Source organism: Chryseobacterium sp. HNCC26DJ239 (assembly GCF_057180445.1).
Map to the genome: position 1 here is coordinate 1 of NZ_JBXUGJ010000003.1, position 57,000 is coordinate 57,000.

Genomic DNA, 57,000 nt, shown 5'->3' on the forward strand with positions numbered 1-57,000 from the left:
TAGTGGGGTCTGAGTAGAGCTTGTAAATGTTGGTAGAATTACTTTTGAAGCACACACATTGATAGACTGTGTAGTTTCTTTTAGACAAGAAAATACTTTGTATACAATGGTTGTAAGAGGGTTGCAACTTCCCATGCCAACAGTTACTGTATAGTTTCCGGCAGCAAGTGGAGTATAGGTACTTGATGTAGCTCCAGGAATTGCAACTCCATTTAGAAACCATTGGTACGCATCATATCCGCTATCTACTTCAAGAACAATACCAGGAACGCAATCTCCAGATTGTTTTGCGATTACAGGAACCGAATTGAACCCGGCAAAATAACCTCCGTAACCGTAGACTCCGCTACCTCCAATTATTCCTGCTGTTACTGCTTTTGTAGACTGCACGGTGATATTTCCAACAACAGAAGGGACAGAATATGAAACCCAAGCAGCAGTACCTGTTACAGGAAATGGTCCTTGAGTTGCTGGTAGTGGGTTGTTGTTTACAAGTACAGTAGCGCCTGCTTCTGTTAGGATATTTAATTTTACTTCTGGAGTTATTCCAGGCATTTCACCAATTTTTCCTATTTCGTCAATTTTTCTTGGTAAGAAACAGTTTAATGGAGGTACATAATTGTATCCTAAAGTAGCGTTACTAGTTGCTACACCGGCAAGAAGTTGGTAAACATATGCTTTTTTTGTAGTTTTTATATGCATATTATAATGACCACTTGTGAGTTGGTTAATCCACATGTCGTCATTAATACGATAGAATTGCCCTTCATTAATTGTTGCTGCAGCGGTTGTAGAGCCATTAATGAAAATTTGGGTATTATTTTCAGTCGCTATAACAATGGCTCCTTCCATACCTTGTCCGATGTTTCCGTTTCCTTTTACTAAAACAAATTCATCTCCTAATCTTTCGATTGGTACCGATTGATCCATAACGATATCAGAACCTGAAAAACTTGTTGTAATTGCAAATTGACCATTCATGTTTCCGTTGGTTACTGAAATGGGTTTATCCGCAACTATTTTTGCCCCAATAAATCCGGTATTATTTGATGTGTTTGTTCCTGAACCATCGATGATATAAGATTGTCCTTTATTAAGTGTAAACGTAAGGGTTGCTGGTGTAGGAGAAACTCCAGAAAATACAACACCTGTATTATAGTTCGAAACTGTTACGGTAGTGTTGTTTTCTGTTGCCATAATACCTGTGGTGAAATTGGTGTACGAGTAATTGGCGGTTAAAGGAGCGTAAGCTGCGTAAAAAGTTTTTCCAATACCTGCTTTTCCTTTCGATGTAATAATTTCGGCGTGGCTTGGTATAGAAAACCTCATGGTAACATAGAAAGGTTGTGTTCCTTTCATATAGAGTCCCATTGCTACAGGAGTAAAACAATCAGCATCAGAAGTTGTTATAATTCTTGTTCTCTCGGTTATGTCGTATGTTTGTGGGTTTCCTTTACTTACCATTACCGTTCCAATTACAATATTGTTATGGTAAATGTCGACTGGGAATGGAGTAAGGGCATCAGTTGAAAAATAAAGCACTTGTGTTCCACTAGTGGAAGCTCTATCTCTCATTGGCGCAATCCAGTGTTCAGTGTCTCTTTGTGCAAAAAGACTACTGAACGTCAGAATTACTAAAGCGAAACTTAGTAGAAATCTTTTCATAGTTATTTGAATTATGATTTCCACAAAAGTAATATAAAAATTTAAGATATTGTTAAAAATAATTAACAAAACATTAAAAATTATTCACGGTTTTTTATCAAAAGCCATCCAGAATATGAAACGGGTAATTTTGTGTCTGGTTCTGTCCATTTGATGATATACCAATAAGTAGCGGTAGATAAGCTTCTATTTCCGACCTTGCCGTCCCATCTGTAATCTTTGTTTGAAGATTTATAAACGGGAGCACCGTATCGGTCTACTACCTCAATGCTAACATTTTCTTTTATGCTAAGTTCAGAATAATCTAAATAATCGTTGTGGCCATCTCCATTCGGAGTAATAGCGTTAATTAAATTGATTACTAGGAAGTCTTTCACTACCGGTTCGCAGCCGTCTGCGCTTTTTACGTAGGCTTTGTATGGGCCTCTTGTTAAGCCTGTGAAAATATTGCTATTTTGGTAATCAAAGCCATTTATTGAATATTGATATGGAGCAGTTCCTCCACTTACATTTATTGTTGCAGTATTCGCATTCACCACAATACTTGTAATAGTAGGCAAAACAGCGTTTTTAACGATAACATTTTGTCTGTAGGTACAACCATTGAAGTTTAAATCTACGTAATAATTTCCTTCTCCCACAATGATTGATTGTGTTGTAGCCCCTGTATTCCAAAGATAAGAAGTGAATCCTGCTCCCGCATCTAAAGTTACTCTTGTTCCAGGGCAGATGGTTTTGTCTTGTAAGGTATCAGATTTTTTACTTGCACTAAGTGTTATAGTTAGTTTTCCTGTAGTAGGGCATCCATTTGCGCTTGTGAATCGAATAAAGAAAATTTGCGTACCTATAATATTTTGAATCGAGCTGATTGCACCTGTCCCGCTTTGAGCGTTCGCTAAGGTGGAGTGGAATGTTAATGTAACAGCCGGGTCTAGAGTAAAAAGGTTTTTATAATCATTTAAGTTTACAGATTCTGCGCCACTTAAGTCTGCATCGCAAACTTGAGTGATTACGTTACTGCTAATTAAAGCGATTTTAGCTCCAACAGTGAAGGTGATTTGTCCAATGGCAGGAGTACAACCAAAAGCAGATTCTACCCTTACATAAACTGTTGTCGTCGTTGTGTACGTCCAGTTATTTGGAAGGTTGCTTGTATTTCCTGCATTAGCGTCTGCCGCTGTAAGATAATATTTAACGGTAAAGTTAGCTGCATTGGGTACAATTTGCGGTGTAATTGTTGAGAAAGTTACATTTACAATTCCATCTAAATTATCATCACATAATGCCCCGTTAAAGTTTGCTGTATTGATGCTTGGTAAAGGATTTACCGTTAAGGCAATCTGTGCTACTTTAGAACAGCCAAAAGCAGAAGTTACATTTGCATAAACTGTTCCGCCTGTTGTAGAATACGTTGCAGGTGCTGTAATTTGTGTCGTAAGTGCTGCATCCGAAAAATAAGTAATCACAGTTCCTGTTGTTGTAGTAACTGCCGCAGTTGTTAGGTTGAAAACTGCAGAACCTGTAGCATTGGCGCAAGCCGATAAAGCTACGTTGTTGGTTGTTATTTGGTCAAGAGTTAAAGTTAATTTAGCCACATTAGCGCAGTTGGCTGTACTTTGGAATCTTACAAAAAATATCTGTGATGGCGCAATAATTTGAGTAGCATTAATAGCGTTTGCAGCATTTTGAGCATCCACCAAAGAATTATGGAATGTTAAAGTTACTGCAGGATCTGTCGTGAAATTGTTTTTGTAATTATTCAGGTCTACAGATTCTGTTCCGTCCCAATTGGTATCACAAACAAGGCTGTTGTAGTCTAAAGTAAGAAGCGGGATTTTGTTTCCAATAGCAAAATTGATTTGGCCAAAAGCAGGCGGACAACCGTTTGCAGATTCTACCCTTACGTAAACAGTGGTTGCTGTAGTATAAGACCAGTTATTGGGAAGATTGTTGGCGTTTCCGGCCGTTGCATCTGCCGAAGAAAGGTAATATTTAACAGTAAAGTTAGCAGAATTTGTAACAATTTGCGGTGTAATTGTTGAAAAATCTATATTAATGATTCCATCTAAATTATCATCACACAAAGTACCATTATAATTTGCGGTGTTAATGTTTGGCGACGGATTTATGGTTAAACTAATTTGCGCTGTTTTTGAACAACCGTATTGCGAAGTTACTTTTGCGTACGCAATATTTGAAGTTGTGGTATACGTTGCAGGTGCTGTAATTTGTGTTGTAAGTGCTGCATCTGAATAGTATGTGATTGTTGTTCCTGTATCCGATGTTACCACCGCCGTTGTAAGGTTGAAAGTTCCAGAACCATTGGCATTACTACACGTAGTTAAAGTCGCATTGTTTACCTGTAAAACATCAATGTTTACAATCACTTTAAAATATTCAATATCTGCAGGAGTTCCATTTCCTTGAACTGAATAAACGAAATTTACAGAAGTGTCTGCTGTTAAAGTGGTACTTGGTGTATAGGTAATTTGTCCAGTTGATGTATTCACAGAAGTAGAGCCTGAAGCTGGAGCTTGAACAATAGTTACACTTGATGGTACCATCGTTTGTGTAGATGTAACTAATGATGGGTTGATTTGCTGAGTTTGGCAACTTCCAATGTTGTATGTTGTTGTTGGAATTGGCGGACAAACCGTGTATGTGTAAACTGCGGTAAGTTTTGTCTCGCAGTTGTTTTTGGTGATTTGGCAAGTGTAATTTCCTGCTCCATAATTTTCAGGATTAATGGAGTAAGATGTCGCGCCCGGAATTGCAACTCCGTTAAGGTACCATTGGTATGCATCGTAGCTGTTGTCTACCTGTAAAACAACTCCTAAATAGCAATCTCCCGTTTTACTGATCGCAGGGACAGAAGAGAAACCGGCAAAATATCCTCCATATCCTACAGCTCCACTTCCTGCAGCTATTCCTGCAGTTACCGATTTTGTAGAGTTTACCGTTACATTTCCTGTCATATTTGGAACAGAGTAGGTTACCCAATTGGCGTTTCCAGGAACAGGATATGGTCCAGTTGTGGCAGCAAGCCCAGCTCCGTTTACTGTAACCGTTGCGCCTGCTTGAGTAATGATGTTTAGTTTTGTCGTATATGAAGTTCCGCCAATCATATTAATCTGTGCAATTTGATCAATATTATTTGGCATAAAACAGCTTAAAGGTGGGATGAAGTTGAAGCCTCCTGTTGCATACTCGTTTCCTACGCTGGTTCCCGCTAAAAGTTGATAAACATATACATTTTTTGTAGCTGAAATTCCCATGTTGTACAAACCATTCCCTTGATTGGTGTAATAATTTGTAGGAACCATAAAATACTGTCCAGAATTCAATGTTACTCCAGATGCTCCTCCGTTAATGGTGAATGTAGTATTATCTTCAGTTGCTATAATTAATGCAGTTTCCATCCCAGAAGAGGGAGTTCCATTACCTTTTACCAAAGCAAAATCTTTCCCAAGCTTATCTACGGGAACGGCTTGATCCATTAGAATGTCGTTATTACTAAGGTTGAAGATGGTGTAGATTCCGTTAAAATTTCCGTTAGTTACCGAAATGGGTTTGTTAGATGCAATGTTAGCTCCAACAAGACCATCTAAGTTGGCAGGAGCATCTGCACTTACCGCATCTAAAATATAAGACTGTCCTTTATTTAAAGTGAAAGTTTTTGTTGCACTTGATGTTCCATCACTGAAAACAACAGCAGGGTTGTAGCCAGAAACGACTACCGTAGTATTGTCTTCTGTAGCAGTAACTCCTATCGTGGAATTAATATAAAAGTTGGATCCTGTAATAGGAGCCATCGCTGCTTTAAAATGTGTTCCAAGTCCAGCCAAACCTTTAGATGTAATAATCTCTGCGTGATTGGTGATAGAAAATCTGAAGTTGGCAAAGAATTTTTTAGTTCCTTTTACGAACAGCCCCATTGTATTGGCGCTGAAAAGATCGCTTTGGTTGGTTGCAAACATCATATTTCCAGGAATACTTACTTGTGCAGGGTTGTTTTTACTAATCTGTACCGATGTAAAAACTGCATTATTATTGTAAACCTGAACCGTAAAAGGGGTTGTCTCGTTGGTTGACAGATAAAGGTAGCTTTGAAGACCTCCAGTTCCTGCTTTTGCAGCCATGGGAGCAAACCAGTGGTCGGTATCAAGTTGAGCGTTAAGAGATAAACATAAAAATGCAAAAATGCTTAGTAAAAATCTTTTCATGGAAATTATAAAACGGGCGACAAATTTACATATTAATCATCACATTTTCATATCTTTTAAGTTTATTTTATGTAATCAATTAAAGTTTAATTAAAATTTAATAAATAATGAATATTTTGAGAGATGTTTAAAAATAAAAATCCCGATGAAAGCTCATCGGGATCGTTTTATTGTAGTAGGGTAAGATTATAGGCTTACTCTTACAAATCCTGTTACTTTAAGATCTGCGTTTACAGATTTTACATAGTCTGCTACAGACATAGAGCTATCTTTGATGAAATCTTGGTGTACCAAAGTGTTGTCTTTGTAGAATCTCTGCATTTTACCTTTAAGGATGTTATCGATAATGTTTGCAGGCTTACCTTCCTCAGTAAGTTTGTGTCTTTCGATTTCTAATTCTTTGTCGATAGTTTCTTGAGAAACTTTAGTTTCGTCTAGAGCGATTGGGTTCATTGCAGCAGCTTGCATAGAAACAGATTTTGCAACTTCGTCAGCTCCGTCTACTTTTGCAGAAAGAGAAGTGATTGCAGCGATTTTGTTTCCAGCGTGGATGTAAGCTCCCAAGAAAGGACCTTCGATTCTTTCGAAAGTTCCGATTTCAATTTTCTCACCGATTACTCCTGTTTGCTCGATCAATTTTTCAGCAACAGTCATTCCGTGGAAATCTGTAGCTAATAATTCTTCTTTAGTTGCTGCGAAAATAGCCATTTCAGCCAATTCGTAAGCTAGCTCGATGAAAGCTTCGTTTTTACCAACGAAGTCAGTTTCGCAGTTTAGAGAGATAATAGCACCTAATGTGTTATCTTCGTTTACTCTAGCGATTACAGCTCCTTCAGTAGACTCTCTGTCTGCTCTGTTTGCTGCAACTTTTTGTCCTTTTTTTCTAAGGATATCTACTGCTTTTTCGAAATCTCCTTCAGCTTCTACTAGAGCTTTCTTGCAGTCCATCATACCTGCACCTGTTTGGTTTCTTAATTTTGCTACATCTGCAGCTACTGGTGTATAAGACATAATATCTATTATTTTTTATTTTATTTAATAATTAATTATATTCGTTTAAATTTTGTGGCGCAAAGATAATGATTTAATTGATAAACTAAAAAATGACTTTTTGCGTTATAGTATAATATTTATAAATTTTTAATACTCAGTTCTATGAAGAAAATATTTCTTGTTCTTTTTGTCTGTGTTTTCAGTTTGGGGTTTTCTCAGAAGAAGAAAAAATCTAAATCTAGAGCTGTAGCAGAAAAAGAAACACTCATTATCTATACAGAGCAGGATGCGGAGAGTACCAAAGAAGCTCGAATTATTGCAGGATTTTTAAAACAAAACCCAGGTCATGCTAAAACGGAATACTTTAAAAAGAAATTGGTGAATATTATTATGGCAGATAATGACCCCGCTGCAAAGCCTACAATAACACCTATGAGCAAAGATAAAGTGGAAAGAATTACTCAAAATTCTAGTTTGCCGAATAAATCTGTCGCTTCTAATACTTCCTCTAAAAGAACGATAAACTATGCAAGTACAGGCAGTAAAAAGTCTGAACCAAGCGCTGAAAGCAAAAGAACCGCCGATTATCTTACCCATATTTTTAATAAAGATGATTCTGATAAAGAGGCTTACATCAATATTAAAAATAAATCTAAATGTAATTTGATCGTAAAAATTACCGGAAAAAAGTATTATAATTTAAATGTTCCGGCAAACGGACACAATTATATTATGGTAGATAAAGGTGAATATGTGGTGACAACCATGGTTTGTGATGCGAAGTATTCTTCTTTGAAAAAGATTAGCCAGGATATTGAAATCCAGTTGAGTATAGATTAAATATTGATAAAGAAAAAGCTCGGCGGAACGAAGTTCCGCCGAGCTTTTTTATGTAAATTTTTAAAGAATTTTTATTATCCTTTAAATTGCCCCATTGCAATAAATTTTTCTTGTCTCTGAGTTTCCAGCTCTTTTCCTGTAAACTTTGAGAAAGCTTTGATATTTTGCAAAATAGAAGCTTTTAAATTTAAATACGTTTGTTCTGGATCGTAATGAGCTCCACCAAGTGGTTCTTCAACAATACCGTCGATGAATTTTTCTCTTAACGCATCTTTCGGAGTTAGATTCAATGCATTGGCTGCATCTTCTTTATGATCCCAGTTTCTCCAAAGAATAGATGAGCAACTTTCTGGTGCAATTACAGTATACCAAGTGTTTTCTAACATGTAAACCTTGTTACCAACACCAATTCCTAAAGCACCGCCACTCGCTCCTTCACCAATAATGTACGTGAAGATTGGAGTTTTAAGCATCGTCATTTCGAAGATATTTCTTGCGATTGCTTCACCTTGCCCTCTTTCTTCAGCTTCTAAACCAGGGTATGCTCCCGGTGTATCTACCAAAGTTACTACAGGAATTTGGAATTTTTCAGCTAGCTTCATCAAACGTAAAGCTTTTCTGTATCCTTCAGGATTCGGCATTCCGAATCTTCTGTACTGTCTTTCTTTGGTTGTTCTTCCTTTTTGAGTTCCAATGATCATTACTTTTTGACCATCTAATGTAGCCAAACCGCCAATCATCGCAGGATCGTCTGCAAAGTTTCTGTCACCGTGAAGTTCTAAAAAACTTCCTTTATCTACCATACCATTGATGTAATCTAAAGTATATGGGCGATCCGGATGACGCGATAACTGTACTCTTTGCCAAGGGGTAAGACTTCCGTAGATTTCTTTTTTCTTTTCTATGATCTTATCCTCGATTTGGCTGCATGCTAATTTTACATCAACACCACTTTCTTCTCCTACCAATGAACAGGTTTGATACTGATCCATCAATTCTTTAATAGGAAGTTCGAAACTTAAATATTCCATTTCTTGAAGTAAATTAAATCTTTCAAATGTATGAAAAATTATACAACTCTATTTAAAATTATTTATTGCATTGTTTATTCTAGAGGTAGTTTCCTCTTTACCAAGAAGTTCCATGATGTCTGGAACGTCTGGTCCTTTCAGTTCGCCCACCAAAGCTAAACGCAACGGCATCATTACTTTACCCATTCCTAAGCCTTTGCTTTCCGCAAAACTATGTAAAGCTTCTTTTAAGTTTTCAGAAACGAACTCTGTTTCTTCTAATTTCGTAGCAAATTCACCTAAAATAGCAGAAGTCTCGTCGTTCCATGCTTTTTTTGAAGCTTTTTCGTCGTAAGAAGTAGGAGCTTCAAAGAAAAACTTTCCGTTTTCGTAAATGTCTGTTGGGAAAGTTGCTCTTTCTTTCATCAAATGAATCACTTTTAAAAGTTTTTCATCTGAAAGATTTATATTTAATTCAGATGCTTTTAAAATTAATAATAAATCTTCATCCGAAGTTTTCTGAATATATTGATGGTTGAACCATTCTGCTTTTTCTTTGCTGAATCTCGCTCCGGCTTTATGAACTTTGTTTAAATCAAATTCTTTTGCCATCTCATCCAACGATAAAATTTCTTTATCATCTGCAGGCGACCAACCTAAAAGCGCCACCATATTGATGAATGCTTCCGGAAGATAACCGCTTTCTCTGTAACCTTTTGAAATATTTCCTGTTGCAGGGTCTGTAAAATTTAAAGGAAACACAGGAAATCCGAATTTATCACCGTCTCTTTTGCTTAATTTTCCTTTTCCTTCAGGTTTTAAAATTAAAGAAAGGTGTGCAAACTGAGGAGCTTCCCAACCCATTGCTTCATACAATAAAGTGTGCAACCCTAAAGAAGGCAACCATTCTTCACCACGGATAACGTGAGAAATTTCCATTTCGTGGTCATCGATAATGTTGGCGAAATGGTAAGTTGGCATTCCGTCATTTTTTACCAAAACTTTATCATCCAAAGTATTGGTGTTTACTGAAGAATTCCCACGGATAATGTCTACAAGATTTAAAGTTCTGTCAACCGGCATTTTAAATCTTACCACATAAGGAGTTTTGTCGTCTAATAACTTTTGAACTTCTTCTGCAGAAAGAGCAAGACTGTTTCTTAAACGATTTCTAGATTTATTGTCGTAAGAGAAAACATCGCCTCTCGCTTCGTATTCTGCACGAATAGCATCTAACTCTTCGGCAGTATCAAAAGCAATGTAAGCATAATCTGTTTTTAAGATTTGCTCGGTGTATCTGTCGTAGATATCTCTTCTTTCAGATTGTCTGTATGGAGCGTATTTTCCTCCTTTTTTAGGGCTTTCGTCGGCGATAATTTCGCACCATTCAAGGGCTTCTTCGATATATTCTTCTGCGCCTTCCACGTATCTTGCGGTGTCTGTATCTTCAATTCTCAAGACAAACTCGCCACCTTGGTTTTTAGCAAAAAGATAATCATATAATGCGGTTCTTACGCCTCCTAAATGTAAAGGTCCGGTAGGACTTGGAGCAAAACGTACTCTTACTTTCTTCATTTTTTTCAAATAAATTTCTGCAAATTTACTTAAAATTATACTTTTTTAAGAATGATTAATGTCTCTCTTATTGGCTTTTTTAATTTTGAATTTTTACTTTTGTACAAATTATTAATAAAATACTTATGTTAGAAATAGGCGAAAGACCATGGGGAAAATACTATGTTTTGGCAGATGAACCCAATTATAAACTGAAAAGAATTGAGGTAAACCCAGGACAAAAGCTTTCTTACCAATATCATCACAAAAGACAAGAGCAATGGACGATTGTTGAAGGTGATGCTACCGTTGTTTTAGATGAGAAAGAAATTAACCTGAAATATGGTGAAAGCATTTTTATCCCACTCGGCGCAAAACACAGAATGATGAACCTTTCTGAAAAACCAGTTGTCTTCATTGAAGTTCAAACAGGAACTTATTTCGGAGAAGATGATATTGTGAGGATTGAGGATGAGTATGATAGAAACTAAAATCTATTAATATAAAAAGGAGTTGTTTTGAGACAACTCCTTTTTTATTTAAAAGAGGCTTTTCAGCCAAAGTTTAATTTTTTTCGTTGAAGAAAGATTTAGCTTTAGATCGGGTTGTGGAAATTTTGATGAAAAGCTTGAAATGAAATCATCAATTGTTTTAGCACGAAAAAAAGAAATTTCTTTCCAATGGCTTGCTTCCAAAGGATGGAAGTTTTTAAATGTCTTATAATTTTCTGCATTTAGATTTTTCCATTGTCCTAGAAAAGTATTGGTGTCAAAATCATTTTTGTGTCCCCAATTATTGATTTTCTGAATTATCTCTTGTTCATCTCTAGCCCATGATTGGTGTATGAGATGAAAGTCTAATGAAAGGGTTCTACCTTTATTAGTAACTCTTGCGTACTCATATTTTGGATAGTTGGTAATCATTAAGCATTTTTCTTCAAAAGGGGTAATCACAAAATAACCGTCTTCATTTTTTTTAAAAAGTGTAACAAAATTCACTTGAAAATTAAATGGTCTTTTCTCTGGATTTTTTAATAAATAACTATGTTTTCGAAGAAATGTAGCTAGTTTTTTGAAGTCGTACGCATATTCGTCACTATCAATTTGCATATGCCATCCTCCTGGACCAAGTTTTTCAGCCATCATATTTCTCTGCCTTGTTTCAAGCTCCATTGGCTCTTTTCCAGGTATGTGAAAACTGTCTTTATAAAACGTTATTTTATTTTGAGGATCATTTTTTTTGATTTCTGAGAAAAAACTTTCAGGAATAAAAACATCATTTCCTGCCCAAGTTTTGTTTTCGGCATCATAGCTTATTATAATACTGTCTACATCCTGATATATTTGCCTTATTGAAGTAGATATATAGGAGTAATCATAGGATAAAAGGTAACCTACTTTGATTAAGTTTTCTTTGTTTCTCATAATTTGCAATAAATGCTTAATTTCGTTTTTCTTTAAAAGGCACAACAAAATAATAAATTTAAAATGGGAATTAAAAGGTTTTTTAAAAATAAAATCAAAGATTATAATTTCATCAAGAACCAGCGAAAGCTAAAGATTAATCATTTCGAACTTGATTTTTTTAATGATTATCAAATTGATTTTAGTACAGAAAATTTACCTGAAGTTTCTATTATTATCCCTGTCTACAACCAGATAAGATATACTTTAAATTGTCTTTACACGATTGAGCAATTTGATAAAAATGTTTCTAAGGAAATCATTATCATTAATGATAAAAGTAGCGATAACACTTTAGAGTACCTTAATAAGATTCCTGGAATAACGATTATTGATAATCCAGAAAATTTAGGTTTTTTAAAAAATGTAAATAAAGGAATCCAAGCAGCAAAAGGTGAGTATGTTTATTTACTTAATAACGATGTTGAAGTTCAGGAAAATTATCTGTCAAGCCTACTCCAAGTCTTTAAAACTAAGGAAAATGTAGGTGCTGTAGGATCTAAAATGGTTTTTGCAGATAATACTTTGCAGGAAGCCGGCTGTTTGATTTTTAAAAATTCTGAAATCATAAATATTGGGAGGAGAGAAGCTATTGATGATGCTAAATATAACTTTGTAAGAAAAGTAGATTATTGCTCAGGATGTAGTTTGTTATTTAAAAAGGTTAATGCTCAAGGAGATTTTAACCTTCTTGATGAGGCTTTTTTACCAGCGTATTATGAGGAGACAGATTTGTGCCAAAGAATTAAGTATGATCAGAATTTAGATATTTATTATCAACCTCTTTCAGAAATTATTCATTTTGAAAACATTTCATACACAGGAAAAGATAACTCAGGCAAAGAATTGTTATTGGCAAAAAATAAAGAGGTTTTTAGAGAAAGGTGGGATGCGTACTTTAAAAATGAAATGTTTTTAAATAATGGTAAGATTAATCTCAATGCTCACTACAAGAAACCTAGTTTCCTTTTTCTGGAAGAAAATATGCCCAAACCAGATCAGGATTCAGGTTCAAGAAGATTTTTGGAGATTCTGAAAATTTTACAAAAAAATGAGCATAGAGTTATTTTAGCGGTAAAACATTTTGATGAAATAGCAGATCAATCTTATGTGCGTTTTTTTAGATCTTTTGGAGTGCAAGTTTGTGTGGATTATGTATCGACGAAAAATAAAATTGTAAGAGTAAAAGACCAGATTGATGAAGCTCTCGACTACATCGATGTCGTTTGGATCTTCCGCCCCATTGGTTTTGATTATTGGTATAAACAGCTTGCAGGAAAAATTTCTGGGAAGAAAGTAATTTATGACATGGTAGATCTCCATTATTTGAGGATGGAAAGAGAAAATAATTATCTTGAAAGCATAACCAGTGATAGATTAAAAGAAATAGACTTTTTCAAAGAAAAAGAATATCGAGGAATGAATACAGCTGATGCAGTTCTGTCAATTAGTGATGAAGAAAAGAACACGGTTTCCAAAAACGGAGTAGCTTTTGATAAAATTTTTACAGTGAGTAATATTCATAAGCCGGTAGAAAACCAATCAATTGATTTTTCTGAAAGAGAAGGATTGCTATTTATTGGTGGATACAATCATTTGCCAAATATAGATGCGGTTAAATTTCTGCACGATAGTATTATGCCTTTGGTTTGGGAAAAGGCTCCCTCCATCAAATTATTTGTTGTTGGTCCTGATTTTCCTGAAGAACTAAAATTAAAATATCATTCAGATAAATTTCAAATTTTAGGATTTCAAGAGTCTGTGGAATTTTGGTTCAAGAATGCTAAAGTTTTTGTTGCCCCGTTACGATATGGAGCAGGTGTAAAAGGTAAAATAGGACAAGCTTTAGAATACAAACTTCCTGTGGTGACTACTGGAATAGGGGCAGAAGGAATGGGTTTAGAAAATTATATTACAGCTTCCATTTCTGATGAAAATCCTCAGAATTTTGCAAATAAAATTTTAGAATTATATAACGATAAGCAGTTGTGGCAAACTTTACATGATAATAGTTTGCAACCTTTAGCTAAATTTTCTGTAGAAGCTCAAGAAGAGAATATTCGAAAAATGTTGGAATATTTGGGCTTTTAAATTAAAGTTTATAAATTCTTTTATACTTTTTTGGTTTGAAAAATTTATATAAAAGTTTTCTATACCATTCATTGTAATATTTGGTTTTATATTTCTTGTTTTCACGAATAAGACTCATTATGGTGTGAAAGTCTAATCCGTTTTGAACATAAAAATCATAATGCTTCTGGTAAATTTTAAAAAAATTGTCAGATAATTTAGAATGATTATCCAAACTTGTATTGGTTAAAGAATTTCCTGTTTTTCGAATTCTGTAAAAGAATAGAAACTCATTTATTTTATGAACTTTTGCGCCTTTTTCAATTAAGAATATCCAAAAATCCCAATCTTCATAATAGTTTAGATTGGTATCAAAACCTCCTATATTGTCAAAGTCTTCTTTGTAAAAAAGTGCGGTGATTGGGATGCAATTTTCAATTAAAAAGTCGTGCGTTTTGAAGGGTTGCAGAACCCATTCTTTATTGGTTTTTTCAAAATATTTCGCTTTAGAATAAGAAATTCTTATTTCAGGATTGTTTTGAAGAACTTTTAGAGTTTTCTCTAAAAAAGTTTTGTCTAAAAGATCATCACAATCTAAAAATAAAAGATACTTTCCATCAGCATTTTTTACACCATTATTTCTCGCAGAAGATTGTCCTTGGTTTTCCTGATGAATTATTTTTAGGTTTGTAAAAGTTTTATTTTGTTCAAGAGTAATCAGTTTTTCTTGATCTGAGCCATCATTTACAACTATTACCTCAAAGTTTTTATAGGTTTGTTCATAAACACTCTTTAATGTTTCATCTATATAATCTTCTCCTTTGTAAAAGGCTATAATAATTGAGATTTTTTCATCCATATTTTAAGATGTAAGGGTAGTAAACCAGTTTTTAAAACTGTATTTTTCTCTTGTTTTTTCAGGTATTTCTATATACGGGCTTTCCATAAAGCCGATTAATTCACTTTCAGAATCTTCTCCAAGAATAAAAATATTTTCTTTATTATAAAAATCATAAGTTTTTACATCAGAATTATTCGTAATCAGTTTTTTATGATATTTTAATGCTTCAAAAAATCTGAATGATAACCCATTGTGTTCTTTTAGTTTCAAGTCTAGCAGAGCTTTTGATTCTTGTACATTTTTTACGTTTTCTTCGTAAGACATAAATTCATTTGTAAAAGTAATGGCTCCTTCATTTTTTTCTTTTTCCCATGAAAATAGAACGATTTTTTGACTAATATTATTTTTTGTTAAGATTTGAGATACTTTTTTCAATATATCAAACCTATTTTTAACGTAGGTTCCAAGATAGAAAACGTCTTGCTTTTCTTCTTTTGTGGCTTCATGCAAATCAAAATCAAAATAAAAATTTGTTAGAAAAAAAATGTTATTCTTTTCGTTTACATCAGATTTATCAAAAACATAAAACTTGTTAAATATATTTATTTTAGAATAAATTTCTGGGGTTCTGCCGAGACCGTCCCAATGATTTCCAATAAGCTTTTGGGTTTTAGTTTTTAGTATTTGCAAAAATCTGTCAGAAAAAAAATCGGTATTCATTACCAGAATAATATCGTAGTTTGGTAGATTCTGTGCTTTTTGCAATAGTGTTTTTTCTATAAATGCTTTTCGTAGTTTTTCTTTGAAATTTTTATCTCTCAAGATACTTTTCCTAAACAAATTATGAAGCTTTTCCGAAAGGTTTTTATATTTAAATTTTTCATCTGCATAAAAAATAAAGTCAACATTTTCATAACCTAAAAAATCCAAATTCTTTTTCATTAAATTTGGAATATCTGCGTAGTTATGCATTACGATTAGAATTTTCTTCATTTGTAAATGTATGTAAAGAATAGAAAGTATAGAGGTTTTTCCTTTTTTAAGAGATTAAATATTTTCTTTTTTTCCTGTTGCACTAAAGTCAAAAATTTTTCGATACTATTGTTTTGATGCAGATTAAGAAAATCATTGAATTTTTTTTCCTTTTCGTTCAAAGTTCTTATTTTACTTTTAAATTCTCGAAATGTTTTGGGATGATTAAGAATGTTAAATTTTTGAATTATTCTGTTTTTTGAGGCTTCGTTTTTAGGATACGAAATTCCACCAACTTGTTGATCATCGTGAAGACGATAAGAAAAAAGCTTTTCATTAATAAAACCAAACTTTTTTTGTTGTGCAGAAAAAAGGGCTATCCATTCATCGTGATGAAAGCCAGGTATTTCAGGAAAAGGAATGCTTTTTTTTGTTAAAGAATTTCTAATTGCCATGGCTGCTCCAGTTGCAAAATTTCCAATGGTATTAAAAATTTTAAAAAAATCTATGGGAAGACTTTCTTCATTTAGGAATTTAGGCGCATCCCATACAGTATATTTTTCTAAGTGTTTGCCCTTACTGTCAATAATAAAACCATTAGAACAAACTACATCAATGTTTGGGTTTTCATCAAAATATTTCATGAAAACTTCCACTTTATTTTCTTCCCAAATATCATCTTGGTCTGATAAGAAAATGATATCTCCGGAACAAAGAGAAATTGCCTTTTCGAAGTTTTTTACGCTGCGAAGATTTTCGGTATTAAAATGAATTTTAAATACTTCCGGAAATTTCGCTTGATATTGAGTTAGTATTTTGGAAGTCTGGTCGTTAGAGCCGTCGTCGCAAACGATGATTTCATTCACGGGAACTGTTTGCTTCAGAATAGAATCTATTTGTTGATGCAGAAATTTTTCACCGTTGTAGGTGCAAAGAGCAACAGAAATTTTCGTCATGAGTGTAAGTTAAAAACAGTATTTACCCAATGGTCTAATGTGTATTTATAGTAGATTTCTTCAGGAAGTTTTTCATAAGGTTTCTCGAAAAAATCTTTAGACAAGTTAGAAAAATCTTCGTTTAAAATCAAGATATTTTCTGGGTTGTAGAAATCATAATTTCTTATATTCTGATTATCGGTTACAAACTTTTTCTCTAAAGCCATCGCTTCAAAAATACGAAAGCTAAGACCCATTTGATGATTTCGTTGAAGGTCTAAAATAGCTTTTGAGTTTTTGTATAAAGAAGGTAAGCTTCTTTGTGGGGTGTTTTTTGTTTTGAAATCCAGTATTTTAGCATTTTTCTTGTCAATGAGTTGTAAAACTTTATTTTTCCAGCTTTTTTTACCGGCAATAATGGTTTTAAACTTTATTTTTACAGTTTGTGTTTTGTTAATCAGTATGTTAAGTCTTTCGATTCGATGTTTGTCATAAGACGTAATATAAAAAAGGTCAAGTTGTGGATTTTGTTTTTCTGCAGGACAATATTCAAGATAATTATAGTTTGAAATTTTCCTGAAACCATGCTCTTTTACATCTTCATCATCAAAAGAAAAAACAGTATCAAAGAAATGCAAAATATGTTCAGCAGGGTTTCTTTTCATACTGTCGTAGAGATACGCAATGTTTCTATCGGTAGATTTTCTAATGATTTTGTGTACTCTTTCTTCAATCGCTTCTGGATTAATAACTAAAATCTGGTCTTGTTTTCCCAGTTTTTCTAGAGATTCAATAATGAAATTTTGTCTTTTTTCGTGCTTAAGATTTTTGCCCATGAAGACTTTACTCATGGCGTTTTTTACCCTTGCTCCAAAATTTTTATGTGTAAAAGCACCAATGTTAATGTGTGATGCTTCAATACCTTTTTCCTTCAGTTTTCGAACGATATGCTCATCATAATGCCAAAAGTCGAAACTGATTAAACAAATTTTCATCTAACAAAAGTAAAGATTTATAATTTAAATTTATACTTTTGAGCAAAAGCCCTGCCGTAATAATGAAATTGAATATTCTTATTGATGTTGAAAGACTGAAGTATCCCAAATCTGGGATTGCGAATGTTTGTAAATCACTCATTAAAGGAGTAAGTGAGCGAAATAGTGATATTCATTACACTTTTTATGGGCCAAAAAAAAATATTCCAAAAGTTGGAGCTCAAAATAAGGTTCTCAATTGGAAGTTTTGGCAAAAAATGTTTCCGATTAATACAAAAAATTATCAGCTTATTCACGTTGGGCATCAACTTTCTGATTATTTTCATTCGGTAGGAAAAAATCAGAAGAAAGTGGTTACATTACACGACCTCAATTTTTTACACGACCAATCTTCTGAGAAGAAAGTGTTAAAAACGAAAAAATTAGTTCAGAAAAATATTGGGAATGCAGATGCCATTGTCTGTATTTCAAATTTCGCTAAAACTGATTTCGAAAACAATAAATCTGTATTTAGTTTAAAGGAAAATGTAATTACTGAAGTTATTTACAACGGTTTGATTTTTCCCGAAGGAAATATTCCCGATTTCAGCTCGAAATTTAGTTTTTTAGATAAAAAATTTATTTTGACGATTGGTGTTTTGTTTCCGAAGAAAAATCAAAAAGTTTTACTTGATTTAATTGCGCAAAACGACCGCGATTTGGTATTAGTTACTTCTGCTTCAAAATCTGGTTATAAAGAAGAGTTTTTAGCAAAAATTAAAGAGTTGAATCTAGAAAACCGAGTTCATATTCTTGAAAATATTTCGAACGACGAGAAGTATTTTCTTTTGCAGAAATGCGAGGCGTATGTTCATCCTTCATTAGCCGAAGGTTTTGGAATTCCGCCTGTTGAAGCGATGTATTTTGGAAAGCCTGTCTTTCTAAGCCGCTTAACGAGTCTTCCCGAAATCGGTGGCGATTTGGCGTTTTTCTTCGATGATTTTTCAGGTGAAAAAATGAATGAAGTGTATCTTAACGGAATGGAAATATTTAATAATGATTCTGAAATGCCGTCAAAACTTCATCAACATGCTTTAAAATTCGGATATCAAAAAATGGCAGAGTCGTACGAAAATTTATACCGAAAATTGTTAGCTTAAAGTTTTACTTTGCCAAAACGGAGCTTGTTTTTAAACTTTGAAAAACTGTCACTCCCACAAATATTGATTCTTTTTACTTCAAATTTTTGTTTCCAAGGGAAAGACGCAATATCGTTTCCAATGCGAAGTGCTGCTGAAATATTATGCTTTTCCAGCATCTTAAAAAACTCCTTTTTTTGAATTCCCTTTTTAGGAAATTTCCCGTAAGGATAAACCAGAATATTGGTAAATGGAATGTTTTCTCTCTTAAGTGTTTTGATGTTTTTAATGACATCGTTTTCCGCATCTTCAAGCGTCATTTGCGAGTAATTGTTGTGTGCATGACTGTGCAACGCAATTTCTACCAAATGCGAAGGCAATGAGCGAATTTGCTCGAAATTCATGTACATTCCGGGTTTGTTGTTCAAATCTTTTTCGATAAGTTCCGTAGGAATGCAAATGGTGGCTTTCAGATGATACTTTTCAAGCAGCGGAATCAAATATTGGTAATTATTGTAATACCCATCATCAAATGTCAAAATAATCTTATTCTTTACGTTTTTCTTTTGTTCTAATTCATTAAAGAAAACCGTTTTGAAATTTTGTTGAATGTGAATGAACTGTTCTTCGAGCTTTTCAACAGAAATGATGAGGTCGTTGTTTTCTCTTTCCTTTTCGGGAACAACTTGATGATACATCAAAATTCTAACATCTGATGCGCTCGAAATTCCCAATAATCCTTTGAATATATTTAAGAACATGAGTTTTTAACATGAGTAAGCTCATGCAACTTTTTGTATTTTAAAAAAGTGTAAAATGCCGCCGTACTTGCTGCGTAATATCCCACCAAACCGTCTAAAAAACCTAATCGTATAAAATATGATTTGATGAATTGATAAAACGGGCTGAAAATGATTTTTAAAACCGTCGCTTTTTTCCCTCGTTGATACATTTTTTCAGCCATCATCGTGGTGTATTTATTCGATTTATCGATGTGATGATGAATGTCTTTGTATGTAAAATGATTCAGTTTTCCATCTAGAAGACCAACATTTTCTGAGGTTAAAAAGATTTCATGAACAATATCTTCAGAATATTTTCCGAATCCTTTTTGGAAGAGTCTTTCCCTTTTGATATTTCCCCAACCTCCATATTTTAAAGATTTTCCAAGGAAAATATTATTAAAACTAATGTTGTAGACTTTAAAAGTAGTTTTTTCTGAAGAAACAATTTTCTGAATAGCTTTTTTTGCCGTTTCATCAGGAATTTCGTCGGCATCCAAAAACAAAATCCAATCGCCGGAACATTGTTCGATGGCAAAGTTTTTCTGTTTTCCGAATCCTAAAAATTTTTGTTGAATAACTTTCACTTTGGGAAATTTAGCGCAAATTTCTAAAGTTTTATCGCTCGAAAAGCTGTCTATTATTACAATTTCGTCTGCAATATCGTGCACAGAATTCAACGTTTTTTCGATAATTCTGTCTTCATTAAAGGTAATTATAGCAACTGAAAGTTTCATTTTGAGCTTGATTGAAGCAAAAATACATTTTATTTTCAGAAAACTAAGTTTGTTAAATAAGATTTATTGCATACTCTTCTTTCAAATATTCATATGTTTTAAAAGAGCTTAAAGCACTGAGATAGGAGAGGGTTAAACCCTTTTTTCCATCGAGTATTCCTAATTTTAGAACGTACATTTTAAAGAAATTAAAAGCGCTTTTTGATGTTTTTTTAATGAAAAAATAGGGGATTTCCTTTTCGTAAAGGTCTGCAGCTTTTAATTTTGAATAATGTATCACTTTGTTGTAATACGCTTCGTAAGAATCAAAAGAAAAATGGAGCAAATAATTTTTTAGAACGGCTGTATTTCTTGCTTTGCTAAGACCTTCGTGCACACGTTTGTTCTCGTCATAATGCGCCACTTCTCTCTTAAAAAGACGAATGTTTTTGTCGTTTTGCGTTCCAGAATAATTTACTTTTTCACCTTTAAAGAAGAATTTTCTTTTAAAGAAATATGCTTCTGCGGTTTCTGGTTTTTTAATTTCCGTTAAAATTTCTTCTTTTAATTCCGGAGTTACACGTTCGTCTGCATCTAAAAACAAAATCCAATCATTGGTTGCGTAAGAAATGCAAAGGTTTCTTTGTTTGGTAAAATCTTCAAATTTATTTTGATACAATTTTACTTTTGGAAATTTATTTTGAATAATGTGTACCGTATTATCATGGCTAAAAGAATCCAAAACGATGATTTCATCGGCAAAATCAACTGATTTTAGGGCTTCTTCAATATTTTTCTCTTCATTATAAACAATCAGCAAGGCGCTTATTTTGGGCACTTTCATAGTCATTTTCATTGATCAAAACATTAGATTGAAATGTTTTTGCAAAGTTAAACAATCGATTGTTTAAATATTATGTTAAAAAAATAACACCCTGATTCAGAGTGTTATAATTTTTAAATTTTGCTGATAGATTTTATCTTTTATATTCTAAAATCGTCTTTTCAATAATGTTTACACAGTCTAGTAATTGCTCTTCGGTAATTACCAACGGCGGTGCCAATCTGATGATATTTCCATGCGTTGGCTTTGCAAGAAGTCCGTTTTCTTTAAGTTGTAAACACAGATTCCAAGCGGTTGAACTTTCTGGAGTATCGTTAATTAAAATAGCGTTCAAAAGACCTTTTCCACGAACTTTGGTGATTAAATCTGTCTTTTCAATTAATTTTTCAATTTCAGCTCTGAATAATTTTCCTAATTCTTCAGCTCTTTCAGAAAGTTTTTCTTCTTCCACCACATTCAAAGCAGCGATCGCGACTGCACAAGCAATTGGGTTTCCTCCAAACGTAGAACCGTGTTGCCCAGGTTTAATCACATTCATGATTTCATTGTTCGCTAAAACCGCAGAAACAGGATACATTCCGCCAGAAAGAGCTTTTCCTAAAATTAAAATATCAGGCTGAACATTTTCGTGGTGACAAGCAATTAATTTCCCAGTTCGGGCGATTCCTGTTTGGACTTCGTCTGCAACGAAAAGAACATTGTATTTTTTACACAGTTCTGAAGCGTTTTTAAGGAAATTTTCATCCGGAACATACACTCCAGCTTCCCCTTGAATAGGTTCAACTAAAAAAGCGGCAGTATTTTGTGCATCATTTTTTAGAACTTCCTCTAAAGCCTGAATATCGTTGTAAGGAATTTTTATAAATCCTGGTGTAAAAGGACCGTAGTTTTGGTTTGCATCTGGGTCGTTCGAGAAAGAAACGATGGTTGTTGTTCTTCCGTGAAAGTTGTTTTCGCAGACAATAATTTTAGCAGCATTTTCAGAAATACCTTTTACTTCGTAACTCCATTTTCTGGCTAATTTTACGGCTGTTTCTACCGCTTCTGCTCCGGAATTCATTGGTAAAACTTTATCGAAACCGAATAGAGTAGTGATTTTTTTCTCGTATTCTCCTAAATTCGAGTTGTAAAATGCTCTTGAAGTTAGCGCCAATTTCTTAGCTTGATGTACTAAAGCATCTACAATTTTCGGATGAGAATGTCCTTGGTTCACTGCAGAATAAGCAGAAAGAAAATCGTAATATTTTTTTCCTTCAACATCCCAAACAAAAACACCTTCTCCTCTGTCTAAAACTACAGGAAGCGGATGGTAATTGTGAGCGCCGTGTTGGTCTTCCAAATCGATGTAATATTGCGAATTTTTTGTTTGTTCTGCTGTTGACATATTCTTGTTTGTTTTTCACAAATTTAATTATTAAAAATAACTTGCTTAGAACAATTTTTTTCTGTTTAAAACCAAGATGCAGAACGGCTTTATTGGTTTACACTTTAATTTGGAAGATATTTAGTAAACTTCAATTGGGTTTTGGTTTTTATATCTTTTTTTGATTGAATTTTAAAAATTTAGAAGAGGTTAAAGAAAGTTTTTCAAGATGTTTTTTGGAAACAAAAAAACCGCCTAAAAAGGCGGTTTTGAAGTATTTTAATAATCTTAATGATTATCATATTTTCTATCCATTACAAAATCTTCCATGAATTTTGTAGTGTAATTTCCAGAAAGATACCTTTCGTCTTCCATCAATTGTCTGTGGAAAGGAATGGTAGTTTTTACCCCTTCAATGTAGAATTCTTCTAAAGCACGTTTCATTTTTGCAATAGCTTCCTCACGCGTTTGTGCGGTAGTAATCAATTTTGCAATCATTGAATCGTAGTTTGAAGGAATTGTGTAGCCAGAGTAAACGTGTGTATCAACTCTAATCCCGTGACCTCCCGGAATGTTTAATCTAGTGATTTTTCCTGGAGACGGTCTGAAGTCTGCATAAGGGTCTTCAGCGTTGATTCTACATTCGATAGAGTGAAGTTTTGGATAATGGTTAATTCCAGAAATAGGCGTTCCTGCAGCCAAAAGAATTTGCTCTCTAATCAAGTCATAATCAATAACTTGCTCAGTAATTGGGTGCTCTACCTGGATTCTGGTGTTCATTTCCATAAAGTAGAAGTTTCTGTGCTTATCTACCAAGAATTCGATAGTTCCTACACCTTCGTAACCGATAAATTCAGCAGCTTTTACAGCAGCTTCACCCATTTTCTCACGAAGCTCGTCTGTCATGAAAGGAGACGGAGTTTCTTCTGTTAATTTTTGATTTCTTCTTTGTACAGAGCAATCTCTTTCAGAAAGGTGACAAGCTTTACCAAATTGGTCTCCTGCAACCTGAATTTCGATATGTCTAGGCTCTTCAATCAGTTTTTCCATATACATACCTCCGTTTCCGAATGCAGCTACAGCTTCCTGAATTGCAGATTCCCAGTGATCTTTAAGGTCTTCAGCTTTCCAAACAGCTCTCATCCCTTTACCACCACCACCTGCAGTTGCTTTAATCATTACAGGATATCCTGTTTCTTCAGCAATTTTTACAGCGTGTTCGTAAGATTCAATTAAACCATCAGAACCAGGTACACAAGGTACACCTGCAGCTTTCATGGTAGCTTTAGCATTTGCTTTGTCTCCCATTTTTTCGATTTGCTCAGGCGAAGCACCGATAAATTTAATACCGTTCTTTTGGCATATTCTTGAGAAATTAGCATTCTCTGATAAGAAACCGTACCCTGGGTGAATTGCATCTGCATTTGTAATTTCTGCAGCAGCAATAATATTAGGGATTTTTAGATAAGAATCTTTACTCATTGCAGGGCCAATACAAACAGCTTCGTCCGCAAATCTTACGTGAAGACTGTCTTTATCGGCAGTAGAGTAAACTGCAACAGTTTTGATTCCCATTTCTTTGCAAGTACGTAAAATACGCATTGCAATCTCGCCACGATTGGCAATTAATATTTTTTTGAACATCTTTTTCAATTTGAAAATTAGATAATTTGAAAATTAGATAATGTTATTTTAATGTAGAATTTAATCTAACATCTAATGCCTAACATCTAACTTCTAATTAAGATGGATCTACTAAGAATAATGGTTGGTCGTATTCTACAGGAGTAGCATCGTCTACTAAGATTTTAACGATTTTACCACTCACTTCAGATTCAATTTGGTTGAATAACTTCATTGCTTCGATTACGCAAACTACTTTTCCGTTAGAAACTTCGTCACCAACGTTTACGAATACGTCTTTATCTGGAGATGGTTTTCTGTAGAAAGTTCCAATCATTGGAGATTTGATTGTAACAAATTTACTATCATCAGAAGCAGCTTCAGCTTGTGCAGCCGGTGCAGCAGCAGGAGCGGCAACTGGTGCAGGAGCAGCAGCTACTTGTTGTGGTGCAGTGTGGTAAACTGCAGGTTGTGCGTAAGCAACTTCGCTTCCAGCTAATGGAGTTTTAATGGTGATTTCGAAATCTTTTGTTTTGTATTTTACTTCTGAAACTTCAGCTTTAGATACAAACTTGATAAGATTCTGTATGTCTTTAATGTCCATAAAATTGATATTTGATTTGCCACCAAAGATACCAAAAAAACATAAAAAACAACAAAAAACCGCCAAATTTTATCAAAATTGGCGGTTTTTTGTATAAAAACGAGTGTTTTTCAATGAAAAGCGACTCTTAGTTTTCTTCAGTAGTTGCTACTTCTTTTTCCAATACTACTTTACCTCTGTAGTATAGTTTTCCTTCATGCCAGTGAGCTCTGTGGTAAAGGTGAAGCTCTCCTGTTGTTGCATCTTTAGCCAATTGAGGAACTACAGCTTTGTAATGAGTTCTTCTCTTGTCTCTTCTTGTAGACGACTGTCTTCTCTTTGGATGTGCCATTTTCTAATAACTTTTTTAATTGATGAGCGATGAGATTCATCATCTCATCATTAAATTATTTTAATTTTTATTCTTTAAATTTTTCAATGCGTCCCATCTTGGGTCGCTGTTTTGTTCTTCTTCCTCGTCTTCTTTTGGACCGAACTTTTCTAAGATTGCCAAATCTTCATCACTTACATTTGGCGAAACTTTTTTCATCGGAATTGAAAGCGCTACGTTTTCGTAGATTAGTTGCGCAATATTAAACGCGTGATCTCCGGTTGGAATTGTGATAACGTCTTCTTCGCTATCATCATATTCTTCTCCAAATTTTACCAAAACTTTAATCTGGTTTTCGATGGGATAATCAAAATTTTCATTTGTGATATCACAAACCAGTTCTACAGTTCCGCTTACTTTTATCTCAAACTCTAAAAAAGTAGAATGCTTATCGAGTAATACATCTACTGCAATTCTAGGGTTTGTAAACTCCTGTTCAGTGTCAAACAATTGAAAGAACTCTTTATCTGTCTCAAACCTGAACTCGTGCTTGCCGGTTTTTAACCCGGAAAAGCTAACATCATAGTTTCTTAACTTGTTCATAAAATGAGTGTGCAAAAATATGCAATTTTTTTATAATAACAAATATTTTGAATAACAAATTTATTTTAAATCTTTTTTAAGATTCTATGCCTGAGTTTCATCAGGAAGATCTTCGTCTATTCCGTTGTCTACAGCCATTTTTCTTGGTCTAAGACGATTCTCCATTAAATCGTGGTAATCTGTACGATGTTTAAAAATTTTAATCGCGGTGAAAATTGCTTCTGTGAAACTTTGTTCATCGGCAAGGTTTTTTCCTGCAATATCGTATGCCGTTCCGTGATCTGGAGAGGTTCTGATGAAAGGCAATCCAGCGGTATAATTTACTCCTTCTTCATAAGCAATGGTTTTGAAAGGAGCTAAACCTTGGTCGTGATACATTGCTAAAACCGCATCGAAACTTTTATATTTTTCTGGTTGGAAGAAACTGTCTGCTGGAAAAGGTCCGAAAGCTAAAACCCCATTATCAGACAATTCTCTGATTGCTGGCGCAATAATTTCTATCTCTTCATTTCCAATTACACCTCCGTCTCCTGCGTGTGGATTTAAACCTAAAACAGCTATTTTCGGTTTTGAAATACTGAAATCTTCAATTAATGTCTGTTGAAGCATTTTAATTTGCTTCTTTATCTTTTCTTTAGAAATGTTTTCTGCAACTTTAGAAATAGGAATATGATGTGTGGAAACGGCTACTTTCAAATCTTCAGTTACCAAGAACATCAATCCTTTCTTATTGAATTTTTCTTCAAAATAACCTGTATGACCTGCGTGTTTAAAGCCTTGCTTCATCATTTCGTCTTTATTGATGGGCGCAGTTACCAAAACATCAATTTCTCCTTTTAATAAAGCTTCTGTTGCGGCTTCTAAAGAATCTATAGCCATTTTTGTAGATTCTTCAGTTGGAGTTCCCAATTCTACATTAGAATTTTCTTTTACAAGGTTTACCATGTTCAGTTTTCCGCCTTGTGCTTGTGAAGCTTCGGTAATGTAGTTGAAATTTAAATTGAGTTTAAAAATATTCTTCTGATAGGTGAATAATTTTCCTGACCCAAAGATCACTGGTGTGAAAAAATCTGTAATAGCTTTGTCTTTCAAAGATTTCATGATGATTTCCGGGCCAATGCCGTTAAAATCACCAATTGAAATTCCTACTCGTACTTTATGGTTTTTTGGGTGCATTTTAATTATCTTTGAAGATTATAATTTTACAAATTTAGCAAAAAATAATATGTTCACAGGAATTATTGAAGCAGTAGGCGTTGTAGAAAAAATTGAGCAGAACGGAACCAACATAGATTTTACGCTTTCTTGCCCTTTTACACACGAGTTGAAGATAGACCAAAGCTTGGCTCACAACGGTTGTTGCCTTACGGTTGTAAAAATTGATGGAAGCCAATATGTGGTAACCGCCATTAACGAAACTTTAGAAAAAACTAATTTAGGGAAATGGCAAGTGGGCTCTGTGGTAAATCTTGAGCGCTGCACGGTGATGAATGGGCGTCTTGATGGGCATATTGTACAGGGGCATGTAGACAAAACTGGAGAAATTACCAATATCGAAAACAAAGATGGCAGCTATTTTGTTAGTGTAAAATACAATTCAGAAGGTAATTTTGTTACGGTTCCTCAAGGATCGATTACTTTAAACGGAATAAGTCTTACTGTTGCCAAAAGTGATGACCTTGAATTTTCTGTAGCTATCATCCCATATACTTGGGAATTTACCAATATGAATTCTTTAAAAATAGGTGATAAAGTAAACCTTGAATTTGATATAATAGGTAAATATATAGCTAAACTTCTACAAAGGAATGCCATTAAATAAGTATAAAGGATACAGTCTTCGAAACCGATTTTTCTTCGGGTTTCTTTTTGTCTGTTTTCTGAGTGTTGCAGCCTCTTCGTTGGTGCCTTATTTTATTTTAAGAAATAATGCATTAACGCAGAGTAAAATCGACATGCAGGAAAAGACCAATGCGGTAATGGCTTTTTTTGATTACGCATTAAGTCTAGAGAAAGTAAACACAGAAGATCTAAAAAGAGTTTTGGGTAACAAAATCTTCGAGATTGCTGATATTAATAAGCATAGTATTATTATTTATGATCTAAAGGGAAATTATCTTCTTTCAGACAAAGATGAGAGTCTTGTGGATCAGAAAAAAATACCCATGAAGATTGTAAACAAAATACTTTCTGATAAAGCGAGATATGATGTGAGAGGCTATGATGCAAGCAAAGACGCCGTGTATACATCTTCTTATCTTCTGCTTCAGAATAATGATTTGCAGCCTGTAGCAATTATCTATATTCCTTTATATCACAACGAATCTTCTTATCTGGATGTTCTTCATCAATATTTAATGTATATTTTAATTATTGATTTTATTTTAGTGATTTTCAGTATTTGGTTAAGTTGGGTTACCTCCAATAATTTAGCTAAAAATATTACCAAGTTTTCAGACATGATTACCAGAATCACGCTTTTCGAAAACGAAATGCGTCCCATCAAATATTATAAAAATGATGAACTGAATGCTTTGGCGAAAGCGTACAACAGGATGATTCTTCAAATTCAGGATCAAAAAGAAAGGTTGAGGTTTAAAGCTTCCGAAGAAGCATGGCGCGAAATGGCAAAACAAGTGGCGCATGAAGTAAAAAATCCTTTAACACCGATGAAGCTTACGATTCAAAATTTTGAAAGAAAGTTTGATCCTGCAGATCCAAATGTCACCGAAAAAGTAAAGCAATTGAGTAAAACGATGGTGGATCAAATTGATGTGATTGCCACTGTTGCATCAGCTTTTTCAGAGTTTGCCAAACTTCCCGAAAAACACAATGAAGTTATCAATCTAAATACAGAGATTAAAGATATTTTAGGTGTTTTCAATGATGATTTAATTTATCTTCATTCTAATAAAAATAATATCATGATTAATATGGATAGAATTTATCTGTCCAGAATTATTACCAATCTCGTAACCAATGCAAAACAGGCGAAAAGTGACGAGAGAGATATGATGATTAATATCGATATTGAGCAATTTCAGAAAAGAGTGGCTATCGTGGTACAAGATAATGGTATTGGTATCGATAAAGCGATGTTTGAAAAGATTTTTGAACCTAATTTCACCTCCAAAAACAGCGGAATGGGACTTGGTCTTGCTATGGTTAGAAAGATGATTGAAGATTACAAAGGTGAGATTACCGTAAAATCCGAAGTCGGAAAAGGCGCAACATTTACCATTACTTTACCTACCAATATCTAGTGAAGCCTTTTAGTTTTAAACAGTTTAATATTCAGCAGACGAAAGATGTTTTCCGTGTGGGAACCGACGGTGTTTTGTTGGGTGCTCTAGCTTCTGTAGAAACTTTTTCCAATGTTTTGGAAGTGGGAACAGGAACGGGTTTAATTTCCTTAATGTTGGCGCAAAGAAATTCTTTTGCCCAATTTTTAGGGATTGATATTAACGAAGAAGCGGCAAATCTTACCAAAATTAATTTTGAAAATTCACCTTTCTCTTCTCGGTTAAAAAATATTCATCAAGATTTTAAAAATTTTACAATAGAGGAAAGGTTTGATTTAATTGTATCAAATCCGCCTTATTTTGAAGAATCTTCTTCCGAAAAAGATAAAATTGCAAGGCAAACCGTTGAATTGAATTTCGCGCAATTAATTACTAAATCTGCAAATTTATTGTCTGAAAACGGCATTTTTTCAGTCATAATTCCTGTAGAAGTTGGTGAAGATTTTATTGAAATTGCCGCTGAAAATAACCTTTTTCTTTGCCGAAAAATTAATATTAAAGGAATTTTAGATTCAAAAGTAAAACGATTGATTTTAGAATTTTCTTTACTTGAAAAAAGTCTTGAAGAGTCTGATTTTGTGATAGAAAAAAGTCCGAGACAATACTCGGACCAATATCTTGAACTCACCAAAGAGTTTCATATCTTTAAAAATAAAGGTTAAACAACCTTCGAATTTCTTACTCAAATAATTCTGAAGTATCCAAAACAGAAACTTTCCCATCTTCACATCTAATGGCTTCTCCTGGGAAATTTTGAATCATGTGGTAATCGTGGGTTGCCATTACTACGGCTGCGTCGTTGTCTTGTGCAACTTTCTTTAGTAAGGTCATGATTTCGTTAGAAGTTTCAGGATCAAGGTTTCCTGTCGGTTCATCGGCAAGGATCAAATCAGGGTGGTTAAGAAGAGCTCTAGCGATAGCCACACGTTGTTGTTCACCACCAGAAAGTTCGTGTGGCATTTTGTGTTTTTTGCTCTTCATGTTTACGCTGTTCAAAACTTCGTTGATGCGTTCGTCCATTTTAGCTTTATCGCTCCAGCCAGTTGCCTGTAAAACAAATTTTAGGTTTTTCTCAACCGTTCTATCCGATAAAAGTTGGAAATCCTGAAATACGATACCCAGTTTTCTTCTAAGATTAGGAATGTCTGAAGGTCTTAGTTTAGCAATGTCGAATCCTACCACAGAACCTTGGCCGCCAACTAAAGGGATGTGACCATAAAGAGTTTTTAGAAGTGAACTTTTCCCAGATCCTGTCTTTCCGATAAGATAGCAGAATCTTCCTTTTTTAATGTTTAAATTTACATCAGATAAAACCGTGAAGTTTTTTTGGGCAATTTTTGCATGCTGCAAATTGATGATGTTTTCACCCGATATATTGCTGTGTGGCATGTTTCAGTTTTAAGATTTTAAAAATACTAAAAAGAAATATTATTCAAATTAATTTTAGTAAATTTTAACAACAAAAAATGCCTGAAAAGATACTTTTCAAGCATGATTTGTATATGATAATAAAGAATTATCTCTTAGCGCGTGATGCACTTACAGTTAAACTCTTTCTGCCTTTAGCTCTTCTCGCAGCCAAAACTCTTCTTCCGTTTGGCGTAGACATTCTTTCTCTGAAACCGTGTTTGTTTCTTTTCTTTCTTTCTGATGGTTGGAATGTTCTCTTACTCATTACTATATGTTTAAATCGTAATTATCAATTATATTTTTTCAGGTTGCAAAGATATGTAAATTTTTATATTTTACAAACTTAATGCATATTTTTTTTAAATATTTTCTGCCTTGTCTTCCAAAGCGTTATTGTGGCGCAAAGGTAAGGAAAAGATTTGTCTTTCATGTTGCTTTTCAGAAAAAGGTATATCTTTGGAGACTCAAAAATCAAAACCTTTATTCTAATGTTTACATCAGCAGAACTTTCAGAAATCAAGAATCTTTTAAATCCTGAAAATAAAATCGTTATCCTTACGCATTACAATCCGGATGGCGACGCAATTGGTTCAAGCTTGGGATTGAAGCACTATCTTGCTGCGAAAGGTATTGCTGCAGAAGTGGTGGTTCCAAACGATTTTCCTAAATTCTTAAAATGGATGCCCGAAGCTAAAAAAAATGTAATCGGAGAGTATAAAAGAAAAGTTGCAGCAGATCTTATTTTTGAAGCTGATGTTATTTTCTGTTTAGATTTTAACGCGGCATCCAGAATAGGAATTCTTGGCGATTGGCTTACGAAGGCGAAAGGGAAGAAGATCTTAATTGATCATCATCAACAGCCGGAAAGTTTTGATTTTGTGTATTCAGATACTACAATTCCTGCTACTTCGCAGATGATCTATCATTTTATTGAAGCGATGGAAGATGAAGCTTTAGTAAATAAAGATATTGCAGATTGTCTTTATACCGGAATTATGACGGATACTGGAGGTTTCAGATTCAGGTCTACAAGTGCGACAACGCATAGAATTATTGCGAATTTAATTGAACATGGAGCGGATCCAGCGATGATTACTTCGAATACTTGGGATACGAATACCGTTTCTAGACTTCAGCTTTTAGCTTTAATTTTAGGAAGAATTGAAGTGGTGAATGACGGAAGAGTTGCAATTTTATCGCTTACCAGAAACGAATTGAAAGAATACGGCTTCCAAAAAGGAGATACTGAAGGTTTTGTGAATTATGGACTGAGTATTTTAGGTGTTAAAATGTCTGCGTTCTTCATGGAAGATTTATTTGAGGATTTCATTAAAATATCGTTCAGAAGTAAGGAGGATGTAGATGTGAACCAATTTTCGAGAAAATATTTCAACGGAGGAGGTCACATCAACGCAGCAGGCGGGAAATCTTTCGAATCTTTAGCTGAAACTATCGAAACTTTCAAAGGAAGAGTGGGAGAGGAAGGGTTTTAATTTCAGATTGCTTTTAACGATTAAAGTTTTCATACTATAAATTAAAGGTGTTGCTCCTGCTGAGCTTCACTTTTTTTTTGTGACATGTTTTGGTTTGCTAATCAAAATTGTTAATTTTTTATCTCAACCTAAGCCTCAACCTTTCTATATCCTTTTTTCTCCAATTCTTTACAGGTGTAATGGTAGACTTCATTAAACATAATGTCTAAAAACTTTTTGTTGAACAAACTGAATTTTGTCATTTTGGGTGGGTCTAAAAATATATCGCAAGAATGAGCTTTTGCATAAACCGATTTGGCAATTGCAAGGTGTAAAATTCTATCGAATTCTTTCATTAAACTCATTTTATCAAGGCTGTCGTAGCTTATAGAATTTACGTGGGAAGCAATGAGAAAGTCGCAATTGTCGATAAGAGGTTCAATGGGAAGATTGTCTAAAACACCGCCATCAACATAAATTTTTTCGCCCATTTTTACCGGAGGTAAAACAAAAGGCACACTCGAAGATGCTAAAAGAGGCCCGAAAAGTTCGCCTTCAGAAAAGAACTCAACTTTTCCGTGGGTAAGTTCTGTTGTTGCGACGTAAACAGGGATTTTTAAAACGCTAAAATCATCTTCAGGGAAATGATCCATAAAAAGTTTTAAAATAAAATTGGAGCTGAAAATTCCGTTTTTGGATAATCTGAGAAAAGATCGTGAGAAAAAAGTGGTTTTTCTTACAATGTTCATCATTTCATCGGGTGTTTTTCCAAAAGAATAAAATGCAGCGATAATAGATCCAGCGCTGGTTCCAGAGATAATATCTGGTTTCAGACCGTATTCTTCTAAAGATTTAAGGACGGCAATGTGTGCAATACCACGCATTCCTCCACCGGATAAAGTAAGGCCAATTACAGGCTTCTTTTTTTTTAACGAAAATAATCCCATGTGTTTTTTAAACTTCTTAAAAATACAGTTTTAAGTTTAATCTGAAAATTATAAAACTAAATTTTTAGGAAGATGGTGTAGTAATTCAGTATTGATAATTTCTGCGCAGATGGATGGTTTTTCCCAATGACCGTTGTGGCCGCAGTCTAAAACATAAGATTTAATATTCGTTCTATCCGGAAGGTTTTTCAATAAAAGTTCTGTTTTTACCGCGTTGTCGTGTTTGCCTGCAAGAATTAGGATTTTTGCTTCCAGATTTTCTAAAATATGTTTCTTGTTGGTACGTTCTACCATTCCTTTTACAGAAGCTAATGCGCCTAAATTGTTGGTAGAAAGTGCAATTTCTAGCGCAGTTTCTATTTTTCCTTCTAAAACATCTCTTTCGTTCGGATTGAAAAGATTCGGAACTCCCGCTCTTGCGTAATGTGCAAAAGCATCTTTTATAATTCTGTAGCTTTTTATTCTCTGCTCTTTTTTTTCGGCATCATCTTCAAGAAAAGTTGAGAAAAATAGCGTCATGCTTTTAAGTTTCTCTGCAGATTTTTCTGCAAATGCCAAAGAAACATAGCCTCCCATCGAATGACCAAGCAAATGAATGTGTTCTAAATTTTGACTTTCTAAAACCTTATTCACTTCTTCCGCCATCATTTCCATGGTTTGAGTTTCTGCAATAATTTCAGATTTTCCATGACCGGGAAGGTCGATTTTTAATAATGAAAACTGATGAGAAAGGTGTTTTTCCATGTCTTTCCAAATGGTGGTGTTTTCCATAAAACCATGAAGAAGAACAAGGGTTTCTTTACCGTTTCCTGTTTTTTCGAAATGAAGCATGAGATTACAATTTATTTTTATTTCCCAACAAAAAATATACCTTCTAAAAGGCTTTTTCATTGGTTTTGATTTTTGTAAAATTAAACAAAAAACCGCAAAGAAAAAGTTCTTTACGGCCTTGATTCTGTTAATAAAGTTTTCACAGAAAAAATCACCTCTCAACAGAAATGATTTCTGTGTTCTATTTAATCGCTTGGTTGTAGACTTGTTTTTCCCAAGGTTTCATGTTTGAAATTCCGTAACGATTCTCCTTAGACACCGAAACATTATCGAAAATATCTACAAAGTTTTTGTAATTGGCATCGTCTGTAGGTTCGATAATGATAGTGAATTTCTCTTTTGCAGGAGCGTTTTTATAGGCTTCGGAAATGATTTGCTTAATGTTTTCGTCCTTAAATTGTGTTTCCTTTAAGTTGCTTGTCGAAAGTTTTCCTTCGCTGCTTTGATGGTAGAAAACGCGGTTGTTTTTTCCTAAAATAAACGTTACCTGATTTTTCTCATTAATCTCAGTGTAGGTTCCGTCTGTGCTTTTTGCAGGAAGTTTTACGTCCATTTTGTACACTTTAGTAAAATTGGTTGTAAACATGAAAAAAGTAATCAGAAGAAATCCTAAATCTACCATCGGTGTCATATCTACACGGATAGATTTTTGTCTCGTTCTGCGGTGTCCTTGCTTTTCTTGGGTAAGTACTTCAGCCATAATAATAAATTTTAAAGTTATGTGTATTTTGGTGAAAGCAAAGTTTGTTCCTAATTTTTGAATTTTTATTTAAAATTTCTAAAGTGTTTTAATTTTATTCAATAAATGTGCGTTTTTATTGTTTGAAATGTTTGTTTTAAAGTGTTTTGATAAGGTTTTATTAAATAAAAAAAACTCACGCCTTTCGACATGAGTTTTCGTATGTTAAAAATGGGAAGTTTATTTGTTTTTCTTGTAAAAATTAACTCCACATTCTAAAAATTGCTTGAATTTTCCTTTTTCCATGTATCCAGAAACCGGCGTATTAATCACTTTTCCTTCTGGTGTAATTAAAACATAATGCGGCTGCGAATTGTTGTTGAAATTCACTTGTTGGAACAAGCTCCATCGGTCTCCAATGGTGTTTACTTTTTTCATTTGTCCGTCTCCCAAATCAATTTTTGTTTTTTGGTCTTCGGGAAGTTCTTCTTTGTCGTCTACATAAAGAGAAGCCAGAACTACATCGTTTTGAAGGATCGGTAAAATATCCGGTTCGCTCCATACAAATTCTTCCATTTTTCTACAGTTTTCACAACCATAACCTGTAAAATCAATTAAAATCGGTTTGTTTTCTTTTTTTGCTAATTCAATGGCGGTAAAGAAATCGTGTTCAGGTTTCATGCCCAAAATTCCGTCTTCTTCATTGTGAAAGTAACTTACATTTAGCGGAGGTAAAATTCCGCTTAACAATTGAAGTTTCGGACGTTCTGCAGGAATTAATCCTTGAACTAAATAAATCACAAAACCAATTCCCAAAATTCCGATAATCTTTCTCGTCCAAGAAATTTTTGGCTTTTTGTCATCGTGTGGAAATCTGATTAATCCGAATAAATACAATGCTAAACCAATCGCTACAATGATCCAGATCGCAATGAAAAGTTCTCTTTTAATAAGAAAAGTTTTAGAAACTAAATCTGCTTTTGACAAGAATTTCAGAGCCAAAGCCAATTCTACAAATCCTAAAACCACTTTCACGGTATTCATCCAGCCACCAGATTTTGGTAAGCTTTGCAGTGCCTGTGGAAATAATGCCAATAATCCGAAAACAATCGCCCAAGCCAATCCAAAACCTGCCAAAGCAAATGTTAACAACATCGGAACATTACTGGAACCTGTAACGGCACTCCCCAGTAAACTTCCCAAAATAGGACCTGTACAGGAGAATGAAACAATGACTAAAGTTAAAGCCATAAAGAAAATCCCGATTATTCCACCAGCTTCTTCTGCTTTTGAAGATTTGTTAGCAATCGAACTTGGTAATGTAATATCGTAATATCCGAAGAAACTTCCTGCGAAGAAAATAAAGATGATGAAAAATACAATATTCAGCCAAACACTCGTGGAAATTTCGTTAAAAATATTTCCTGCAATTCCATCAATAATATGAAACGGAATACTTAGTAAAACGAAAATTAAAAGAATAAAAAAACCGTAAAGAAGTGCATCTCTTTTCCCTTTTGCTTTGTCTTTCATTCCTTTTGTAAAGAATGAAACCGTCAACGGAATCATTGGGAAAACACATGGTGTAAGTAAGGCAATTAAACCTCCGATAAATCCTAAAAATAGATAAGTCCAGTAATTTTCAGAAGCTTCTATGGCTGCTGTTCCGCAATCCGTTAAAGGTTTTTTGAAATCTATTGTGGAGATTTTTAGTTGTTTAGGATCAAGTTTAGCGGTTTCATTCGCTGTGTTTTCCGCTTCTGCAGAAGTTTTGGTAATAGTTTCCGTGGCTACAGGACTTTTCACCGAATCTTTTGCAGGTTCTGTTGTTACAACTTCTTCAGTAGCACCTTTTGGCGTAACCTGTTTGTTGAATTCCAGCGTATTGGGAGCAAGACAGACTCTGTCGTCACAGGTCTGATACGTAATTTCAGCAACAACATCTCCCGGTTTTGTTCCGTCTTTCAGCTTAAATTTCTGCTTGAAACCTGCCGTATTGGAATAGAAAATAATTTTTCCGCCGAAAGCCTCAGAAAATTCTTCATGCTTTTTACCTACTTCGGTAAATTTCCCGATCAGTTCTATGTTTTTCCCTGAAACTTTATAATCGGTAGGAATTCCCGTATCTTCCGGAATGTCTTTGGAGTAAATATGCCAACCGCTTTCCATGGTGGCATTCAGGACGGCTTCATATTGATTGTCGCCTAGTTCGTTGATGGTAAATTTAAATTTTACAGGATTTTTGATTTGTCCCGAAACTGCAAGGGTAATAAAAAAGAAAAGCAGCAACGGGATTTTATAAATCGAAGAGAATTTCATATTGTAATTTTATGTAAATACTTTACTACAAAAGTAACTGTTTTTTGCAGATTAATCAACCGAAGAAATCTTCCTCAGCCTTTTTTCTATGGCAAGATTGTTTTTCAGCGCAGAAAATCCCTCTTTGATATCCAGATAAGGAAATCCGGATTCGTGGTTTTTTCTGCTTATTTCTGCCATTATTTTCCAGTGTTTGGCTATTTCTTTCCACGCAAAAAATAAGGAGTGTTTCGGGTCGTACATATGCGTTGGTTCACTTTTAGCACCGTTTATTTCTATGATTTTAAAATTCTCTCCGTTTTTTAAAAGTTCCAGATTTTCAAACATTACGTCTAATCTTCCGAAATAAAAACCACTCACTTTGGTACAGATTTCATCTATTTTCTGTGCTAAATTTTCTGTAACTTCACTTGAAATATCAACGAATTTTGCTCCTCTTGTATGACTTCCGAACGGAATTAAGATAATTTCTTCATTTTCGGGAACTATTTTGTTCATTTCGCTTCCCATTTTCTGTTCTATGGCTTTGATTTGGAAAGCACTTCTGGGATTTTCCATTACCAGTTCTCGCAACGTTTTTTTGCCGTTCCCTGTTACAGAAAGAAATTCTTTTTTTACCATTCCGGTAATTTTTCCTGTTTTTTCGTCCGGAAAACGGTGGTAAAAAATGCCGACTTCATTCTGATATTTGATCTTTTCCTGAATTAAAAAATCGCAGTCATTATGGTTCTGGTAATTTTCCAATTCATCTGAATCCTTAAGTTCAGCCACACCCAAACCTTTCAATCCGATATTGGGTTTTACAATAATGGGAAAATTGATGGTTTGTGATTTTAATTCAGATAAAATTTCCTGAAATGAAGTTTCTGAAGACGCAAAAACGGTTTTCGGAATCCAACTTTCGGGAATCAAATCATAGATTTCTTTTTTGCTTTCCATTGCCATTCCTCCGTATTTTATGGAAGGATTTGCGCCGTGAAAAAACAAAAGCGTTCTTGCTTTGTACGCACAGTACAGCCAAACCGGCAAAAGTGGTAAGTAAATGGTAAATGTTGACCAATATTCCCAATTTGTAATCTTATGAAGACGATGTGTGAATTTCATTGTTCAGGAAAATTTTTTCAGGGTTTGAATATTCGTTGAGTCGGTCGTGATGTTTCAGTGTCATTTCATAAGAAATAACAAGTTGTGTAGTACTTATAGTTTGTATCGTATTTTGTCTTTTGATGGTAATTCCGTTTTCCAAATCATTGGTTTTCTGATGGTGGAAATCCCAGATTGTTTCTTCGGAAATCTTTTCGCTTTGAAGAAATTGCTGAAAAATTTGCTCCCTTTTTTCTCTTGTCGATTTATCATACAATGTTGCAGAAGACCAAATGTACGAACGACTATTGTCTAATATTTTTAAATGCTTTTCAGTTCCGTCCCAACGAAATTCTGCCAATTGCTTTTCCTGAAAAATAACCAAAGTAAAAGGTTCAATATTTTGCAAATCAATATATTGTAAAGCGTTGAAAATATTTTCTTCCTTTATTAAATCCAAAACAATCAGTCCTCGGCTTTTTTTGTATTCTGCTTCTCTTTGATGATTTTCAAAAGCTCCGTTTAATAAAATGATTGCATTTCCGTGTTCTGAAACCGCAAACCAGGTTCCTTTTTTGGTGGCATCTTTCGGATAAAATACACCTTTTTCACGATGAATTTCCTGTGCAGAGCGATTGGGTTTTTCGTCCCGGTTGGAAGTCAAAATGATTTTATCTTTTAGTGGAAAATATGTTACCGTGCACATTTAGTTTAAATTTTGAGTTTCTCTGTATTGAATCGTTGAAGGGGCAATTCCGAAATTTTTGTTGAGAAGATGACTCATTTTAATTTCGTTAAAAGCCACTTTTATCAACGCCTGATGATGAATGCAATGTTCGATATTGTACAGCAGTTCCCGAAAGAAATTGGTCGGAATTTCCAAAGAAATAGTTCCCACCGTTTGATGCATTGTCAAATTTTTGTTGGGTAAATTAATGCTGAAAAGTATTTCGGAAATAGCCTGTATCGCTTCTTCAGGATTTTTTTCTAAATCCAGATTTCTTTGTCTTTCATCATAATTAATCTGATTCGTATGATAAGAATTCAGTAAAATTTCCAGAAACTCAATAATATGTCTTGTGTGACCGCCAATGGTAGAACCGTCCAGAGAAGGAATACTCTGAGTATACATTTTTACCGAAACTTTTCTCAGTAAATTCTGTTGTTCGGTAAGGATCTCGTGTAAGATCGCATAAACCGATTGGTCTTTATTCATACTTTCCTTTTTTAAATTTAATTAAAAGAATCACACAGAAAACAAAAACGGTAAGTGCAAGGTAAAACAATTTTCCGCCATCGTTATTGGTATCGATTCCCAGAATGAAAATGTGTGAACCAATTGCTCCAATCATCGTTACAAGTCCCAGAACGGCTCCCCAAAAAGTGGTTTTGGGATTCAATATTAAAATGGCAGTAATGAGTTCCAATACTCCTGAAAAAATCCTTCCGAAAGGTTCTGCGTGAAGTTTTGAAAAAATGGCAACAGAATCCGGATGAGCCGTAAATTTGAAGAATAAAGTCTGCAGTAAAATTAGGGCGGGAATTAATCGCAATGCCCAGTTGATGTAATTTTTCATATTGGATTTATTAACATTAGTTCTTTTAAGTCGTTATGACGATTGAGGATTTGTTTGTATTCAATAATATTTTTTAAATGTTGTGTTCTAATTATTTTTCCTCGAAAAGAAATATAAACACAATCTTCTAGTTTTGTTTCTATTTTGAAATTGGGTTTTATGTAAAAATCTTCTATTGCATTGATGTCAATGTCTATATTGTTGATTCTTAGCTGTAAAAGCCATATATCAAACTCGTCATCTACATATCGCTGGATAGGATTGACAATCTGTCTTTGAAATTCTCTTTGAATTATATAAAGACTTTTAAGATTGGTTTCGATATCTATATCTTTCAATTTCCATTGGGAGCCAAATAAATTTGCAGAGAACCCTCCCGTAAATTGGTAATCTATGCCATAACATTCAAAAAAATCTACTAGCATAAGAATAACAGAAGACTGATTTTCAGAAACAATATTTTTTGAAATCTTTTCCAACATTCTTAATTTTTAAAAATTATAACTTTTGTAGCAAAGCGTAAGAAAACAGATGATTGTATTGTTGACAATGAACGACTGCGTATTTGTACTCATCGAAGTTTACTGAACCCGTAAAAGTATAGGTTTGTCCGCCGTTCACAGATTTCAGCTTACCTAAAGAAACAAATTGCGATGGCTGCTGTTCTTTGCTTACATACACGTAAAGATCCGGACCGTTGCTGATGGTGAAGTTTTCATTTAAAACCAATGTGAAGACTCCGTTTTTTTCATAGATTTCTGCTTTTCCGTTAACGTTATTTCCGTAAGGTCCCTGCATAAAATCTCCGGAATATTTTAAGACCGAATTTTCAGGAGCCATTTCCATTAAATCTTCTGTTGCAGTGCTTTCTCTGACGCAGGAAACCAAGAGAAAGGACGCGAAAATAAAGGGGATCAATGTTTTCATAATTTCTGATGTTTTTATTTGTTGTAAATTTTCTGATTAAAGAATTTAAAATTTCACTCTGTATTCAACATTGGCGATGAAACTTCTCGTTAATCCATCGGGTCTGGATGTTCTCACGACAAAAGGAACTCCTACATTAAGCTGAAGTCCATTTCTCCGGTTGATTTCGTAATCCAGATAGACATTTCCGTTCAATGTAAGTCCTTTCGAATTGTTAATTTCCAGTTCTACATTGTTTTGGTTGGTAAAGCGGTCGTTCTTCAGGTGATAAATCGGCAAAATACTTGGCGTAAGTCTTAGTTTGGAATTAATATTTACAGGATAAGAAACCCTTAGCAAAACATCGCCACTTCTCTGGAATTTATTGGTTGATAAAAACCCTCTCAACGCTGAACTTGCGGGATATTGCGATGCTAAAAACTGATTTTCATTCTGTGTTAACGGCTGTTGAAGAGCTGCAACCAACTGAATTTTTTCGATTTCGTAACCCACACCTACAATCAAATCAAACGTTCCTAAACTAGACTGATAATCCATTGGCAACGGGATATTATTCTTTGATTTCCCTGCATCTGACAAAGGAATTTTCGCACCTAATGTAAATTTTAGTTTTTCGTTAGCTTTATAATTGGCATTCAGAAACAAATCAGAAAGTCCAAAAGTGGAAACATCGTTTCCGTTTTGCGCCAAAGTGGTCAGTTTTGCATCAAAGCCAAATCTGTCATTGATTTGTCTGTTGTATTCTACGTAATTTCCGAAGACAGAAATCGAATTATCTGCTTTGCCAAAGAAAATTCCGGTCTTGATTTGATTATGGTAAGTTTTTAAGCTGTCATTATTATTCGGTTGAAAACTGCTAACCGTACAAAATCCGGCGTCACTGCATCCTTGCGCAACTAGATGATTGCTTTGCAAAAGCAGTAAAAATGCTGTTACCAGGAAAATTTTAAATGTTTTCATAATTTTAATTTTTAATGAATTAATTGGTCAGTTTTTTCCAGTTTTGGTCTGCACTTTTTTTCAGTTTTGCCTCGTTCTTGTTCCACGAAGTCAGGGTATTGTTGAAAAATTTATTGTAGAACAGGTGTGTTTTTCCGTCAATGATTTTAAAAGTTGTAGGATTAATTTCCACTTTTTCGCCATAATCTCCAAGTGCAAAAGCGCACCAACCACCGTAAACAGGTTCGTATTTTGCGGGATCTTTTTTCAGGAGTTCTTTATTTTTTTCTGAAGAAGTGTAATAAATGGCTCCGTTTACATTGACCGCAAATTCTTTTTTCCCTTTTACCGCTTTTTTCTGTTCGATGTAGGAAACGGGATCATACCCCTGAATTGCCAGTTTGTTTTCTAAATTTCTATGTTCTGCTTTTTGGGAAAATGCCAAAAAAGGAAGCAGAAATACGAGAATGAGGGTGAATGTATTTTTCATAAATTTTTAATTAAAGTTGTTTAGATAAAATGTTTTAACCGAAAAAGAATCAAAAGTTTGCATCGGATTTTAGATTTTCAAAATATGCGTTTTTGCTTTCTTTTATGTTTCTTTTTATTAGTCATTTCTTTTGCCACTTTTGCGGTGAAAATTTTTAATTAAAGCTGTTTTACAATATCCTCCAGCGAAGCTCTTTCTTTGTAATCGGGATTGAAATGTCTCCAGATGATTTTTTGATTTTCATCTAAAATATAGGTTGCAGAAACGGGCAGTCTTCCGGATTCATCGGAACGGCTTTTCTTAAAATCGTCTCCCAATCGGTTTTCGTAGAAATCGAGCGTTTTTTTCTCGGGTGTGTACAGAACATCAAAAAGTTCTGCTATTCTGTAGTTTTCATCATACAAAACGGAATACGCGGTTTTGGTTTTGCTGATGGTTTTTGCGATAAACTCAGGTTTTTCAGGAGAAATGATGACCAGTCTTGTGTTTTTCGACTGTAATTCGGGAGCAAGATTTTGTAGACTTTCAACATATTTATTACAATACGGACACCATTGTCCACGAATGAAAACCACCACGGTTTTCTTTTTTTCCTGAGACAGAGAAAATGTTTTTTCAAACTGATCTTTTGCTGTAAAGTTAGGAATCGTTTCACCCACCATTTTGCCCTTCACTTCGCTGATTGTCGGCGTTTTTTTGTCTGAATTTCTTTTCTCTGTAACCGACTTTCCGATATTTAAAAATTGTGCAGCGTTGTAATATCCAAATTCATATTGAACCAATTCGCCGTTCTGGTCTAGGAAAAGGAAAGACGGATAATTAACGATTTTGAATTTTTTGGCTAATTCTGTCCCCTCTTTTTCGGCGTCAATATAAAGGCTGATGAAATTTTTATTGAAAAATTCTCCCAGTTCAGGATTCGGGAACGTATTCTTTTTCATCAGTTTGCACGGACCGCACCAAGTGGTGTAAAGGTCGATGAAGATGAGTTTGTTTTCCTGTTTTGCCAGTTTTTTGGCTTCTTCTAAATTTTTAGTCTGAAATTGAATTCCGCTTTTGTTTTGTGCATTGAACGAAATGGCAACTAAGAAAAAGAACGTATAAATTATTTTGGTGAACATAAGATAAAGTATTTATTATGAAGTTCCCAAAAACAAAAAAAATCACCCGGCGAAAAGGTGATTTTTTAATAATTTAATTTAAAGTACTGATAATCTGTCTTAAAAATTATCATCTTTTTTTATTTTTCTAATCTGTTCTACACATTTATGCTTCTGATTTTGCGCATTGTGTTTGCTGGAATATTTATATTTTTCCTGTATTTCTTCCATATTTTTATTCTTCATAAAAATATCGTGGATGAGGGTTTGACAATGGGAAGAAATTTTATTAATATAGTCATTCAGCTTATCATAATAATCTCTTTCATTTTCTATCGCTTGGTTGATTTCTTCTTTGTTTTCAGAATAATAGCTTTCGTGCATTTCCACAAAAAAGTTTCGGTTGCGGAGTTTTTTCAGCCAGAGATTTTTAGAAATTCCGGTGACGTAATTGGCAAGGCAAGTGTAAGCTTTGAAATCATCGTCGTACAATTTTTCGTACAGAATAATCAAAGCATCCTGAAAAACGTCTTCCGCATCTTCCAGATTTCCTTTATTCCCTAGAACAAACTTACGGGTGTAGCCAAAATATTTTTGGTACAGAACACCAAAGGCAACATTGTTGTCTTTCTGAAAATCTTCGATTGCTAAAGTGTTTGTTGTTCTTTTGTTCATGTAATCTTCAGAACTTTCTCTGTGTTTTTCGTTGCCATACATCTTCGGTCCTGCCTGAAAGGAATAATTCCCAAAACCGAATCTTCACCGTCGGTAAGGAGCCAGATTTTTTGCCTGGCTAAAATAGACAATTTTTCGTCCCTAAGAAACTTCGAAACCTTCTTTTTGCCCGAAAAACCAGTGGGATGGAATTCGTCTCCTTCTTCTGCACGTCGCAAGTAGAGCGGAAAGTTTAATTTTTCAGCGTTGAAGTGCCATTCAACTTCTTTATCGATATCATCAATACTTTCGTTTAGAATGCTGGATTCTTCTTTTTTAGTGAAATCGAAACTGTTTTTGATGAGAATTTTTTCTCCAAAAATTGGAGATTCGCTAGTTCTTTCTCGGATAATCAACTCATTTCGATGGATAACGAGTTGGAATTTTTCCGAATAAAAAAATTTTCCGTTTTCTGCTTTGAAAATTTTTGCAATTTCTTCAGACTTGTTGAAGCCGTATTTGTTTAAAATTTCAAACTGTACAAAATAAGATTCTTGGGCTAGTTTTTCTTTTGAGAGAATTAAATTTTCATCTTCTGAAATGGTAATTATTCTTTCTGTTTCTTTAATTTTTTCTTCAAAAAATTCTTTAGCTTGGTCTAGATATTTTACGCTTTTTCTAAAGTTTTCAAGAAAATTTTCGTTGGTTTCAAGAAGTTTTGGAGTAATTTCGTTCCTGATTCTGTTTCTTAGATAATCGTTTTTCTGGTTCGACAGATCTTCACGGAATTCAATATTATTTTCTTCTGCGTAAGCGTAAATTTCTTGTTTTGTAAAATCCAAAAAAGGTCTTAATATCTTATTTTCGTTCACCGGGATTCCGCTTAAGCCTTTAATTCCTGATGCTTTAGAAAGGTTGATGATAAAAGTTTCCAGTTGATCGTTCAAATGATGCGCGGTTACAATAAAATCGATTTTTTTTTCCTTTTGTAGTGTTTTGAAATATTTGTACCTCAGATTTCTAGCCCAAAGCTGAACTGAATTTTCAGGTTTCTCGTCTTTTGAGGAAACTTCGTATAAATTTAAATTAACATTAAATTTTTCACAAAAATCTTCTACTACTTTTTGGTCTAATTCTGAGTCTTCACCTCGAAGCTTGTAATTGATGTGTGCGATTTCAAAGCTTAATTGTAAATCGTTGAAAACGTGCGCTAAAACCATGGAGTCTGCGCCGCCACTTACAGCTAAAAGAAACTTCTGATTTTGATAATCAACCGTAATGTTCTTAATTTTTTCTTGTACTAATTTTAGGCTCAACATTTGCATAGAGTTTTGTCCTAACAAAGATAGCGGTTAATATTTAATAGATTTTTTTTACCTTTGAGCTATCTTAAAAAAAGATTACTTATGAAAATTTTTAAAATCTTAGCTGCTTCTGCTGTAGTCTTGGGTATGACGTCTTGTGTAAGCAAGAAGCAGTATGAAGCTTTAAGCACAAACTACAAACAGTGTATCGAAAACATTGGGGAGAGACAAAGAGAAATTCAGGATCTTAAATCGCAGAATGCAAGTCTTACCAGCGAAAACAATTTGCTTAAAAGTCAGCACGATGCTTTAAAATCTTCATTGGATGCTTGTCTTTCAAATTCAGGGAAAAGCTCTGCAAATATTGATAAATTGGTGGGAGAAATTAATTCTTCAAACTCTTACATCAAGCAGCTTATCGCTTCAAATGCGAAAAATGATAGCTTAAACCTTGCTTTATCAAACAAACTTAAAAGATCTTTGGATAACGTAGCAGATAGCGACGTACAGGTGAAAGTATTGAAAGGAGTTGTAATGATCTCTCTTTCAGATAAAATGTTGTACAAAACAGGAGATTACAACGTTTTACCAGCTGCACAAGAAGTGTTAGGTAAAGTAGCTAAAGTAATCAACGATTACGATAAATATTCTGTGTTAATCGAAGGTAATACAGATAATGTGGGATTAAATTCTTCAAGCTTGCCAAGAGACAACTGGGATCTTTCGGCTTTAAGAGGAACTTCTGTAGCGAAAGTGTTACAAACTCAGTTTGGAGTAGATCCTTCAAGAATTACTGCAGGTGGTCGTTCAGAATACAATCCTAAAGCAACAAACATGAGCGTTTCTGGTAGAGCTGAAAACAGAAGAACAGAAATTATCATTATGCCGAAATTGGATGAATTTATGAAATTGATGGACATTGCTCCGAAGAAATAATTTCAAAAATGATATAAATTAAAAAGATCCCGGTGTTTATCGGGATCTTTTTTTTAATTTAGTTAAACAACATCTTCTCGTTCGAGCCAATAGAGAAGTCTGTTAAAATATATATAGATGGTTTTTGGTAGTTTTTTTATAGTCTTCATAACTCTGCAGAGAGTTTTATTTTAATAGATGACTCAAAGGTACAAGAGTGAAGTAACGCAAACAATCCGTATTTTTACGGTAAATTTGAAAAAAGGTTTTTATGAGCCTTCGGTTTAATATATTTGAAAAAAATTAGAGATGAGCTATTTTGAAGAAAAAGATCATGCGATGGATAGATATTTGGAAGATCACACGTCTTACGAACCGGAAATTTTGAGAAAGCTGAGAAGGGAAACCTATCAGAAAACCACACAACCTCACATGATTTCGGGATATCAACAAGGGAGGCTTCTGAGTATTATTTCGAAGATGCTTAACCCGAAAAATGTTTTAGAAATAGGAACTTTCACAGGATATGCAACGTTAAGTCTTGCAGAAGGTCTTGCAAAAGACGGGAAAATTACCACGTTAGATGTGAATGAAGATTTGGCTTATTTGCCGAGAAAATACTTTCAGGAAAGCGAGTTTTCTTCACAAATTGATTTTAAAATTCAAGATGCTAGAGAATTTCTACGAAATTCCGAAGAAATTTTCGATTTGGTGTTTATTGATGCCGATAAAGAAAATTATGCAGAATATTTCCGATTGATAAAACCGAGAACGCAATCTGGTTCTGTTGTTTTGTTCGATAATGTTTTGTGGTACGGAAAAGTTTTGGAGGAAAATCCTAAGCAAAAATCAACACAAATTATTAAAGAACTTAATGATTTGGCGGCACAAGACGAAGATTTTGATAATCTTATTTTACCTTTGCGAGACGGAGTGAATTTTCTTCGTAGAAAATAAATTTTTAAAAAAAATTCAGAGATTTAGAAATTAAGAAAAGTGTTATTTTCGAAATTCCTAAATTTCTTAATCTCTAAATTAACATAATGAATAAAGGAATTTGTACAGTAACCGTGGCTCCTGTAAGAGCAGAAGCTTCTGATAAAGCTGAAATTGTAACCGAAATACTCTTCGGCGAAAGTGCAGATATTTTGGAAGTGAATAAAAACTGGACGAAAATTAAAATGCATTACGACGGTTATGAAGGCTGGATGGATACGAAACAATTAAAACCTGTTTCTGAGGAAGATTTGGCGAAGCGAAAAGTGACTATCATTACCGAAGATTTTTCTTCTGTCTTAATGAAAGACGGGAAAACACTGCTTTCGATGGGTTCTGAGGTAGAATTTCCTGCCGTTGCATCGCAAAGAAGTCATAACCTGCGTGAGAGTATTGCACTCACAGCCAAAGAATTTATCAACGTTCCTTATTTATGGGGCGGGAAAAGTTTTTTTGCGGTAGATTGTTCAGGTTTTACACAATTGGTGTACAAAATTCACAATATAAAATTACCCAGAGACGCTTCTCAGCAAATTGAAATAGGAGAGTCGCTTACTTTTGTGGAAGAAAGCGAACCGGGAGATTTAGCTTTTTTTGAAAATGCGGAAGGTAAAATTATCCATGTGGGAATTATGCTAGACAATCAAAAAATTATTCATGCTTCAGGAAAAGTACGAATTGATACACTAGATTCTTCGGGGATTTTTAACCAAGAAACCAATCAACATACGCATAAACTGAGAGTAATTAAGAAAATTATCTAATGCTGGAGATTGTAGTCAATATTTTTAACATGATTGCAATTGTTTTGGTGATTGTAATTTGGGTATATACTTTTAGAAAATATAAATTTCTTCCGCAACAAATTCCTACACATTTCGATTTGGAACAAAAACCAGACGCTTTTGGTTCTAAGAAATTTGCTTTCTTTTTGCCGGTTTTATCGGTTGTAATGGTAGCGGTTTTAATTTTTGCCGGAGAATATAGCGGTGGAAATTATCCTGTGAAAATCACCAAAGAAAATTTCGATGCACAATTTTCCATCATGCGTGTTTTAATGAGTTGGCTGTCGATTATTTTGGCATTTATTTTTTTTAACATCCAAGATTATATGCTGCGACTAAGTCTTGATGCTCAAGCAAAGCCAAGAGTGCATCTCTTTTTACCACTTGTATTCATTTTTATCGGTGTAATTACGGCGATTATTTTCGCATCTATTTATAAATAAAACTAAAACAAAATCCATGACTTCTGAAATTAATTTAAACCAGATTTATAGGTGTAAATCTTATGAGCTTTCTGATGTTGTTATGAATCCTTCTCAACATTCTTTAGAAGCATTTATTCTTGCTTTTTCTGAAATTAAACGAAGAGGAATTCCTATAAATGTTGAAATGCAAACTTCAATTGGTCGTTTTTCGGCAGAGCAAAGTAAAAGTATTGAAACGATGGAGCATGAGTTTTTTCAATCGAAAGGTTTGAAAAACTACAATGAATATTTTGAAGCCATGACTGCCGCAAATACAGTAAAATCGGAAGACCAAATTCATTTAGATAGTTTGAGGAAAGAGCTTAGAATAAAGCAACAAGAAGCCGAAAAACAACAAGCAAAAAGAGATGTTTGGATTGGTGGTCTATGGTTTGTAGGAGGTCTTATAGTAACTTTAATTTCTTTGGCGAATGACACAGGAGGTATCATTGCTTATGGTGCCGTTATTTTCGGTGGAATTCAATTTTTTAGAGGGTTGTCTAAAGTAATGTAATGCAGTTTTTATACAACATATTTGTTTCTTTAATGGTTTTTGGCATGAAGATTTTTTCTTTATTTAATGCCAAAACTAAAAAAGGCGTTGAAGGAAGAAGGCAATCTCTTGAAATCGTGAAGACTTCTTTTTCTCCTAAAGATGAGGTTTTGTGGATGCATGCTGCAAGTTTGGGAGAATACGAACAAGGTCTTCCTGTTCTCGAAAAATTGAAAGAAGAGTTTCCTCAATACAAAATATTGGTTACTTTCTTTTCTCCTTCTGGATACGAAAATGTTGTGAAAAAAAAGCATATCGCAGATGCAATTTGCTATCTTCCGTTTGATAATAATTCTTCGTTAGAAGCGTTTTTAAAAGCTTTTACTCCAAAACTGTTTTTTACGGTGAAGTACGATTTCTGGTACAATCTTCTTGCTCAATTGAAGAAGAGAAATGTAAAGACATTTGTTGTTTCTGCTCTTTTTTATGAGCGACAAAGTTTTTTTACTTCCTACGGAAAATGGTTTACAAAACAGTTGAAAGAAAATATTGACTGGTTTTTTCATCAAACAAAACACTCGTATGCTTTGGCGAAAAGTGTTGGATTAACGCAGTCTTCTGTAACCGGAGATACTCGTTTTGACCGTGTGAAGCAAATTAAAGCAAGAAACAACCATGTAGATTCTATTGATGAATTTATTTCGGGAAACAAGACAATTGTTTTTGGTAGCTCTTGGCAAGCAGAAGAAAAAATTGCAAAAGAAATTTCTGAAAAACATAAAAACGTAAAATTAATTATCGCACCACACGATTTAAAAAGGGTGGAAAATTTGAAAGAAATTTTTCCGGATGCGCTTCTTTACAGTAATTTAAAAACTATTCAAACTCTTAAACTCTCAAACTGTCAAACTCTAATTATAGACTCTATCGGTTTGTTGTCTAAATTGTATTCTTACAGCGATATTGCCGTTGTTGGCGGTGGTTTTCATGATGCAGGTTTGCATAATATTTTGGAAGCTGCAACATTCGGTGTTCCTGTTGTTTTTGGAAATCATTACAAGAAAAATCCTGAAGCGGATGATTTAATTAAATCGGAAGGTGGAAAATCTTTCGAGGACGAAAAAAGTGCTTCTCAATTTATTTCAAAACTGCTTTCTGATGAGGCTTTGCTGCGCAAAATGTCGTTGAATTCAGGCAAATTTGTAAGCGAAAAACCCAATTCAACAGAACTGATTATTCAAAAAGTTTTATCACTTTAAAAAACCTTGATTTTTGATGTCTTTGATAATGGCGTCGAACTGTTCAGGAATGTTTTCGGTATTCAGCCAACCCAAATCTATCCCGTTGTTGATGAATAGTTTTTCAAGATAAATATTGCCTGTGATTTTAGTGTAAAGCTCAGAAAGATATTCATCAATTTCCATCCAATAATCTTCGTCTAGTTTTTTAGTTAAAGACAGTGCTTTTACCACTTTATTGATGATGTAAAGGTATAATTTATATATCTCGTTAAATCTCTGTCGGCTCAGTTGAGGATTAAATTCTAAAACCTGATTGATTAAAAAAAGGTTAAGCGAAACATCTCCGAACTTGTCTGAAGTTACCTTTACGTGTTCAGTAATTTCAGCACTAATTTTTCGGATAAGCACCACAAAATATTTTTGATTGCTAATGTATTTGGAAGCGTATTCTACTTTTTCTTTCAACAAATCTTCCATTTGGTCACGCTTTTGATCGGTGGTTTCTTGGTCTATTAATTCAAAATAGAGTTTTTTGGAAAGTATTTTGTCTTTTTTCAGCAAACGAAAAATTAATCGGTCTTTTTCTACCGAAGAAAGTTGGCTGAGCGCGGTTTTGAATTCTTTAGAATACTCCATTAATTAAATAGTTTTGAATATTTTTTAAACCCATTAAATGCCCAGTTTGCCGTAAAATAAAGCGATTTTAAAGTTGAAAACTTCATGTAATCTTTATAAACAAGATATTGGTCTTTTACGATGTTTTGTTTTTTTCTTGAAATACTTGTAGGGTGCATTCTGTATTTCGCCATGGTTTTGGGGAGTGCTTTTCCTTCAGGGATTTTCTTTAATAAATTCAGCCACATTACGTGGTCTTCGCGCTTGCTTCCGACGGGGAAATATTCTTTTCCTACTCTTTGCGAATCGTACATGGAAGAGAGTAGAGAAAGTCTGCAAGTCTTCAATAAATTTTGAAATGTAACGTTTTTGTCTGCTCTAAAGTCTTCAATTTTCGACTGTAAATTTTCATCACATCTTGCGTAATTAGAATAGGCGAGCTCTGCGTTTTCTTTTTTCATAAAACCAATCATTTCTTCTAAAAAATTGGGCTCCCAAAAATCGTCTGCGTCTAGAAAAGTAATGTATCTTCCAGTTGCTTTTTCAAGAGAAATATTTCTTGCATGTCCTGCTCCTCCGTTTTTTGTGGCGATATTCAGTTTTATTCTAGAATCTTGGATAGACTGTATGATTTTTACGGTTTCGTCGGTAGAGGAGTCGTCGGTAATCATCCATTCCCAATCGGTAAAACTCTGTGAGAGAACAGAAGTTATAGTCTCCTCCAGAAAAGCAGAAGAATTATAGCAGGGAGTGATGATTGAAATTTCAGGCATTTGTTGTCTTTTAGGCAAAGATAAACTTTTTAAAATGTGTTTAAATACTCTAAAATGATAAGAAAATATAAAATATGGTTTCAAAAATTAAAAAAAATGAGGAAGTATTTAAAAAAAATCATAATTTTAGGCCTTGAAAAAAATGATCTATGAAGAAATTAGCTTTATTATTTGCGGGAATTACTCTTTTCACTACCACGCTTACAGCTTGTAACGACGATGAAACTGTAGTTGAAGCTCCTATCGTAGGAACTTGGCAACCTTTGGCTGAAGTAAGAACTGAGGTAGATGTGAATGGAGATGGAATAAGCGACCAGATTGTCTATACTACTTGCCAACAACAAGCAAGATGGGTTTTTAAAGATAATGGTTCTGGTACTAGAACTACTTATGAAGAAGTTGGTACAACTCCAACTTGTACGCAAACTTCAAACCGTACTTTTTCTTATTCTTATAATAAAGATACTAAAGCAATTGAAGTGAAATACCAAGGAACTGTTGTTTCTGAAAAAGGTAAAGTAACGAGACTAGATGCAGATGGTCTTAATGTAATGATTGAAGATACTACAGATCCTACAATATATAAAACTGTAACTTATTCTTTAAAAAGAATTCCGCAATAATTTTTGATTTAAAATATTCAATATATACAAAGTCTTATCTTCGGGTGAGACTTTTTCGTTTTAAATGAAAACAATTATTTATTGTTTCTTTTAAAATCATTATTTTTGTGAAAATTAGAATTAGAAAGGTAAAAATCTAAGATCTAAAGTCTAACATCTAACATCTATAATTAAAGTGTTTTACGATCATCAGCAGATAGAAAAAAAGTGGCAGAAATACTGGGAAGACAATCAAACGTATAAAACTTCCAACAGCGCAGATAAACCTAAATTTTATGTTCTCGATATGTTTCCTTATCCGTCGGGAGCAGGTCTTCACGTGGGACATCCGCTTGGATACATTGCTTCGGATATTTATGCGAGATACAAAAGACATCAAGGTTTCAACGTGCTTCATCCAGTAGGTTACGATTCTTTCGGACTTCCTGCGGAGCAATACGCTATACAAACAGGGCAACATCCTGCAATTACTACTGAGCAAAACATTACAAGATACGAAGAGCAATTAAGAAAAATTGGTTTCTCTTTCGACTGGAGTAGAGAAGTGAGAACTTCAGATGCTTCTTATTATAAATGGACACAATGGATTTTCATTGAGTTATTCCATTCTTGGTATAATAAAGCAACCGATAAAGCAGAACCTATTTCTACTTTAATTCAGCATTTCGAAGAAAAAGGAACAGAAGGTTTACATGCCAATCAAAACGACGAATTAAATTTCACCGCTGAAGAATGGAATTCTGCTTCTGAAATGGATAAAGAAGATATTCTTTTAAATTATCGTTTAGCATACAGAGCGGAAACTACTGTAAACTGGTGTCCTGCTTTAGGAACAGTTTTAGCCAACGACGAAATAAAAGACGGTAAATCTGAAAGAGGAGGGTTTCCTGTTTTCCAAAAGAAAATGATGCAGTGGAGCATGAGAATTTCTGCGTACTCAGAAAGATTATTACAAGGTCTTAAAACTTTAGACTGGCCACAACCTTTGAAAGATTCTCAAGAATATTGGATCGGAAAATCTCAAGGAGCGCAGGTTAGATTTAATGTTGAAGCTCATAACGAAATTGTTGAGGTTTTCACGACAAGACCTGACACAATTTTTGGAGCAACTTTTATGGTTTTGGCTCCTGAAAATCCTTTAGTAGAAACAATTACTACCGATGCTCAAAAAGCGGAAGTCGAAAATTATATTGAAGAAACTTCAAAGAAAACAGAACGTGATAGAATGGCAGACGTGAAAAACGTTTCAGGTGCTTTCACAGGAAGTTATGCAATCAATCCGTTTAGCGGAGAAAAAATGCCAATCTATATCTCAGATTATGTTTTGATGGGGTACGGAACGGGAGCTGTAATGGCTGTTCCTGCACACGATGAGCGTGATCATAGATTTGCAAAGAAATTCAACCTTGAAATTAAAAAAGTTGTAGAAACAGAAGAAGATGTTCAGGAGAAGTCTTTTGATTCTAAAGATTCTGTTTGCGTAAACTCAGATTTCTTGAACGGATTAAATTATAACGATGCAAAATCTAAAATAATTTCTGAAATCGAAAACAAAGGAATAGGTAACGGAACAACCAATTACAGACAGCGTGATGCGATTTTCTCAAGACAAAGATATTGGGGAGAACCAGTTCCTATATATTATAAGGATGGAATGCCTTACACGTTGCCAACTTCTGCTTTGCCTTTGGAACTTCCTGAAGTTGAAAAATATTTGCCAACCGAAGACGGTGATCCGCCATTAGGAAATGCAAAAACTTTTGCTTGGGACGAAGCAAACCAAAAAATTGTTGATACCAATCTAATCGACGAAAAAAATGTTTTCCCTTTAGAATTATCTACAATGCCGGGTTGGGCTGGAAGTTCTTGGTATTTCTTGAGATATATGGATCCAAAAAATGAAGATGTTTTCACAAACAAAGATCTTTCAGATTATTGGGGACAAGTAGATTTATACATTGGAGGAAGCGAACACGCAACCGGTCACTTGTTATATTCTCGTTTCTGGAATATGTTCTTAAAAGATAGAGGGTATATTAATCATGATGAGCCTTTCCAGAAATTGATTAATCAAGGCATGATTTTGGGAATGAGTGCTTTTGTGTATAGAATTGACGGAACTAATCAATATGTATCTAAAAATTTAGCAAAAGATTATACAACTCAAGCAATCCACGTTGATGTATCTTTATTAAAAGGAACTTCTGACGAATTAGATACTGAAGCTTTCAAAGCTTGGAGACCAGATTATGCTGATGCAGAATTTATTTTAGAAGACGGAAAATACATCACCGGTCGTGAAGTAGAAAAAATGTCTAAGTCTAAATACAATGTTGTAAACCCAGACGATATTTGTGAAGAATACGGAGCAGATGGTTTAAGATTGTATGAAATGTTCTTAGGTCCATTAGAACAATCGAAGCCTTGGAATACGCAAGGTCTAAGTGGAGTGTATGGTTTCCTGAAAAAATTCTGGAATTTATATTTCAACGGAGAAAATTTTGAAATTTCTGAAGACGAACCAACAAAAGCAGAGTATAAAGTTTTACATACCTTAATAAAGAAAGTAGTTTACGATATTGAAAACTTCTCTTTCAACACCTCGGTGTCTTCATTTATGATTGCGGTAAACGAGTTGCAGAAATTAAAATGTAACAAACGCAATATTTTAGAGCCGCTTGCCGTTATCATCTCTCCGTATGCGCCACATATTTGTGAAGAGCTTTGGAGTTTAATGGGGAATGAAGGTTCTATAGAATATGTAAAATTTCCAATCTTGGATGAAAAGTATCTGGAAGAAGATGAAATTGAGTATCCTGTGAGCGTAAATGGCAAGATGAAGTTCAAAATTTCATTGTCGGCACAACTTTCTGCTAAAGAAGTGGAAGATTTAGTGCTTCTTAATGACAAAATGATACAAATTTTGGACGGTAAAAGTCCTAAAAAAATTATTGTTGTGCCCAAAAGGATAGTGAACATTGTAATTTAAAAAAAAATTAACATTGAAATATTTGAAAAAATACGGTTTTAATTTTTTTGAATGTTTAATGTTTTTTCTATTTTTGGTAAAAAGTTGATAAAATAAAATTTTATTTTTAGTATTAATATAACAGAATATTTATTTGTTATTCTAAAAATATAAAATGTTTTTTTATGTCTCTTGCGTGTTAATTTATTTTATCTTTATTTTACAATCTGAAATTTTTAAACAATATAATTTAGTTAAATATGGAAATGAATGTTTCAAAAAGTGATGAGCAAGTAGTTGCTAAAAAGAAGAGCGGACTTAACCCTGCTATTGTAATTCCTGTATTATTCCTAATCGGTGTTGCAATTTATTTATTTGTATTGGGTAATCCTTCAAACTTCCAGCACCCAGATCAGTTCAAAGGAGCTGCTTCTGTTGGTTTAAGTGATATCGATGGTAAAAAAATCGAACCAGCTGAAGGTTCAATGATGGGTATCGTTTACAAAGGAGGTCCTATCGTACCTATCTTGCTTACATTTATGATCACTGTTTTGGTGTTCTCTATCGAAAGAGCTTTGGTATTAAGCAGAGCTAGTGGAAAAAGCAACCTTGATAACTTCGTAACAACAATTAGAGGTTATTTGAACAAAAACCAAATCAACGAAGCTTTAGAGGAGTGCGACAGACAACAAGGTTCTGTAGGGAACGTTGTAAAAGAAGGTCTTACTACTTATAAGATTCTTGAGAAAGACGCTACTTTAAACAAAGAGCAGAAATTGGTTGCCTTAAGCAAGTCTTTAGAAGAAGCTACTACTTTAGAAATGCCGATGCTTGAGAAAAATATGATGATCCTTTCTACTTTAGGTACTGTAGCAACGTTAGTTGCACTATTAGGAACGGTACTTGGTATGATTAAAGCGTTCGCTGCATTAGGTGCAGGTGGAGGATCTCCGGATGCTGCTGCTCTATCAACAGGTATCTCTGAAGCCTTGATTAATACAGCTTTAGGTATTGGTACTTCAGCGATTGCAATTATCCTTTACAACTATTTTACATCTAAAATTGATGGATTAACTTATAAAATAGACGAAATCGGATTAAGCATTCAACAATCTTTCGCAGAATTCAACTAATATTTTAATATTAGTCTGCGGCAGAAAGCAGAAATAATCTATTTTGTTAAATTTTATAAATTTTTAATATGGCGAGAGTCAAACCAAAAAGACACGGGGTAGTTACGGATATGACGGCAATGTGTGACGTTGCTTTCCTACTCCTTACGTTCTTCATCCTTACGACGCAATTTAAAAAGCCGGATGCAGAGCAGATTACTACGCCATCTTCAGTTTCTACACAAAAGTTGGATGATACCAACTTGATGACAATAAGTGTTACTCCGGACGGAAGATTCTTTTTTACACCAACCGTTACTCCTACAGAAAGAGAACAATTGCTAGATTTAATGGCAGGTGAATATAGAATCGGTTTTACTGAGGCTCAGAAAAAAGCATTTAAAAATGCTAGTGCTATTGGAGTGTCTATGAAGCAACTTCCTTCTTATCTTGATAAGCCGGAAGATGTAAGACAACAGATCAAAGGAGTTTCTATTCCTATGGATACTGTGAATAAAGAACTTACAAACTGGGTAAAATACTCTTTGCAAGCAAATCCTGATGCTAAATTGGCAATCAAAGGAGATGCTAAAGCACAGTATCCTCAGTTTAAAGCGCTTTTTGACGGATTGAAAGAGATTGAGTTTTATAAATTTGTACTGATTACATCTTCAGAGTAATCGGAAAAAAAAGAGAACAATGGCAGAAGTACAAGTACAAGAGAAAGGCGGCAAGGGCGGCAAGGTCCGTTCCAAGAAACATAACGCCAGAGTCGATATGACTCCAATGGTAGATTTGGGTTTCCTTTTGATCACATTCTTTATGTTTACGACAACATTCAGTAAGCCAAATATTATGGATATGAAGTTGCCGGCTAAACCACCTGTGGATCAGCCTATCACTGATAGACCTGAAATCGATCTTTCAAACGCAATCACATTCCTTTTAGGAAAGGATGATAAATTATATTATCATCAGTTAGACCAAAATGGCTTAACAGATCCTAGCAAATTGAATGAGTCTACTTTAGATTCTGAGGATATTGCTAAAGTAATTGCTACAGCGAAAGCTAGAGCTAAGAAACCAGAAATTTTCACAGTAATCATCAAACCTACTGATGATTCTAACTATGAAAACTTCGTTGATATCTTAGATGAAATGGCGATTACAAAAACGGATCACTATGGTATTGGTGAAGTGAAGCCTTGGGAAAAAGCTATTTATGACCAAAGAGTTGGGAATAAATAAGTTTAATTTTAAATTTTAAAAGTATGTCAACAGATAATTTTGCTGTAGCAAATAGAAGCCTTGATGAGGTAGTATTTGAAAACAGAAATAAAGAGTATGGTGCGTATGACCTGAGACAGGCTTACAGACCTTTACTTACAAAGGCATTTCTTTTGGGAACTTTAATTTTTGTTCTTTTAGTTGTAGGTCCGTTTTTATATTTAAAAATG

Annotated in this window: 58 protein-coding genes (1 of these 58 only partly in view); 20 read left to right on the plus strand and 38 right to left on the minus strand. The window is 34.1% G+C overall.

Going from position 1 to position 57,000, the window contains the following annotated elements; genetic code table 11:
* The 3 genes from AC2A1D_RS06660 to tsf all read right to left on the minus strand — a co-directional run.
* Positions 1-1,665, minus strand: a 1,665-nt coding sequence (locus AC2A1D_RS06660) for an IgGFc-binding protein (RefSeq protein ID WP_484042862.1), incomplete at its 3' end; no start/stop codon positions are given.
* An 80-nt stretch (positions 1,666-1,745) separates the two neighbouring features.
* Entirely contained in the window at positions 1,746-5,888 is a 4,143-nt protein-coding gene (locus AC2A1D_RS06665) for a T9SS type B sorting domain-containing protein (RefSeq protein WP_484042863.1), read from the minus strand.
* Between the two features lie 186 nt (positions 5,889-6,074).
* Positions 6,075-6,899 (minus strand): translation elongation factor Ts, encoded by an 825-nt coding sequence (gene tsf, locus AC2A1D_RS06670; RefSeq protein WP_123320943.1) that lies wholly within the window; start codon positions 6,897-6,899, stop codon positions 6,075-6,077.
* Between the two features lie 144 nt (positions 6,900-7,043).
* Between tsf and AC2A1D_RS06675 the strand changes: the two genes are divergently transcribed.
* A complete protein-coding gene (locus tag AC2A1D_RS06675) occupies positions 7,044-7,721 on the plus strand; it encodes a DUF6759 domain-containing protein (protein WP_484042864.1) in 678 nt (225 codons plus the stop codon).
* 74 nt (positions 7,722-7,795) lie between these two features.
* On the opposite strand, the gene AC2A1D_RS06680 is transcribed toward AC2A1D_RS06675, so the two are convergent.
* Together AC2A1D_RS06680 and gltX are read right to left on the minus strand one after the other, a co-directional pair.
* A complete protein-coding gene (locus AC2A1D_RS06680; RefSeq protein ID WP_484042865.1) occupies positions 7,796-8,752 on the minus strand; it encodes an acetyl-CoA carboxylase carboxyltransferase subunit alpha in 957 nt (318 codons plus the stop codon).
* 48 nt (positions 8,753-8,800) lie between these two features.
* Positions 8,801-10,306 (minus strand): glutamate--tRNA ligase, encoded by a 1,506-nt coding sequence (gene gltX / locus AC2A1D_RS06685; RefSeq protein ID WP_484042866.1) that lies wholly within the window; start codon positions 10,304-10,306, stop codon positions 8,801-8,803.
* Positions 10,307-10,431: 125 nt separating this feature from the next.
* Here gltX and AC2A1D_RS06690 point away from each other — a divergent pair, with 125 nt between their 5' ends.
* Positions 10,432-10,776, plus strand: coding sequence for a phosphomannose isomerase type II C-terminal cupin domain (locus AC2A1D_RS06690; RefSeq protein ID WP_484042867.1), 345 nt, complete (start codon positions 10,432-10,434; stop codon positions 10,774-10,776).
* Between the two features lie 48 nt (positions 10,777-10,824).
* On the opposite strand, the gene AC2A1D_RS06695 is transcribed toward AC2A1D_RS06690, so the two are convergent.
* Positions 10,825-11,709, minus strand: coding sequence for a hypothetical protein (locus AC2A1D_RS06695; protein ID WP_484042868.1), 885 nt, complete (start codon positions 11,707-11,709; stop codon positions 10,825-10,827).
* A gap of 63 nt (positions 11,710-11,772) precedes the next feature.
* Here AC2A1D_RS06695 and AC2A1D_RS06700 point away from each other — a divergent pair, with 63 nt between their 5' ends.
* On the plus strand, positions 11,773-13,839 hold the full coding sequence (locus AC2A1D_RS06700) for a glycosyltransferase (RefSeq protein ID WP_484042869.1): 2,067 nt from the start codon (positions 11,773-11,775) through the stop codon (positions 13,837-13,839).
* 1 nt (position 13,840) lies between these two features.
* Here AC2A1D_RS06700 and AC2A1D_RS06705 read toward each other — a convergent pair whose 3' ends face one another.
* The 4 genes from AC2A1D_RS06705 to AC2A1D_RS06720 are packed head-to-tail and all read right to left on the minus strand — an operon-like array spanning position 13,841 to position 17,561.
* Positions 13,841-14,677 carry a glycosyltransferase gene (locus tag AC2A1D_RS06705; protein WP_484042870.1) on the minus strand — a complete coding sequence of 279 codons (837 nt, stop codon included), beginning with the start codon at positions 14,675-14,677 and terminating at the stop codon, positions 13,841-13,843.
* A gap of 3 nt (positions 14,678-14,680) precedes the next feature.
* A complete protein-coding gene (locus AC2A1D_RS06710) occupies positions 14,681-15,652 on the minus strand; it encodes a WaaS/CpsH family glycosyltransferase (RefSeq protein ID WP_484042871.1) in 972 nt (323 codons plus the stop codon).
* Positions 15,649-16,587 carry a glycosyltransferase family 2 protein gene (locus AC2A1D_RS06715; RefSeq protein WP_484042872.1) on the minus strand — a complete coding sequence of 313 codons (939 nt, stop codon included), beginning with the start codon at positions 16,585-16,587 and terminating at the stop codon, positions 15,649-15,651. The genes AC2A1D_RS06710 and AC2A1D_RS06715 overlap by 4 nt, the downstream gene beginning before the upstream one ends.
* Positions 16,584-17,561, minus strand: a complete 978-nt coding sequence (locus AC2A1D_RS06720) for a WaaS/CpsH family glycosyltransferase (protein ID WP_484042873.1) — start codon at positions 17,559-17,561, stop codon at positions 16,584-16,586. The genes AC2A1D_RS06715 and AC2A1D_RS06720 overlap by 4 nt, the downstream gene beginning before the upstream one ends.
* A 62-nt stretch (positions 17,562-17,623) precedes the next feature.
* Here AC2A1D_RS06720 and AC2A1D_RS06725 point away from each other — a divergent pair, with 62 nt between their 5' ends.
* On the plus strand, positions 17,624-18,700 hold the full coding sequence (locus AC2A1D_RS06725; RefSeq protein WP_484042874.1) for a glycosyltransferase family 4 protein: 1,077 nt from the start codon (positions 17,624-17,626) through the stop codon (positions 18,698-18,700).
* Here AC2A1D_RS06725 and AC2A1D_RS06730 read toward each other — a convergent pair.
* The 9 genes from AC2A1D_RS06730 to pdxA all read right to left on the minus strand — a co-directional run bounded on the left by AC2A1D_RS06730 (position 18,697) and on the right by pdxA (position 26,700).
* Positions 18,697-19,440 carry a polysaccharide deacetylase family protein gene (locus AC2A1D_RS06730; protein WP_484042875.1) on the minus strand — a complete coding sequence of 248 codons (744 nt, stop codon included), beginning with the start codon at positions 19,438-19,440 and terminating at the stop codon, positions 18,697-18,699. The two genes, AC2A1D_RS06725 and AC2A1D_RS06730, sit on opposite strands and share 4 nt — an antisense overlap.
* Positions 19,431-20,198, minus strand: a complete 768-nt coding sequence (locus tag AC2A1D_RS06735) for a glycosyltransferase family 2 protein (protein WP_484042876.1) — start codon at positions 20,196-20,198, stop codon at positions 19,431-19,433. Before AC2A1D_RS06735 ends, AC2A1D_RS06730 begins: the two co-directional genes overlap by 10 nt.
* Positions 20,199-20,250: 52 nt before the next feature.
* Positions 20,251-21,015 carry a glycosyltransferase family 2 protein gene (locus tag AC2A1D_RS06740; RefSeq protein ID WP_484042877.1) on the minus strand — a complete coding sequence of 255 codons (765 nt, stop codon included), beginning with the start codon at positions 21,013-21,015 and terminating at the stop codon, positions 20,251-20,253.
* A 139-nt stretch (positions 21,016-21,154) separates the two neighbouring features.
* Positions 21,155-22,405: an ornithine--oxo-acid transaminase gene (gene rocD / locus AC2A1D_RS06745; protein WP_484042878.1), complete on the minus strand. Its 1,251-nt coding sequence runs from the start codon at positions 22,403-22,405 to the stop codon at positions 21,155-21,157.
* A 267-nt stretch (positions 22,406-22,672) separates the two neighbouring features.
* Entirely contained in the window at positions 22,673-24,028 is a 1,356-nt protein-coding gene (accC, locus tag AC2A1D_RS06750; RefSeq protein WP_484042879.1) for an acetyl-CoA carboxylase biotin carboxylase subunit, read from the minus strand.
* A gap of 97 nt (positions 24,029-24,125) precedes the next feature.
* The gene (accB, locus tag AC2A1D_RS06755; protein ID WP_484042880.1) at positions 24,126-24,611 is read right to left on the minus strand and encodes an acetyl-CoA carboxylase biotin carboxyl carrier protein; all 486 of its coding nucleotides are present in this window, start codon (positions 24,609-24,611) and stop codon (positions 24,126-24,128) included.
* A 127-nt stretch (positions 24,612-24,738) separates the two neighbouring features.
* A complete protein-coding gene (gene rpmF, locus AC2A1D_RS06760) occupies positions 24,739-24,942 on the minus strand; it encodes a 50S ribosomal protein L32 (RefSeq protein WP_007843326.1) in 204 nt (67 codons plus the stop codon).
* Between the two features lie 60 nt (positions 24,943-25,002).
* Complete coding sequence (locus AC2A1D_RS06765; RefSeq protein WP_484042881.1) at positions 25,003-25,524, minus strand: YceD family protein; 522 nt, start codon at positions 25,522-25,524, stop codon at positions 25,003-25,005.
* 84 nt (positions 25,525-25,608) lie between these two features.
* Complete coding sequence (gene pdxA / locus AC2A1D_RS06770; RefSeq protein WP_484042882.1) at positions 25,609-26,700, minus strand: 4-hydroxythreonine-4-phosphate dehydrogenase PdxA; 1,092 nt, start codon at positions 26,698-26,700, stop codon at positions 25,609-25,611.
* Positions 26,701-26,749: 49 nt separating this feature from the next.
* On the opposite strand from pdxA, the gene AC2A1D_RS06775 reads away from it, so the two are divergent.
* The 3 genes from AC2A1D_RS06775 to AC2A1D_RS06785 are packed head-to-tail and all read left to right on the plus strand — an operon-like array spanning position 26,750 to position 29,488.
* Positions 26,750-27,346 carry a riboflavin synthase gene (locus tag AC2A1D_RS06775; RefSeq protein WP_484042883.1) on the plus strand — a complete coding sequence of 199 codons (597 nt, stop codon included), beginning with the start codon at positions 26,750-26,752 and terminating at the stop codon, positions 27,344-27,346.
* Positions 27,333-28,787, plus strand: coding sequence for an ATP-binding protein (locus tag AC2A1D_RS06780; protein ID WP_484042884.1), 1,455 nt, complete (start codon positions 27,333-27,335; stop codon positions 28,785-28,787). Before AC2A1D_RS06775 ends, AC2A1D_RS06780 begins: the two co-directional genes overlap by 14 nt.
* Complete coding sequence (locus AC2A1D_RS06785; protein ID WP_484042885.1) at positions 28,787-29,488, plus strand: tRNA1(Val) (adenine(37)-N6)-methyltransferase; 702 nt, start codon at positions 28,787-28,789, stop codon at positions 29,486-29,488. Before AC2A1D_RS06780 ends, AC2A1D_RS06785 begins: the two co-directional genes overlap by 1 nt.
* A gap of 16 nt (positions 29,489-29,504) precedes the next feature.
* Here AC2A1D_RS06785 and AC2A1D_RS06790 read toward each other — a convergent pair whose 3' ends face one another.
* A complete protein-coding gene (locus AC2A1D_RS06790) occupies positions 29,505-30,215 on the minus strand; it encodes a cell division ATP-binding protein FtsE (RefSeq protein ID WP_484042886.1) in 711 nt (236 codons plus the stop codon).
* A gap of 127 nt (positions 30,216-30,342) precedes the next feature.
* Positions 30,343-30,501, minus strand: coding sequence for a 50S ribosomal protein L34 (rpmH, locus tag AC2A1D_RS06795; protein WP_040997588.1), 159 nt, complete (start codon positions 30,499-30,501; stop codon positions 30,343-30,345).
* A gap of 223 nt (positions 30,502-30,724) precedes the next feature.
* On the opposite strand from rpmH, the gene AC2A1D_RS06800 reads away from it, so the two are divergent.
* Positions 30,725-31,729 (plus strand): DHH family phosphoesterase, encoded by a 1,005-nt coding sequence (locus AC2A1D_RS06800; RefSeq protein ID WP_484042887.1) that lies wholly within the window; start codon positions 30,725-30,727, stop codon positions 31,727-31,729.
* Between the two features lie 128 nt (positions 31,730-31,857).
* On the opposite strand, the gene AC2A1D_RS06805 is transcribed toward AC2A1D_RS06800, so the two are convergent.
* The 15 genes from AC2A1D_RS06805 to tilS all read right to left on the minus strand — a co-directional run bounded on the left by AC2A1D_RS06805 (position 31,858) and on the right by tilS (position 44,573).
* Positions 31,858-32,655, minus strand: a complete 798-nt coding sequence (locus AC2A1D_RS06805) for a patatin-like phospholipase family protein (RefSeq protein ID WP_484042888.1) — start codon at positions 32,653-32,655, stop codon at positions 31,858-31,860.
* A 48-nt stretch (positions 32,656-32,703) separates the two neighbouring features.
* Positions 32,704-33,486 (minus strand): alpha/beta fold hydrolase, encoded by a 783-nt coding sequence (locus tag AC2A1D_RS06810; RefSeq protein WP_484042889.1) that lies wholly within the window; start codon positions 33,484-33,486, stop codon positions 32,704-32,706.
* 181 nt (positions 33,487-33,667) lie between these two features.
* Positions 33,668-34,186, minus strand: a complete 519-nt coding sequence (locus AC2A1D_RS06815; protein ID WP_484042890.1) for an ExbD/TolR family protein — start codon at positions 34,184-34,186, stop codon at positions 33,668-33,670.
* 219 nt (positions 34,187-34,405) lie between these two features.
* Entirely contained in the window at positions 34,406-36,484 is a 2,079-nt protein-coding gene (locus AC2A1D_RS06820; protein ID WP_484042891.1) for a protein-disulfide reductase DsbD family protein, read from the minus strand.
* A 51-nt stretch (positions 36,485-36,535) separates the two neighbouring features.
* A complete protein-coding gene (locus tag AC2A1D_RS06825) occupies positions 36,536-37,588 on the minus strand; it encodes a D-alanine--D-alanine ligase (RefSeq protein ID WP_484042892.1) in 1,053 nt (350 codons plus the stop codon).
* Positions 37,563-38,273 carry an NRDE family protein gene (locus AC2A1D_RS06830; protein WP_484042893.1) on the minus strand — a complete coding sequence of 237 codons (711 nt, stop codon included), beginning with the start codon at positions 38,271-38,273 and terminating at the stop codon, positions 37,563-37,565. Before AC2A1D_RS06830 ends, AC2A1D_RS06825 begins: the two co-directional genes overlap by 26 nt.
* Positions 38,274-38,783: a DinB family protein gene (locus AC2A1D_RS06835; protein WP_484042894.1), complete on the minus strand. Its 510-nt coding sequence runs from the start codon at positions 38,781-38,783 to the stop codon at positions 38,274-38,276.
* On the minus strand, positions 38,776-39,144 hold the full coding sequence (locus tag AC2A1D_RS06840) for a DoxX family protein (RefSeq protein ID WP_484042895.1): 369 nt from the start codon (positions 39,142-39,144) through the stop codon (positions 38,776-38,778). The genes AC2A1D_RS06835 and AC2A1D_RS06840 overlap by 8 nt, the downstream gene beginning before the upstream one ends.
* The gene (locus AC2A1D_RS06845) at positions 39,141-39,626 is read right to left on the minus strand and encodes a nucleotidyltransferase family protein (protein ID WP_484042896.1); all 486 of its coding nucleotides are present in this window, start codon (positions 39,624-39,626) and stop codon (positions 39,141-39,143) included. The genes AC2A1D_RS06840 and AC2A1D_RS06845 overlap by 4 nt, the downstream gene beginning before the upstream one ends.
* A gap of 16 nt (positions 39,627-39,642) precedes the next feature.
* Positions 39,643-40,071: a DM13 domain-containing protein gene (locus AC2A1D_RS06850; protein ID WP_484042897.1), complete on the minus strand. Its 429-nt coding sequence runs from the start codon at positions 40,069-40,071 to the stop codon at positions 39,643-39,645.
* Positions 40,072-40,116: 45 nt separating this feature from the next.
* Complete coding sequence (locus AC2A1D_RS06855) at positions 40,117-41,031, minus strand: hypothetical protein (RefSeq protein WP_484042898.1); 915 nt, start codon at positions 41,029-41,031, stop codon at positions 40,117-40,119.
* Positions 41,032-41,050: 19 nt separating this feature from the next.
* The gene (locus AC2A1D_RS06860; protein WP_421745167.1) at positions 41,051-41,500 is read right to left on the minus strand and encodes a YHS domain-containing (seleno)protein; all 450 of its coding nucleotides are present in this window, start codon (positions 41,498-41,500) and stop codon (positions 41,051-41,053) included.
* A 158-nt stretch (positions 41,501-41,658) separates the two neighbouring features.
* Positions 41,659-42,621: a redoxin domain-containing protein gene (locus AC2A1D_RS06865; RefSeq protein ID WP_484042899.1), complete on the minus strand. Its 963-nt coding sequence runs from the start codon at positions 42,619-42,621 to the stop codon at positions 41,659-41,661.
* Positions 42,622-42,720: 99 nt separating this feature from the next.
* Positions 42,721-43,275, minus strand: coding sequence for an RNA polymerase sigma factor (locus AC2A1D_RS06870; RefSeq protein WP_484042900.1), 555 nt, complete (start codon positions 43,273-43,275; stop codon positions 42,721-42,723).
* Positions 43,272-44,573: a tRNA lysidine(34) synthetase TilS gene (tilS, locus tag AC2A1D_RS06875; protein ID WP_484042901.1), complete on the minus strand. Its 1,302-nt coding sequence runs from the start codon at positions 44,571-44,573 to the stop codon at positions 43,272-43,274. The genes AC2A1D_RS06870 and tilS overlap by 4 nt, the downstream gene beginning before the upstream one ends.
* An 87-nt stretch (positions 44,574-44,660) precedes the next feature.
* On the opposite strand from tilS, the gene AC2A1D_RS06880 reads away from it, so the two are divergent.
* The 6 genes from AC2A1D_RS06880 (at position 44,661) to AC2A1D_RS06905 (ending at position 49,470) form a co-directional block, all read left to right on the plus strand.
* Positions 44,661-45,494: an OmpA family protein gene (locus AC2A1D_RS06880; RefSeq protein WP_484042902.1), complete on the plus strand. Its 834-nt coding sequence runs from the start codon at positions 44,661-44,663 to the stop codon at positions 45,492-45,494.
* Positions 45,495-45,782: 288 nt separating this feature from the next.
* Entirely contained in the window at positions 45,783-46,430 is a 648-nt protein-coding gene (locus tag AC2A1D_RS06885; protein WP_484042903.1) for an O-methyltransferase, read from the plus strand.
* 86 nt (positions 46,431-46,516) lie between these two features.
* A complete protein-coding gene (locus AC2A1D_RS06890; RefSeq protein WP_484042904.1) occupies positions 46,517-47,233 on the plus strand; it encodes a C40 family peptidase in 717 nt (238 codons plus the stop codon).
* Entirely contained in the window at positions 47,233-47,697 is a 465-nt protein-coding gene (locus AC2A1D_RS06895; RefSeq protein ID WP_484042905.1) for a DUF1648 domain-containing protein, read from the plus strand. Before AC2A1D_RS06890 ends, AC2A1D_RS06895 begins: the two co-directional genes overlap by 1 nt.
* A 16-nt stretch (positions 47,698-47,713) precedes the next feature.
* On the plus strand, positions 47,714-48,232 hold the full coding sequence (locus AC2A1D_RS06900) for a hypothetical protein (protein ID WP_484042906.1): 519 nt from the start codon (positions 47,714-47,716) through the stop codon (positions 48,230-48,232).
* Positions 48,232-49,470: a 3-deoxy-D-manno-octulosonic acid transferase gene (locus AC2A1D_RS06905; RefSeq protein ID WP_484042907.1), complete on the plus strand. Its 1,239-nt coding sequence runs from the start codon at positions 48,232-48,234 to the stop codon at positions 49,468-49,470. The genes AC2A1D_RS06900 and AC2A1D_RS06905 overlap by 1 nt, the downstream gene beginning before the upstream one ends.
* Here AC2A1D_RS06905 and AC2A1D_RS06910 read toward each other — a convergent pair.
* Both AC2A1D_RS06910 and AC2A1D_RS06915 read right to left on the minus strand, forming a co-directional pair.
* Positions 49,462-50,088 (minus strand): deoxyuridine 5'-triphosphate nucleotidohydrolase, encoded by a 627-nt coding sequence (locus AC2A1D_RS06910; RefSeq protein ID WP_484042908.1) that lies wholly within the window; start codon positions 50,086-50,088, stop codon positions 49,462-49,464. The genes AC2A1D_RS06905 and AC2A1D_RS06910 overlap by 9 nt on opposite strands.
* Positions 50,088-50,840 (minus strand): glycosyltransferase family 2 protein, encoded by a 753-nt coding sequence (locus tag AC2A1D_RS06915; protein ID WP_484042909.1) that lies wholly within the window; start codon positions 50,838-50,840, stop codon positions 50,088-50,090. Before AC2A1D_RS06915 ends, AC2A1D_RS06910 begins: the two co-directional genes overlap by 1 nt.
* Positions 50,841-50,989: 149 nt before the next feature.
* On the opposite strand from AC2A1D_RS06915, the gene AC2A1D_RS06920 reads away from it, so the two are divergent.
* The 6 genes from AC2A1D_RS06920 to AC2A1D_RS06945 form a co-directional block, all read left to right on the plus strand.
* Complete coding sequence (locus tag AC2A1D_RS06920; protein ID WP_484042910.1) at positions 50,990-51,463, plus strand: lipocalin family protein; 474 nt, start codon at positions 50,990-50,992, stop codon at positions 51,461-51,463.
* A gap of 175 nt (positions 51,464-51,638) precedes the next feature.
* Positions 51,639-54,452, plus strand: coding sequence for a leucine--tRNA ligase (gene leuS, locus AC2A1D_RS06925; RefSeq protein WP_484042911.1), 2,814 nt, complete (start codon positions 51,639-51,641; stop codon positions 54,450-54,452).
* Between the two features lie 239 nt (positions 54,453-54,691).
* Positions 54,692-55,564: a MotA/TolQ/ExbB proton channel family protein gene (locus tag AC2A1D_RS06930; RefSeq protein ID WP_484042912.1), complete on the plus strand. Its 873-nt coding sequence runs from the start codon at positions 54,692-54,694 to the stop codon at positions 55,562-55,564.
* 68 nt (positions 55,565-55,632) lie between these two features.
* Positions 55,633-56,223, plus strand: a complete 591-nt coding sequence (locus AC2A1D_RS06935; RefSeq protein WP_484042913.1) for an ExbD/TolR family protein — start codon at positions 55,633-55,635, stop codon at positions 56,221-56,223.
* A gap of 19 nt (positions 56,224-56,242) precedes the next feature.
* Positions 56,243-56,791 carry an ExbD/TolR family protein gene (locus AC2A1D_RS06940; protein WP_484042914.1) on the plus strand — a complete coding sequence of 183 codons (549 nt, stop codon included), beginning with the start codon at positions 56,243-56,245 and terminating at the stop codon, positions 56,789-56,791.
* 23 nt (positions 56,792-56,814) lie between these two features.
* Positions 56,815-57,000, plus strand: partial view of an energy transducer TonB gene (locus AC2A1D_RS06945; RefSeq protein WP_484042915.1) — the start only. The gene runs 648 nt beyond the window's last position; 186 of the gene's 834 nt are visible here — the first part of the coding sequence; the start codon lies at positions 56,815-56,817; the stop codon falls past the right edge of the window.

Excerpts from the sequence above, each read along its gene's own strand:
- AC2A1D_RS06665 (WP_484042863.1), bottom strand. The coding sequence starts at position 5,888 with ATGAAAAGATTTTTACTAAGCATTTTTGCATTTTTATGTTTATCTCTT.
- tsf (WP_123320943.1), bottom strand. The coding sequence starts at position 6,899 with ATGTCTTATACACCAGTAGCTGCAGATGTAGCAAAATTAAGAAACCAA.
- AC2A1D_RS06675 (WP_484042864.1), top strand. The coding sequence starts at position 7,044 with ATGAAGAAAATATTTCTTGTTCTTTTTGTCTGTGTTTTCAGTTTGGGG.
- AC2A1D_RS06680 (WP_484042865.1), bottom strand. The coding sequence starts at position 8,752 with ATGGAATATTTAAGTTTCGAACTTCCTATTAAAGAATTGATGGATCAG.
- gltX (WP_484042866.1), bottom strand. The coding sequence starts at position 10,306 with ATGAAGAAAGTAAGAGTACGTTTTGCTCCAAGTCCTACCGGACCTTTA.
- AC2A1D_RS06690 (WP_484042867.1), top strand. The coding sequence starts at position 10,432 with ATGTTAGAAATAGGCGAAAGACCATGGGGAAAATACTATGTTTTGGCA.
- AC2A1D_RS06695 (WP_484042868.1), bottom strand. The coding sequence starts at position 11,709 with ATGAGAAACAAAGAAAACTTAATCAAAGTAGGTTACCTTTTATCCTAT.
- AC2A1D_RS06700 (WP_484042869.1), top strand. The coding sequence starts at position 11,773 with ATGGGAATTAAAAGGTTTTTTAAAAATAAAATCAAAGATTATAATTTC.
- AC2A1D_RS06705 (WP_484042870.1), bottom strand. The coding sequence starts at position 14,677 with ATGGATGAAAAAATCTCAATTATTATAGCCTTTTACAAAGGAGAAGAT.
- AC2A1D_RS06710 (WP_484042871.1), bottom strand. The coding sequence starts at position 15,652 with ATGAAGAAAATTCTAATCGTAATGCATAACTACGCAGATATTCCAAAT.
- AC2A1D_RS06715 (WP_484042872.1), bottom strand. The coding sequence starts at position 16,587 with ATGACGAAAATTTCTGTTGCTCTTTGCACCTACAACGGTGAAAAATTT.
- AC2A1D_RS06720 (WP_484042873.1), bottom strand. The coding sequence starts at position 17,561 with ATGAAAATTTGTTTAATCAGTTTCGACTTTTGGCATTATGATGAGCAT.
- AC2A1D_RS06725 (WP_484042874.1), top strand. The coding sequence starts at position 17,624 with ATGAAATTGAATATTCTTATTGATGTTGAAAGACTGAAGTATCCCAAA.
- AC2A1D_RS06730 (WP_484042875.1), bottom strand. The coding sequence starts at position 19,440 with ATGTTCTTAAATATATTCAAAGGATTATTGGGAATTTCGAGCGCATCA.
- AC2A1D_RS06735 (WP_484042876.1), bottom strand. The coding sequence starts at position 20,198 with ATGAAACTTTCAGTTGCTATAATTACCTTTAATGAAGACAGAATTATC.
- rocD (WP_484042878.1), bottom strand. The coding sequence starts at position 22,405 with ATGTCAACAGCAGAACAAACAAAAAATTCGCAATATTACATCGATTTG.
- accC (WP_484042879.1), bottom strand. The coding sequence starts at position 24,028 with ATGTTCAAAAAAATATTAATTGCCAATCGTGGCGAGATTGCAATGCGT.
- accB (WP_484042880.1), bottom strand. The coding sequence starts at position 24,611 with ATGGACATTAAAGACATACAGAATCTTATCAAGTTTGTATCTAAAGCT.
- rpmF (WP_007843326.1), bottom strand. The coding sequence starts at position 24,942 with ATGGCACATCCAAAGAGAAGACAGTCGTCTACAAGAAGAGACAAGAGA.
- AC2A1D_RS06765 (WP_484042881.1), bottom strand. The coding sequence starts at position 25,524 with ATGAACAAGTTAAGAAACTATGATGTTAGCTTTTCCGGGTTAAAAACC.
- pdxA (WP_484042882.1), bottom strand. The coding sequence starts at position 26,700 with ATGCACCCAAAAAACCATAAAGTACGAGTAGGAATTTCAATTGGTGAT.
- AC2A1D_RS06775 (WP_484042883.1), top strand. The coding sequence starts at position 26,750 with ATGTTCACAGGAATTATTGAAGCAGTAGGCGTTGTAGAAAAAATTGAG.
- AC2A1D_RS06780 (WP_484042884.1), top strand. The coding sequence starts at position 27,333 with ATGCCATTAAATAAGTATAAAGGATACAGTCTTCGAAACCGATTTTTC.
- AC2A1D_RS06790 (WP_484042886.1), bottom strand. The coding sequence starts at position 30,215 with ATGCCACACAGCAATATATCGGGTGAAAACATCATCAATTTGCAGCAT.
- rpmH (WP_040997588.1), bottom strand. The coding sequence starts at position 30,501 with ATGAGTAAGAGAACATTCCAACCATCAGAAAGAAAGAAAAGAAACAAA.
- AC2A1D_RS06800 (WP_484042887.1), top strand. The coding sequence starts at position 30,725 with ATGTTTACATCAGCAGAACTTTCAGAAATCAAGAATCTTTTAAATCCT.
- AC2A1D_RS06805 (WP_484042888.1), bottom strand. The coding sequence starts at position 32,655 with ATGGGATTATTTTCGTTAAAAAAAAAGAAGCCTGTAATTGGCCTTACT.
- AC2A1D_RS06810 (WP_484042889.1), bottom strand. The coding sequence starts at position 33,486 with ATGCTTCATTTCGAAAAAACAGGAAACGGTAAAGAAACCCTTGTTCTT.
- AC2A1D_RS06815 (WP_484042890.1), bottom strand. The coding sequence starts at position 34,186 with ATGGCTGAAGTACTTACCCAAGAAAAGCAAGGACACCGCAGAACGAGA.
- AC2A1D_RS06820 (WP_484042891.1), bottom strand. The coding sequence starts at position 36,484 with ATGAAATTCTCTTCGATTTATAAAATCCCGTTGCTGCTTTTCTTTTTT.
- AC2A1D_RS06825 (WP_484042892.1), bottom strand. The coding sequence starts at position 37,588 with ATGAAATTCACACATCGTCTTCATAAGATTACAAATTGGGAATATTGG.
- AC2A1D_RS06830 (WP_484042893.1), bottom strand. The coding sequence starts at position 38,273 with ATGTGCACGGTAACATATTTTCCACTAAAAGATAAAATCATTTTGACT.
- AC2A1D_RS06835 (WP_484042894.1), bottom strand. The coding sequence starts at position 38,783 with ATGAATAAAGACCAATCGGTTTATGCGATCTTACACGAGATCCTTACC.
- AC2A1D_RS06840 (WP_484042895.1), bottom strand. The coding sequence starts at position 39,144 with ATGAAAAATTACATCAACTGGGCATTGCGATTAATTCCCGCCCTAATT.
- AC2A1D_RS06845 (WP_484042896.1), bottom strand. The coding sequence starts at position 39,626 with ATGTTGGAAAAGATTTCAAAAAATATTGTTTCTGAAAATCAGTCTTCT.
- AC2A1D_RS06850 (WP_484042897.1), bottom strand. The coding sequence starts at position 40,071 with ATGAAAACATTGATCCCCTTTATTTTCGCGTCCTTTCTCTTGGTTTCC.
- AC2A1D_RS06855 (WP_484042898.1), bottom strand. The coding sequence starts at position 41,031 with ATGAAAACATTTAAAATTTTCCTGGTAACAGCATTTTTACTGCTTTTG.
- AC2A1D_RS06860 (WP_421745167.1), bottom strand. The coding sequence starts at position 41,500 with ATGAAAAATACATTCACCCTCATTCTCGTATTTCTGCTTCCTTTTTTG.
- AC2A1D_RS06865 (WP_484042899.1), bottom strand. The coding sequence starts at position 42,621 with ATGTTCACCAAAATAATTTATACGTTCTTTTTCTTAGTTGCCATTTCG.
- AC2A1D_RS06870 (WP_484042900.1), bottom strand. The coding sequence starts at position 43,275 with ATGAACAAAAGAACAACAAACACTTTAGCAATCGAAGATTTTCAGAAA.
- tilS (WP_484042901.1), bottom strand. The coding sequence starts at position 44,573 with ATGTTGAGCCTAAAATTAGTACAAGAAAAAATTAAGAACATTACGGTT.
- AC2A1D_RS06880 (WP_484042902.1), top strand. The coding sequence starts at position 44,661 with ATGAAAATTTTTAAAATCTTAGCTGCTTCTGCTGTAGTCTTGGGTATG.
- AC2A1D_RS06885 (WP_484042903.1), top strand. The coding sequence starts at position 45,783 with ATGAGCTATTTTGAAGAAAAAGATCATGCGATGGATAGATATTTGGAA.
- AC2A1D_RS06890 (WP_484042904.1), top strand. The coding sequence starts at position 46,517 with ATGAATAAAGGAATTTGTACAGTAACCGTGGCTCCTGTAAGAGCAGAA.
- AC2A1D_RS06895 (WP_484042905.1), top strand. The coding sequence starts at position 47,233 with ATGCTGGAGATTGTAGTCAATATTTTTAACATGATTGCAATTGTTTTG.
- AC2A1D_RS06900 (WP_484042906.1), top strand. The coding sequence starts at position 47,714 with ATGACTTCTGAAATTAATTTAAACCAGATTTATAGGTGTAAATCTTAT.
- AC2A1D_RS06905 (WP_484042907.1), top strand. The coding sequence starts at position 48,232 with ATGCAGTTTTTATACAACATATTTGTTTCTTTAATGGTTTTTGGCATG.
- AC2A1D_RS06910 (WP_484042908.1), bottom strand. The coding sequence starts at position 50,088 with ATGGAGTATTCTAAAGAATTCAAAACCGCGCTCAGCCAACTTTCTTCG.
- AC2A1D_RS06915 (WP_484042909.1), bottom strand. The coding sequence starts at position 50,840 with ATGCCTGAAATTTCAATCATCACTCCCTGCTATAATTCTTCTGCTTTT.
- AC2A1D_RS06920 (WP_484042910.1), top strand. The coding sequence starts at position 50,990 with ATGAAGAAATTAGCTTTATTATTTGCGGGAATTACTCTTTTCACTACC.
- AC2A1D_RS06930 (WP_484042912.1), top strand. The coding sequence starts at position 54,692 with ATGGAAATGAATGTTTCAAAAAGTGATGAGCAAGTAGTTGCTAAAAAG.
- AC2A1D_RS06935 (WP_484042913.1), top strand. The coding sequence starts at position 55,633 with ATGGCGAGAGTCAAACCAAAAAGACACGGGGTAGTTACGGATATGACG.
- AC2A1D_RS06940 (WP_484042914.1), top strand. The coding sequence starts at position 56,243 with ATGGCAGAAGTACAAGTACAAGAGAAAGGCGGCAAGGGCGGCAAGGTC.